The organism is Shimazuella sp. NTD248, assembly GCF_059510395.1.
This window is the reverse complement of the sequence record NZ_JCAJZT010000011.1, coordinates 1-57671: the sequence shown is the minus strand read 5'-3', so window position 1 is coordinate 57671 and position 57671 is coordinate 1. Positions and strand designations below refer to the sequence as shown.

The following is a 57671-nucleotide window of genomic DNA, read 5'->3' as shown; positions in this document are numbered from 1 at the left end:
ATTTTACATTCTAAATATCCTTTCGTCGAGGATTAATCAAAACAACACCAATGTTACAAATGACAAAACGGATCATTGCGACCCGTAGCATTTCTTCGATGCTAAAATTTTATACCCTCTCGGAAAATCCAATACATATGATTTTCTTATCCTGTATGATCAAAGAGAAAAAATGCTTCAGACATAACAAAAGTATCCTGCATCTTAAGTAAAATATTATATCAGAAAATTTCTAAACACATCTAGCAAATGTTCTTTCATCTCTTAAACTCGGCAAATCGATAATAGGTTATTTTTCTTTTGCTTTTATTTTATGTGAATCAGATGGAAAATCAAATCCTGCTGGAGCATTTATTTACAGCCATTTAACAAACTGAAGTTTGTATGTTCCATTTTCCCCCATTCCACCAACTTTTCTGCATCATTCTTCATAGATATAAGATTGCATAAAATACTGCGTCATCAAATATAAATTTCTATCATTTGAAAATAAAGACATATAAAAAACCTATGAATAGGGCTACTAGATTCTATTGGAAAATATTATTATTTATATTGCATTAAATATTTATTTACATCCTTCATAAATGAGGTACAGTTAGATTATAACTACTTTTTTACAAGGGGGGTGCCCAGTTGGATCAAGACCAATTTCTTCATTTAGGAAAAAAATTCGCTAAGTTTTTCGTCTATTATTGTGAAGGCGAACAATATGTCATCATGATCGATCAATTCCGATGGGCAAAAACCCGGATTACCCTAGTAGAATCGATTGCGACATTGCTGCAATATAGTAACCTTACAGATTTACCAGATCCAGAATTGACTGATGAAGATTGGAAGCGCTTAACTAACTTTATTTTAAGAGCAAATATCCAAGAGGTGCGACATCTTCACACGACAATGATTCGTTATATTTCTACTTTTGAGTTGGAAAAAATCCGGAAAACAGAAGAATATTTAACCAACCTCTTACTCCATTATGATGATGGGGAATGAATTATTTTATAAACACAAACAGTCGATTTTCCCATCCTACTTAAGATGAAAAATCGGCTGTCTTTCTCCTCATTCCCCAAAAAATCATATCAAAAAACCCCTCAGTATTCATCGCTAAGGAGCAAACACATTTATTTATACACTTTGTTGTCTCTAACTTCTATGTTCAAAACCCCATCTGCCCAATCCTGATAAAAACTCGCTTCGTGAGAAACCAATATAACACTGCCTTCAAAGGCTATCAATGCTTGTTGCAGCGCTTCTTTTGCTTCTGCATCCAAATGGTTTGTCGGCTCGTCTAAAATCAAAAAGTTGCTGGGCGAAAGTAACAAACGACATAACTTCACTTTGGATTGTTCTCCTCCGCTTAAAGAGCGAATCGCTTGTGTAACGTGGGCATCTTTCACTCCACATCGAGCAAGATGTGAAAAGACTTCCTTTTTATTCAGTTTCGGAAATGCATCAGAAATGATTTCCATTGGCGTCCAAGATCCGTTTTCCCACTTGAGATCTTGCTCATAATAACCTATCTTCACTTGCCTAGCGAAATGAAAATGTCCACTGATAGCTGGGATAACTCCCATTAATGTTTTTAGCATAGTAGACTTTCCAATCCCATTAAATCCTGTGATCACAAGCTTTTGACCACCAACAATCGAAAAATTCACCTTAGGTAAAAGAGATCGTTCATAACCTACTTCCAGATCGTTCACTTCGAGAACAGTATGATTGATGAGCGGCAATGCTTGAAATTCAATCGTCGGTTTTTGTGTAAACACAGGTGCCGTTAGACGCTCCATCCTCTCCAGTTGTTTTCTTCGACCTTTAGCCATTTTCGAATTGACGCCTGCAATATTTTTGCGAATGTATTCTTCCGTTTTTTCAATGTGCTTTTGTTGAGATTGATATTGACGGATATAATCTTGGCGTAAATGCTCTTTTTGCTTGATAAAATCAGAGAAAGTACCATGATATTTTTTTATCGTTCCAAGTTCGATATTACAAATGCAGGAGGAGATTTTCTCCAAAAACGACTCATCATGAGAGACAACAATAAATGCTCCAGTAAATGTAAGCAGATAGTCAGCAAGCCACTCGACATGTTCCTTATCCAAAAAGTTAGTCGGTTCATCTAATAATAAGACATTGGGTTGTTCTAAAAGTAACTTCGCTAAAATCACCTTGGCTCGTTGGCCGCCGCTCAATGTCTGAATGACTCTGTCGGTACCAATCGCATCGATCCCTAATCCAGCAATGATTTTCTGAATTTTGCTATCGATTAAATAAAAATCATTTGTCTCTAGCTGTTCTTGGATTTCTACTGCTTGCATCAATAACTGATTATCTGCTTTTGTCGCACTTTCGTCATAAAGTTGATTCATTCTCGCTTCCATTGCAAATAAATCAGCAAAAGCTGTACTTAGATAGTCATAAATCGTATATTGTCCATCCACTTCGGCATATTGATCCAAATGCCCAATTTGCACATTAGACTGCCAGCTTATGTCTCCTTTATCCGGAACAATTTCTCCGGTCAAAATTCGAATCAAAGTACTTTTTCCGGTTCCATTTTGGCCGACCACACCCATGTGTTCTCCTTTATACAGATCAAAAGAAGCATTTTCATACAATTTCTTGTCTGCAAAGGAATGGGATAAATAGTCTACTTTTAATAAACTCATGATGATTACATCCTTTGTTCAAAAATAAAAAAGCAGCGGTATCAGTGTCTTCAACACCATCCTCTGCATTATAAATAAGCATAGCAATACAACGCTTTTTGTGACTTATTCAGCCGATGAAATAAGGGAGTTATCACGCTGCTCCCAGATTAGGCTCCGCAAAACGCTTCATCGTATACATTTGTACGGAGTTAAGTTATTAAATCAATTTTCCATATTGGATATATAACAATTACGCACCTGCCTAAACAGGATTGTAATATAGGTTGCTGTTTTAAGCAAACATATATATTTATTGATCATTATATCCCTCTGCCCGCCACTCCTGCGTCATTTCTGACGAGGAGCGGCGGACGGCACCCTGTCTGTTACATCTTCAGGATGCTGCTGTTGGCTGCACTTAGGAGCTCAGGCAGGTACTGCCAAGCAGTCGTACTGCCGGCATGTTCACTGCCGACAAGGTCTGCCCACTCCTTCGTACCTTCGGCAGGCAGTTCACTGCCCACCTTGGGGTACACGAGTCGAGGGAGCTGCGGGCTGGGGTGCACGATCGTGTTGAACTGTGTTTCCATCCACTCCTTCGTCACGTTCAACCGAACGATTTTGCCGAAGGACAGCCCCTTTCCCGGAATGTCCCTGACAGCGAAGGAGAGAATCCTCTCTCGCACGAGCCTATCGTCCACAATGTCTACACCCTGCTGGCTGTAGTAGACCCTGCGGAGATTCGCTTCGAGAGGAGGAGCGAACTTGTCGAAATCCTCCTCGATCATCATCTCACCGGTGATGGTCAGCGTCTTCTTTCCCGACTTCATCCTCAGAGGAAGGACAAAGTAACCATCCGAAGTCACCGGCAGCGGGTCCATGTTCACTGCTACCTTGAATGGGACAGTAGTACCGTTCATCGCAGCCTTGTGCGAGAAGCGACTCCTCTCCACGATGAAAAGACCATCCGGCGAAGTGTCTTTGACGAAAAACACCGGATTGTCCTTCTCGAAGGGCCCAGCCTTCTCAATTTCGGCTGCTTCCACAGGAGTGGGACTGTACTCATCACCATACCAGACGACCTGAGGTCGCAGGTATCGACCTACCCTGTAGACACCTCCCTCAAGATCCATCAGATCACGGGGAAGTACATCCAGTGTATCCACTGCTCTTTCCTTTCTTATCGGCGGAAACAGGCTCCTGATTGGCCTATTATTATAATAACATATGGGATTTGATGATTTCACCTCTGAGGGAATTCATTGCCCTCAACTTAAAAACGACCTGCTTCATTTGAATGAGAAAAGCTTAAAACTCTGACAAAAACGTTTCTGCTGTCCTCAGTTTTCCAATTTTAGGGAAAATATATTTGCAAGTAGCTTCATGTTCTTCCTTACTCGCTGCCCCCATTATATCCGTTATAAATATTTGATTATATCCTAGTTGAAAAGCTTCTCTTGCTGTTGTCTCTACTCCTATGTTCGTAGAGATACCACCTAGCACAATCGTATCTATCCCCCGACGTGGTAATTGTAGATCGAGCTCTGTTCCAAAAAATGCTCCCCATTGTCTTTTCGTGATAATAAAATCATGGGCTGAAATTTCAAGTTGCGGAATTAACTCTGCCCAATCTTCCGAGCGTTTTGCATCAGGTATTTTTTGATCTAACGCTGGTTTTAATGCGTCTTTATCATCATGAAAGGCAACCCGAACAAAGATGATTAAACCGTCTCGTTCACGAAAGCGATCCACAAGTCGCTTTGCATTACGAACGATTTTTTCTCCATTTGATGCTATCGGAACAATCCCTTTTTGCAAATCTATCAATACTAATGCAGATTTCTTGTAATTCATTTAACTTCTCCTTTTTCTCAGCTTAATCCAATATCATCTTCAGAAAAAACAACAAAACAATGAACCACATGTTTATTTTTTCCAAACGGCTCCCATTCAAAGCAAATTTCTCTCCAAATCAAATGAAAAAACCGTAGACAACATGTCTACAGTTCTTATGCTTTTCCTTCTAACACAGCGGAAGAGAACTCACCAATACGGGCAAATTTCTGGTATCGATCTTCTAATAACTCTTCTCCACTCATCGCTAGCAATGGTTCTAAGTATTTGAGCAGTGCTTGTTTAATCAAAATGGTTTGCTCATTTGGATCTTTATGTGCTCCACCTTTTGGTTCTGCAATGATCTCATCGATAATACCTAGATTAAGCAAGTGATCAGAGGTGATTTTCAAAGCCTCAGATGCTTCTTGAGCCTTGGACGCATCCCGCCAAAGAATGGTTGCTGCACCTTCTGGAGAAATAACAGAGTAATAAGCATGTTCTAACATCAACAATTTATTACCAACTCCGATACCAAGTGCCCCACCACTACCACCTTCACCTGTGATGACACAAATAATTGGCACAGAAAATCCTGCCATTTCCCTTAGGTTTCTAGCGATTGCTTCGCTCTGCCCTCTCTCTTCTGCTTCCATACCAGGATGGGCACCTTGTGTATCGATGAAAGTGATGATAGGGCGTCCGAACTTATTGGCTTGCTCCATAAGTCGCAGTGCCTTCCGGTACCCTTCAGGATGAGGCAGACCGAAATTACGACTGATCTTATCTTTGGTATCTGTCCCTCTCTCATGTCCAATAACAGTGACAGGTAACCCATTTAATTTGGCAATTCCGCCGACAATAGCTGAATCATCGCCATAAAGACGATCTCCATGTAACTCCAAAAAATCAGTGAAAATAGTATGAATATAGTGCAAAGTAGTAGGACGACCAGCATGTCTAGCGATTTGTACCTTTTGCCAAGTTGTCAGATTGCCATAAATTTCTTTTTCCAGTCTTTCTGCCTTTTTTTCCAGTGTTTCAATCTCTTCACTGAGATCGATAGACTTCTCACTTGTAAAGGCACGCAGTTCTTCTATTTTATTTCTGAGTTCTACGATCGGTTTCTCAAAGGACAGTGGATTACTCAAACTCTCCCCTCCCTAAGCATGAAATGCTAAAATTTTAATCAGAGTGTCACGAAGCTCTAAACGAGGTACAACTTGATCTAATTGCCCTCTCTTTAATAGAAACTCAGCAGTTTGAAAATCATCAGGCAATTTTTGCCGAACTGTTTGCTCAATAACACGTCTTCCGGCAAAACCGATCAACGCACCTGGTTCAGCAATATTAATATCTCCTAATGAAGAAAAACTAGCGGAAACTCCACCAGTAGTGGGGTTGGTCAAAACAGAAACAAATAATACTTTCTCCCGATTCATTCTTTCTAATGCAGCAGTCGTTTTTGCCATTTGCATCAAAGAAAGAGCTCCTTCTTGCATACGTGCACCACCTGAAGCGGAGAAAAGAATAAATGGATATTTCTTCTTCACTGCCTGTTCTGCCGCTCTCGTTATTTTCTCTCCAACAACAGAGCCCATGCTTCCCATACGAAAGCGAGAATCCATCACCCCAAGGATAACTGGATAGCCTCCGATTGTTCCCTCACCAGTTACGATCGCTTCGTTCATATTCGTTTTCTTGATATCTTGTTCAATTTTTTTCACATAACCTGGAAACTCCAAAGGATCTACGGATCGCAGGTCTTCATCGAATGGAAAGAAACGCTCTTCATCAATGAGAGAAGCAATCCGTTCTGGAGCACTGAGTGAAAAATGATAACCACAAGAGTTACATACTTTTAGATTTTTCTCTAACTCTTTGGCAATACATATCGTTCCACATTTTGGGCATTTTTCCATAATCCCTTCAGGGATTTCTTTTTTCGCTTGTTCCGAAGGGATAGTGGCATACTTTCTTTGTTTACGAAATAAATCCTTCAATGACACTGAGTCTCACCTCTTTTTCCCTAAGAGAATAAAAGTGTTAAGTTTGTTAGCTTTGGATAGCAGCATTTGTTAGTTGTATTGTTTTTTCCAATATGTCATCAGGATTCGCTTGTATTAGAGCTACACCCGTTTGAATAGCTGCTGCTGCTACATCTCGTGCTACTTGTGGAGCAACTCTTGTATCAAAAGGTGCAGGAATCACATAATCAGGACGAAGTTCATAGTCAGGAATCAAATTCGCAATTGCATAAGCTGCCGCCACTTTCATTTCCTCATTAATTTGTGTTGCCCGGACATCAAGAGCTCCTCGAAAAATGCCTGGAAAAGCAAGTACATTGTTAACTTGGTTTGGAAAATCAGATCTACCTGTTCCAACTACTTTAGCACCAGCAGCAATAGCCTCATCCGGCATGATTTCTGGATCAGGGTTTGCCATAGCGAAAATAATCGGGTCCCGATTCATTGATTTTACCATATCAGCAGTTACAGCACCTGCAACTGACACACCGATAAAGACATCTGCATCTTGGATTGCGGTCTGCAAATCACCTTGAATAAGACTTCGATTCGTTATTTTCGCGATATCCTCTTTGATCGAGTTCATACCATTGGAACGACCTTCATAAATAGCACCTTTGCTATCACAAAGGATAACATCTTTTACACCCAAATGAATTAATAATTTCACGATCGAAATTCCAGCTGCACCTGCACCATTGATTACAACTCGAATTCCACCCATTTCTTTATCTACCACTTTAAGTGCATTGATTAAACCTGCTACTGTTACAATTGCGGTGCCATGTTGGTCATCATGGAACACAGGGATTTTCAATTCTGCTTTTAACCGCTCTTCAATTTCAAAACAAGCCGGAGCAGCGATGTCTTCTAAATTAATACCACCAAATGTAGGCTCAAGAACTTTGACCGTCTCTACAATTTTATCTACATCTGTCGTATCAATACAAATGGGAAAAGCATCCACACCGGCAAAAGCCTTGAATAACACTGCTTTTCCTTCCATTACAGGCATTGCAGCGTGTGGGCCGATATTACCAAGTCCTAAGACTGCTGTGCCATCTGAGACTACTCCTACTAGGTTCCCTTTCATCGTATAGTCATATACTTTTTCTCGATTTTGATGAATTTCTTTACATGGTTCTGCAACACCTGGTGAATAAGCCAAGCTTAAATCGTGTGCATTCTTTACCGGAACCTTCGATAGAACCTCTAATTTTCCTTGTTTCTCTTGATGTAATTGTAATGATTGCTCTCGAATACTCGTCACCATTTCCGCTCCTTTAGGCTTGCTGCTTCAGCAGCTTAGCACAACTTGTCCACTGGGTGGCAAACTCCGACTCATAATACCAAACATTATAACAAAAAGGAATATACTAAGGGCAACTTGCTATGCATCTTATCTTCACTATTAATAAATAAGCTTTTGTATTCTTGTTTTCCCACATAAAAAGATTGGTTTGGGATTAACCCAAACCATCAGACATCGCCCCTATTAGGTTGACGAACTGCATGAGCTTCCACTGCTGGAACTGCTGCATGAACTACTCGAACTGCAACTACTTGAGCTACTGCTGCATGAACTACTGCTACAGGAACTACTGCTGCATGAATTACTACTGCATGAATTACTACTGCATGAATGATTATGATTTGAATGATTATGATTTGAATTACTATCACTCGAATCGCTACTTGAGCTATCCTGATCTGTATGGCTCGAATGATTGGAGGACGAATGATTACCAAAGCCACTCCCACCTGAATGAGGCCAAGTAGAATCATAGCTATCGTTATTCCAATCATTTCTTCCATTTTTCCCATTTTTACAAATATTTGCTACACAAACACTTGATGTAGAAATTAACAAAACCAAAATGATAAGCGCAATTAAAAAAATCATGAAGACTCACCAACCCTTCCAAGGGTATAAATGATTTACGCCATATTTCATGAAAATTAATATTTACATGTGAAAAAAACTGGTTCGTCTTCTTGTTAAGATGACGAACCACATGAACTGCCACCACCGCTGCTACAGGAACTGCTGCTGCATGAACTACTGTTACATGAATTACTTCCACATGAACTACTACTACACGAACTACCGCCACTACAGGAATGGTACCAAGATGAGTGACGACGTTTATTTTTATATGATCTTCTTCCACTCTTTTTTCTGTTGCATATTCTACTTATACAAATAATAGAAGTGAACATTAACACAACTAGCACAAAAAAAGACACAACCAAAGATGTAATCATAGAAATAACCACCCTTTCAAAGGGTAAACTAGTGCGAATGTATATACTCTATTATATCACAATATTTACAATTCATAAAAACATCATATTCTCACAACTACACTAGTTTGACGTTATTTTTTCCTACGATTTGGTTGAGTTCCTTTAAACAATCATCAGTTGGAAATATTCCTAGTTCTGTGACAGGAAGTTCCAAAGTTGATTTTGTTCGTTCATAATACAAGAAAACAGAGATCGAACCAGGATGATTTTCTAAAATATTTTTTATGATTTTAACTTTTTTCTCCGCTTGTTCAGAGATGCGAATATATAACTTTTTTGCTTTGTTCATAGACTCTAATGAATACAAGTCATTTACAATAAGCTTTGGTTGTTGATTGGAAACTTGCAAAGCAGCGGAAACCCCAATCATGTGATTCTCTCGAAGGAACATTCTAGTGTGTTGAAATATATTGGGGAACACAACAAGTTCCACTGAACCTGTTTTATCACCAGCTTGCACAAATGCCATCGTGTCACCTTTTTTCGTCTGCACAAGTTTTACACTCGTAATCAACAAGGCTAATTCTACTTTTGTATGATCAGATAAATTACTCAGCTGATGAACGGTAAAAGCACTTTGCGGATATGCATCTAGTGGATGACCTGATAAATAAAACCCAATTAATTCTCTTTCCATTTCCAGCTGTTCGATTAAAGTATGAGGTGCCAAATCAGGATACACTATTTCATATGGGAATTCTTGAAACAATGGAAGCTGATCACCAGTATCGCGATTCGCTTGAATCGCATCTTCCAACACTGCTAACTTCTGCTTTCGATTGCCGGGCAGACCGTCCAATGCCCCGACTTTAATGAGTGATTCTAGTACACGACTATTACACAACCGCAGATTAATTCTCCCGCATAGATCAAACAAATCTCGAAAAGGCCCTTGTTCCCTAGCCTGTAAAATTGAGCGAATCGCTAAAGTACCAACGTTTTTTATCGCACCAAGACCAAAAGATATTCCATTCTCCGAAATAGTAAAATTCTCCCCGCTCGTTTCCACATTAGGAGGAAATACAGGAATACCCATTTTCTTTATTTCCTCTAAATACTCCACCATCTTATTTTGATTCCCTATAGTTGTAGTAAGAAGGGCAGTTAAAAAAGCAACAGGATAATTTGCTTTGAGATAAGCAGTCTGATAAGCGAGTACAGCATAGGCAACAGAATGACTGCGATTATATCCATAATCTGCAAAGCGAACAATCAAATCGTAAACATCATTCCCCAAATCTCGACTATACCCTTGCTTCACACAACCTTCCACAAAAGCAATTCGCTGTTCATGTAAAAGTTCTTTGTTCTTCTTTCCTACAGCTCGGCGAAGAATATCTGCTTCTCCTAATGTAAAACCAGCTAAAGTCGAGGCAATCTGCATAATTTGCTCTTGGTAAACGATAATTCCATAAGTATTTTGGAGAATTTCTGTTAAAACAGGGTGTGGCATATGAATTTCTTCTTGGCCAAATTTCGCTCGGATAAAACGTGGAATCTGCTCCATTGGACCTGGACGATAAAGCGCATTTACTGCGACAATATCTTCAAAATTGGAAGGCCCCAGTTTTTTTAACACATTTCTCATTCCTGCTGATTCCAATTGAAATATGCCGCTTGTTTCTCCGCTTGAAAGCAGTGCATATGTTGCAGAATCATTCATTTCATCATCAAACTGAAACGTTTTTCCGGTCTGCTGTTGAATAAACTTTTTCGTACGTTCGATGACAGTCAAATAGCGAAGCCCTAATAGATCCATCTTTAATAGTCCAATAGCCTCAAGAGATTCCATTGGATATTGGGTGATCGGACCAATCCCGCTGCCTTCTTGCAAGGGAACATAGTCGGTGAGGGCAGATGGAGCAATGACTATACCGGCAGCATGGGTAGAAGGATGCCTTGGAATCCCTTCGATCTTAGCGACGGTTTGAAACAGCTGTCCCACTATAGGATTTTGCTCTATCTCCTCTTGAAGCAGGGGCTCACGTTTAAACGCTTGCTCAAGTGTTATACCAGGTGTTCCGGGAATATACTTAGAGAGCTTGTCCACTTGTTGATAAGGAATTTCCATAACTCTCCCGACATCACGAACTGCCGCCCTTGGAGCCATTGTTCCAAACGTAATGATCTGTGCAACTCGGTCTTCTCCAAATCGTTTTCTTGCATATTCAATCACTTCATCTCTTCGTTCATAGTCAAAATCAATATCAATATCGGGCAGATTGATTCGTTCTGGATTCAGAAATCGCTCGAACAGCAGCTCATAGCGAATGGGGTCAACCTGTGTAATTCCTAACAAATAAGCTACTAAACTTCCAGCAGCTGATCCCCTTCCAGGACCTACGGCAATTCCTTGTGTCCATGCAAAACGAACCAAATCCCAAACAATTAAAAAGTAATCATTAAAACCCATCTGATCGATGACACTTAATTCATAATCCAGTCGCTTGATAATGGTTTCATCAGGCTCTTGATATCGCTTTGGCAAACCTTTTTGACATAGAGCTGCGAGATATTCTTTTGGTGAAAGGCTATCAGGAACTGGAAATGCTGGTAACAAAATTTCTCCAAGGGATAGATGAACATTGCAGCGATTTGCAACTTTTCCTGTATTGTGGATGGCCTCTGGAACATGAGGAAACAAAGCAGCCATTTCTTCCGCTGATTTTAAATAAACTTGATCGGTATCAAATCGAAATCGATTTTCATCTGCTAGTTTACTGCCTGTTCCAATACACAAAAGGCAATCATGGGTATGTGTGTCTTGTTTATTGGTATAGTGAACATCATTTGTAGCAATGAGCGAAAGATCATATTGCTTCGCCCATTCTATGAGAACTTGGTTTACTTTTTGTTGTTCCCATACCTGATGATTCTGTAACTCTAGAAAAAAATGATCCTTTCCAAAAATATCGAGATATTCTTCTAATAATTGCTTCGCTTGTTTCAAATCATCTTGCAAAATAGCTCTTGGTATCTCGCCTGCAAGGCAAGAACTGGTTGCAATCAAGCCTGCCGAATACTGTCGTAATAATTGTTTATCAATCCGCGGGCGATAATGAAAACCTCTAAGCTGTGCTTCTGTTACTAACTTCATTAAATTTTGATATCCTTGATTCGTTTCTGCTATTAATAAGAGATGGTTGTTTTTCGCATCTTTCCGTTTTGGGCGATCTTGATAATGACCAGCTGTCAGATACATCTCACATCCGATAATCGGTTTTATTCCATTTTTTTTACACAGTTGATAAAATGGTATCACTCCATACATGGAGCCGTGATCCGTAATCGCTAAACTATCCATCCCTAAATCTTTTGCCTTCCGTATCACTTCCTCCAATCGAGAGGCTCCATCTAGCAAACTATATTCAGTATGAACATGTAAATGTACAAACGAATTTCCGTCCATTTTGCTGAAAAACTCCTCTCTGACAAAGATTAATTGTGAATAAATCTGTTAAATTTTAAAAGATTGACGTATTTCTTCTCTAGATCGGTTTCATAATCCCTTCATTTCGGGTATGATATTAGTATATAAATCTTGGAAAGGGGGAACCAAATTATGATTATAAGTCGTAAGCGGCTTGCGAGGGAAAAGTTGGAAAAACTAAAGAATGGATACTCTGTTTATACAGAAACCGAAGAAGTAGCAAATTACATTGAAAAAGAACTTTCCAACCTTGGAAAAAAAGTACTCATCGACCGTACGCCAATTGGATGTTGGTTTATCCCCGAAGAGCGTTTAGAAGATAACAATTCGTAAAGCAAACTCACTATTAGAGTGAAGATAAATAACGCCCCATTGAAAGATGGCGGCGTTTCTTCACGCCTTTAATTGGAGGAATTCATGGTAACACTAACATTAATTCTCATCGTCATCATGATCCTGACATTTTATAGTACTATCTATTTTAGCATTGTTTCGCGACGAAAGGGAGCAAATGCTCTCCTTTCTAGAAGCTATATGAATTTAAGTATGGGAATTTTATTTGCAGCCTTATCCATCCATCTCTTCACCTTTAAACTTCCTATACTTGGAAAAATATTCACAACTCTTATCTTACTGATTGGTGTCGTAAATGTATACTATTCCTTTAAAATGAAACGCCATGCGAATCAACAAATGCAACAAAAATAAAAGTACAGGGAATATTCTCCTGTACTTTTTTAATATGATTTTCCCAAGCCTCGTTGTTTCCTCTTATGTTGCAGCCAATTTTGTCTCCACTGATACTCCTTTTGTCTTTGTAACTTTTTAGCCGTCTGTTTCCATGCATTCCAGTTGGCAATGACATAAAATAGCGTAAATAAAACCCAGATACTGGAAAATAAAATTTGTAACTGTGTATCCCATTCTAACCGAGGGACAGCAAAGATAATTAAACCTATTCCACCGAAAATTTTTGTCAAAGTAAAAAACTGCATACTCTCCACCACCTTTTTCTACTATATGAAAGATGATGGTAAAATAGACGAGCTTATCCGTCTATGGATTCACCTGGCTGTAATACTACTCCAGATAAACCTTTATACCGAAGGTTGGTAATAAATTTGGAAGCATCTTGTTCAATTACAGGAAAAGTATTGTAATGGATTGGTATTACTTGTTTGGCATCAATCCACTCTGCTGCAATCAAAGCATCCTCTGGACCCATTGTAAAATAATCTCCGATCGGCAAAAATGCGAAATCGATGTCGCTTTGCATACCTATTAATTTCATATCCGAAAACAAAGACGTATCCCCAGCATGATAGATGGTCTTTCCTTCTATTTGAAGTAAAATACCAGCAGGATTACCTAAATAAATAATCTCTTTCTTTTCATAATCCTCAAAAGAAGAACTGTGGTGAGCTAATGTTAGCTTTACTCGGCCAAATGGGAAATCATGGCTTCCACCAATGTTCATCCCATATGTGTCTAGTCCTTGCCAAGACAACCATGTAGCGAGTTCCACAGGTGCAATCACTTTAGCATTATTTTTTTTGGCAATCGGGATCGTGTCTCCGAGGTGATCCCCATGTCCATGTGTCAATAAAATATAGTCAACCTTTACCTGATCAGCTGAGATATCAGCTAAAGGATTTCCTGTTAAAAATGGATCGATAATCAAGCTGAATTCATTTGTATGTATCTCGATGCAGGATTGTCCATGATAAGTGATTTTCATCGGTATTGCCCTCCCTATTAAAAAAACTACATCCTCAAGATGCAGTCTTGTACCTATCCTAATAAATGGATTCGGCTGGGTCAAGATATTGCTATCCTTCCCCAGCCGAAGCACACCGTTTGGTTCAGAATGCCTCAACCAAACGGCATATCGCGCCACGAACCGTTGCATTCAGCTTCTCCTGAGAGAACCCGAAAATAATCGTCCAATGGAACGACATCGTCGGGTTACCCCTCCAAATCTCCTTGAGAATCAGCTCGCGGACAAGGAACTCCTTTCGATCCAAGTCCTTCTTCACGAACCAGAGAGCAAATTCGCTCGCTTCACTCTTGTAGAAGTCATTGAGGGACCGGCAGGATTCCGACATGGCCTTGATCATGAGCTCCAACAGTTCACACTGAAGCTCCTCACGGAGCGAGTCGCTGTTGATCTGCTTCATCAGGTCATATGCCTCTTCCAACTTCCCGTCAAACAGGAGTGGGAAGATCCGGAAGTTGACCAGAGTTGCATCAGTGGAGAGATCTTCCCGGGAGACATAGTTCCGGTACAGCTTGGCAGCATCGGTCAGGTACGTGTCAATAACGTTCATCATGTTACCTTTCATGAATCTACCAACAAAGTAGTAGAACAATCGCTCCTTGGTGGCGATTAACTAGTTCAAGCATATCATAATCCTTTCTAGTACTCACATAGAATTATTTATTTTTTAAAATTTACCATATTAATATGCTAAATCAAAGTAGTATCTCATATATAATTTGCTAATTTCGGATTATAAATTTGATAAAACTTTATATTCATCATCATCTTTTCACTAAACTTGCTTCACACTCTCCTAAAACTTAAAAAGCCCGTTTTAAGCACCCCTTGATACTTGCCTACATAGCATACCATTAGTTACCGCTTGGGAAGGGGATTTTTATGGGGCTACAAAAAATACAGCTACAAATTGTTCCGGAGCATCAGTTTACAAATGACAGCAATATCATCATGAGTCGCTCAGTGGCCCTAGCCCTTGGCATAAAAGAGCAACCTTTTTGGGTTACTTTTGGAAATGCAGCTGATACGGCTTATCTTTCCTTGAGTAATCGTTCTGGTAACTTGGTGCGTATCCATGAAAAACTAGCGGAAAAATTGAACTTGCGATCACAACCTTCTATTTACGCACAGTATGATGAGAAAGCGATGAGCTTAAAATTCGGGCCATTGTTTGGAGTGTTAATCAACACCACACCTAACTCAAAACAAGAACATGTCCTAGGACCGCTCACTAAATTTTTGGATGAATGTGTACTGGCTGGCATTGCTCGTGGCACTACGGTAGCTGTTTTTCAACCAAATAAAATTGAACTAGAAACACGATTGATTACTGCTTGGGTAAAAGAAAAAGGAAAATGGGTCATCACGAAAATTCCTTATCCAGATATCATTTACAATCGAATCACGTCGCGTCGAATTGAAGAACAAGTTAATGTGCAAAAGAAACTAGAAAAATTGACTAGTTATCATCAGATTCCTATGTTTAATGAACGTTTTCTGGATAAGTGGCAAGTACACGATATTTTAAAGCAAGATAAATCTATTTCATCTATGCTACCAAAAACCATTCGATACAGCTTAAAAAAGGTAAAAGAATCGCTTACCCATTTTCCTTGCCTTTATCTAAAACCCACCAATGGAAGTCTTGGTGGCGGAATTATCCGCCTAAGCAGATCCCATCAAACTTATCTCTACCAATATGCCACACCTAACGGAACACATACACAAACGACGAATTCCTTCTTAGAACTAGGCAAAATATTAGCCCATCGTATTAAAAAACAACCCTATATCATCCAGCAGGGGTTATCATTGATCACTTATGATAAACGACCCGTTGATTTTCGTGTCCTCACCCAAAAAAATAAAGAGGGTAAATGGTCTGTCACATCTGCTGTAGCTCGAATTGCAAATGATCGACAGATTGTATCCAATCTAGCTCGTGGGGGAACACTTCGCAAAGTCCATGAGGTATTGGCTGAACTCCCAGCTTTAAAGCATAAACCAACAAGTAATGATATCAGGCAAACGGCAATGAAGATTGCTAACGCATTTGAACAACACGCAAACGGACATTTTGCAGAATTAGGAATTGACCTTGCACTCGATACAAAAGGGCGAATATGGTTATTAGAAATTAATTCAAAACCATCTAAAACAGATGATACTGTCTTAAACCAAGAAGTAAAAATACGTCCATCTGTACACAAGTTATTTGATTATATCCATTTTTTAGCGGGAATTCGTAGTTCCAGACCAGCGAGGAGGAGACGACGATGATATCCAAAAAGCTCTATCGCACAATCGGAATCATTGTCTGTACACCAAAAAACGTGTTAAAAGTTCCTCCTTTTTCTGAAGCTGCCTATTTTTTTCAATTGGCCAAAATCGCAAAACAAAATCAATTGGAAATATGTATTTTTAACCCTCTGCACATCAATTGGGAAAGCCGAACAGTCCCAGCGTGGCATGTGGAAGGAAATAGGTGGAAATTTGGCACAAAAGCTCTTCCATTCGTCATTTATGATCGTTGTTATTACACCAGTACAGCACACTTCCAACAATATCGAGCCAATATACTTCGTATCCATCATGATAAAACTGTTCAGTTTCTCGGTCGAGCACTAGGCGGAAAAATGCAGACTTACAACATGCTTCAAACTAACGATGAAATTAAACCCTATCTACCAGAAACTAAAATTTACCACGGTCCCAGCAGTTTCCTTTCCATGTTAAACCAGTATCCAAAAGTTTGTATCAAACCAAACGGAGGAAGTCATGGGATTGGAGTAGTTTCCATCGAACAAGTACAAGATGGATATCATATCAGAGGTAGAAACAAAGCAAACTTTCCATTTGAAAAGCAAATCCCAACACAGCGGCAACTTGTCGCATGGGTACAGACATTTATTCAAAAAACGCGATATTTGATTCAACCCTTTTTATCACTTCAAACAGCAGACAGTTCTCCTTTTGATCTGCGAATATTGATACAAAAAAACGGAAAACAGCAGTGGGAAACAACAGGGAAAGCTATTCGTATCGGAAAAGAAAAAAGCATCACATCCAATTTACACGGGGGTGGAGATGCGAAAAAGCTAGAGCCTTTTTTAGCAGATAACTTCAATGAAGAACAAATCGAAGTTATCCATGCACAAATTGACAACATAGCTTTGATTGTTCCCCCACATATCGAAAATCAGCATGGAAAGTTAGTGGAATTAGGACTTGATGTAGGAATCGATCGCGATGCACATGTTTGGATTATTGAAGTAAACTCCAAACCAGGTCGCTCCGTCTTCCTACGGACGGGCGAAAAAGAGATCAGGAAACGTTCCATGGAACTTCCTATCCAATATGCAAAAGCTCTGCTTTCCCAGAAAGTAGGAGGATATTGATGAATTCAATCATCTGTCAAACGCAGCTATCACACACTACTCCTGCAAAAGCAATTTTTATGCCTTTAACATTATGTGACCAATTTGGTTTTTTAGATGGGCAGTCTATCAAAGTGGAGATCGGCAATCGATCTGTTATCACTAGGGTCATTGCTACCAAAACAACAGCAGAAAAAATTATCTTCACGCCTTCAATAGCAAGACAATTATCTCTTCCTCACACTGGTAAAATGCGAGTTCTCGTCCAAAATCGCACTCTTAAATTTGGACCTGTGATTGGTATATTAACTACAGGATTCCAAGCCAATATCGCAATGCCTTTCGGAGGAAGATCATCTTTATTTCGAAGCTTTATCCAAGCTGGAGACAGTGAAAAACCAATCATCTATGTATTTACCCCTGAAATGATCGATTGGCAAAATAAAGTGGTTACAGCTTGGTATTTTCGATTGGGAAAATGGATGAAACATGTGTCTCCTCTCCCAGATGTGATTTATGAAAGAATTCCAAATCGGAAATCGGAAAATCTAGCCCAAGTACAAAGCTGTATTAGTCGTTTGAAATCACTTACCAAATGCCAAATATTTAATCAAGGCTTCTTTAATAAATGGTCTGTTCACGAATGGTTGTTTCAGAATGAAGAAACAAAAAATTATATCCCTGAAACCGTTTTGTCTCCTTCCATTCAAACTCTGCAACAGATGTTAGAAGAACATGAGATGGTCTACTTAAAACCGATTCGCGGCAGTCTCGGGCTTGGAATATTCCGTATTACCTACTCTCCTTCAAAAGGATACTTTTGTCGTTTTCATGGAGGAGAACGAAATGTTCTTCACCGATTTACGACACTTGAATCCCTTTTATCTCACTACTTCCGCAAAAACAAACAAAGATTTAAAGGATATCTCGCCCAACAAGGAATTCGACTAATCCGTATCCAAAACCGGCCTGTCGATTTTCGAGTCCATATTCACAAAGACAGCTCGGATGATTGGAAAGTAGTGGGAATTGGCAGCAAATTAGCAGGTGTTGGTTCTGTTACCACCCATGTTCGAACTGGAGGAACACTACTATCAACCCGACAACTTTTTGAAAAAAACTTCGGTGACAGTTCCAAACAAATACTGCAATCATTGGAAGATACGGCCATTCGTATCGCAGAAGTATTAGAAGAAAATGCAGATGGTCCATTAGGTGAGATCGGAATGGATATGGGGATTGATCAGGATGATCGAATTTGGTTATTCGAATGCAATGCCAAACCAGGAAGACATATTTTCGATCACCCAAGTTTACGAGAAGCCGGTCGCCAATCGGCTAAATGCATCACAGACTACAGCATGAAATTAGCTCAATTTGTATAGGGAGGAGGAAAATCATGCAAATACCTAAAATCGGTTTGTTAGAATTAAATACTTCCTCCTCTCCTTTACTATATTATCCAATAAAACCGAGCAAAAATACGAGCCAAAAACCAATAGATGTATCACTTGGAGACAATCTATCAAGCCTTATTCAAGTCCAAAAACATCCGGCACCACTTCGGAAGATCAATCATTTACCTGTAAGAAGGAAAAAAACAGCACAGGGCAGCTATCAATTAGGACCTTTTGTAGCAATCTTAACAAGTGATCGCAGAACACCATTTGCAGGAAACCATCAAAATTTTGCAGATTTGATCCAAATGGGAAAACAGCTGGGAATAACGGTATATGTCTTGACTCCAAAAGGAATTCAAGAAGAAAAATCGTTTGTAAATGGCTATCTCTTGCAGAACTCGAAACCAAGGCCACAATTTCACCAAAAACTGCTGCCATTTCCAAATGTCATCTATAACCGTGTACCTTATCGCAGCGAAGAAAGGTCTAACGAGGTCATCCAAGCGATCAAGTATTTAAAACAAAAAAAAGTGCCTATTTTTAACCCTTATTTTTTCAATAAATGGTCCCTATACAAGGATTTGAATACAACGGCTTGCCAGACTCACCTGCCTGCTACAACCAAGTTATCTGACTATGCCTCTTTCCGCCAAATGATGCTCCAACACACATCATTGATCCTAAAACCGATAGAGGGAAGAGCAGGTATCGGCATGATGAAAGTGGAAGGAAATGGACCATATACCCTTACTTACCAAACAAAAAAGCAAAAACAACGCCTAAACATTTCTAAGCTGCCACAAGTATATGAACAGATCAAAAAACGCACCGAAAACAGACCTTATCTTCTCCAACAAGCTATTGAACTCGCAACTTACCAAGATAGACCCTTTGATATTCGCATGTTGGTGCAAAAAGATGGGACAGCAAATTGGAAAATATCCGGAATTGGGGTGCGCATTGCAGGGCAAAGAGCTATTTCAACCCATGTACCAATGGGGGGAAGGATTGAAAGCTTAGAACGGGTATTAGTTAGTACTTTCCCACGGCAAAAGGAAACACTTCAGCAGCGTTTAGAACAACTTGGCATTTCATTCGCAAAAGAAATCGAGGAAAAAACAGGAGAAACACTTGGAGAAATGTCGATGGATATTGGTATTGATAAACTCGGAAAACTATGGTTTTTTGAAGCAAACGCCAAACCACAGAAATTCGATGAACCGATAATTCGCGCCAGATCATTACGTAGAATATTAGAATATGCACTCTATTTGTCTGGTTTTCCATCTTATCGACGAAGGGTTGTTTCGGAATGAAAATAACTACCTTTACATTACCAAACCTCCAACCATATCGACAGAAGATAATCTTATTTTTGCGTAAAAATGGCGAAGGTAGAATTACCCACCGGGCTCTCCGTTGGTTATCTCGTATTACAACGAGCGAAAACGAAGACACACCTGGTTCCATTGCACTTGTCGCTTTAGAAGAGAAACAATTAGCTGGAGTGATGATCTTCAGCCGTTATGGGATCGAGGAAGCGATTACCGCTGTTCATCCTCGATATCGGAAGCAAGGAGTCGGGGAAGCACTCCTGATGGAGGCAAAAGAAAGATTAGGGAAAGTATATACAAAAGTGGCATGTGATAATGCAGCTAGTTTGAAATTATGTTTTCGTTGTGGATTACGAGCGTTTTCCTTATTCAAAGGACCAACGGGTAAGCCGACGTTATGGTTAGGCGGCGGAGACTATGATCCAAATGACATTCAATAAAAAAGCACATTCTTTTTAAGAATGTGCTTTTTTATCGCTCTTCATAACTTTGTATAATTTAATCGGAAAGTCATCATAATGTTATATATTTTTAATATTTATAACAATACTTCTATTATAATTTAAATATCCTATTGAATTAGGAAAATTAGGAGGTGGAATTATTTTGAATAAGCTAAGCTACCTTGGTTTCAGCTTTATTATCGCTCTTTCTATCTTTGTTTCTACACTCAGTATTGGTTCTAAATCCGTGAGTGCTATGCCAAAAGACGGTACCAATCCCTACACGACTGGTTGTGCCTCCAAAAAACTAATTATATATGAAACTACTTATATTAAGCATAATAACAAAACAATTGGCTACATCCAATTAAGGGGAAGCGCTTATTGCCACACTGCTTGGGCTTTTGTCAAACTATATTCTCCTGCTCCAACCAATAACTATGTCAATGCGTATGTACAGCGTGGTAATCCTCGTGGTTGGGAACAGAGTTGTAATTCCTCAGGTGGAAACAAAGCTGTTCAGTATAAGCAAACTTCTTGTTACACCCCGCAAATCTGGGATAAAGATCCTTATAGAGCTCGAGCAAAAGCATATTTTACTCAAGCAAAATATACAGCTGCTACTAGTTTTCATTAAAAGTAATGCCCTTACTACTGACCAAAGGTCAGTAGTTTTTATTTTTAATTACTTAGTAAAAACAAAAAAAAGAACTATACTTCCACCCCTTACGGTAACTCCTTTTAGATGGGTATAATAAACAGATGAAAAAATGATTAGGGAAATAGTAATGAAAACGAATAACAAACAGAAAGGATCTCCTATGACAAACAAAGGATGGAACTTAGATAACAGTTATACACATCTTCCAAATATTTTTTTTACGGAAGTTCAACCAACTCCTGTACACTCACCAAATTTAATCGTACTAAACCGACCATTGGCAAAGTCTCTTGGACTAAACATCGCACAATTGGAAAGCGATACTGGAGTACAAGAATTGGTTGGAAACCGAATTCCAGAAGGTTCTATCCCGCTTGCACAAGCATATTCAGGACATCAATTTGGACATTTTACGATGTTAGGGGATGGACGAGCTGTACTGCTCAGCGAGCAAATCACACCGTCAAAAGAGCGATTTGACATTCAGCTGAAGGGAGCAGGTATTACACCATACTCACGTGGTGGCGATGGACGTGCTGCACTTGGTCCTATGCTTCGTGAATACATCATCAGTGAAGCTATGTACGGGCTTGGTATTCCTACCACCCGGAGTCTAGCAGTAACGAAAACTGGTGAACCCGTCTATCGAGAAACAGAGCTGCCTGGTGCAGTTTTAACTCGGGTTGCTTCTAGTCACATCCGTGTAGGAACCTTCCAATATGCAGCAAATCGGAGATCGAAAGAGGAGCTTCAAATTTTTACTGATTACACCATACAAAGGCATTATCCAGAAATCCAAGATGAAGAAAATCGTTTCTTTTTGTTTTTGCAAAAAGTGATGGACCGCCAAGCGGCATTGATCGCGAAGTGGCAATTAGTAGGCTTTGTACATGGTGTCATGAATACAGATAACATGACCATCAGCGGAGAAACGATTGATTATGGGCCCTGTGCATTTATGGATATATATGACCCAGCAACCGTATTTTCATCCATTGATATGCAAGGTCGCTATGCCTATGGAAATCAGCCGAAAATCGCGAATTGGAATCTTGCCCGTTTTGCAGAAACACTCTTGCCTTTGCTGCATGATGATCAAGAACAAGCGATCCAAATTGCTCAAGAAGCGATTTCCAACTTTCCAAGTTTATATCGCAATTATTGGCTCAAAGGCATGAGAGAAAAATTAGGATTATTCCTAGAAGAACCACAAGACCAATCTTTAATAGAAGAACTTTTGAAACTGATGGAGCAATATAAAGCTGACTACACCAACACGTTTCGAGCATTGACTTTTGACAACATAGAGGGGCAAGCACTGTTTGAAACGGTTGAATTTACTGCTTGGTATGCAAAATGGCATGAAAGACTTGGAAAACAACAAGAATCATTTGACACAGCACAAGTACTGATGAAAAGTAGCAATCCTGCCGTGATCCCCCGCAATCATCGAGTGGAAGAAGCGCTTGAAGCGGCGGTAGGAAGCGAAGATTACGATGTGATGAACCGGCTTCTCCAAGCCCTTTCCCATCCTTATGCCCACTCTGCTGAGCAAGAAGCATACTTCCTGCCATCTGAGCAACCAACAGCATATGTTACCTATTGTGGTACTTAGTGGAATGAATATAACAAAGAACCAGCTCAAGATTGCTGATTCTTCTTGATAAGAAAAAAATCCGTGAAACATTCACGGATTTTTTCTTTATTTTATAACGCGCTTAGCGCCAATATAACCTTGTTTTAACCAAGCATGATCTAAACTCTCATATTGTACACCTTTTGATCCCCAAGTGTGGAGAATCTGGTTATTACCAGCGTAGATACCAACGTGTGCAATTTGCCCTCCAGAGCTAGAGGTAGAGAAGAACAATAGATCTCCTTTTTTGATTTGATCACGTGCTACACTTGTACCTTGGGTGTACTGTTGACGGGAACTGCGAAGTAAGCTGATTCCATTTTGTTTAAATACATACTGAGTAAAGGACGAGCAATCAAAAGTCTTCGTCTGACCAGATGCAGCCCCATATTGGTAAGGAGTGCCCAGGTATTTTTCCCCAGTCGCGATAATCTTGTCAGCTAGAGCATTACTTGATTGGTCTGTTGATCCATTATCAGTAGTAGAACCTGTATTACTTGTAGAACCTGTATTACCTGTGCTTCCAGTAGAGCCTGTGTTGCTGGAACTGGAGTTGTTATTAGAAGTAGAATTATTGGTACCTGTATTACTAGAACTACTTCCACTATTGGTGCTGGAACTTGTATTTGAATGAGCAGTAGGCGCTTGTTTACCAGTTATACTGTAGTACATTTGGTTAACACGCGACATCGTGCTACTTGTACTTGCAGCAGCAGCATTACTTTGCACAAATGGAAATGCAAATGTAGAAATGGCCATAGCGGATAATGTTACAATACCTATTTTGATGTTTTTATGATTAAGCATCAAATCCTCCTTTAGATTACATGTTCTTCCGGAAGTTGATTTTATTGTAACATAGATATACCTTAAATTTTTAGGGAAAATATGTAAACTCCACAAACTGATTTGCTTTTAGAATATGTAGAAAATAAATATAAAAGTAGATATACTATAGAGGAAGAGTACCCGGCAAGCGGTACTCTCATGGATTCAGGAGGAACGACATGTTCAGTGTCACCGACCCGCCGGAGAACCCTCCCCAGACGCCCGGGGAGGGCGACAGCAAGAGCAAGGGCGGTTCCGGTCAGCCCGAGTTCTGACGGACCTCTCTGAATGAGAAGACGGCTCCCCTGCACAGCAGTGGGAGCCGTCGCCGATTTTATAAAAACCTGCGCACACATTTCTTGCCATTGTAACTAAAGACGACATCTCGTTTATCGATCACAGTCTGCAAATGGACATTTCTTCCCCAGAGCTCATAAACATGGGGAAGTGTTTTCTCCAAATACTTCACATCAAGCTCCATTCCCTCATACAAGTGATGCAAAAACAATTCCCCATTGCGGGCGTAATCTCCATCTTTTACCATGATGACAGGATGGCCGCCATTCACTCGGCTAGTCACCAATTGATCACGCACATTTTCCCAGTCTTTATCGGAAACTTTCCAATCATTCCCTTGTTTTTGGAACACATACATATCCAGCTTATCTACTAAATCTTTGGTTAAATAATTGCGGATAAAAGAGATATCCGAATCCAATTCCCGTACTTCAAACAGCTTCTCTCTGCCTTGACTGGGCTTTCTTCCCAGCAGTTTGATTTCTTCTTCTGTCGGATTATCCCAGCGTCGCTCGATATCTTCTAGCATTTTCAACCCCAAGTAATAAGGGTTGATTGACGTAGTAGACGGTTGTAAGACAGATGCGTTTAACTTGGCAAATTCAATGGTTTCTGCTTCTGTCAAATCGAGCTCACGCATAATGCGAATATGCCAATAGGACGCCCAGCCTTCATTCATAATTTTCGTTTCGAGTTGCGGCCAAAAATAAAGCATTTCTTCTCGCAAAATCGTCAAAATATCTTGATGCCAATCTTGCAGTACTCGACTGTGGTTCATAATAAAAAGCAATATATCTTTCTCCGGTTTTTCCGGGAAACTCCGAGTTAAGCTCGGTTTTTGGGGTTCTTCTTCGCCGTCTAACTTCCATAGATCATCATAAGGAGTTGCTTTTTGCCCCTCTATTTTAGTAGAATGCCTCCTCGGTTTAGGGGCGAGTATGCTGGGATTAATATGTTCTTGAACCGCAAGCACATGATCCAAAAATTGTTCTACCTCATCTTTCCCGTAAGTCAGTTCATATTCTCGAATCCGTTCTGCACTTGCTGACATGCTTTCGACCATATCCCGAGATGTTTTAGAAAAACGGTAGTTATTTTTGAAAAAATCGCAGTGTGCCAATACGTGGGCAACAATCAGTTTATTTTGAATGAGACTATTTCCTTTTAATAAGAAAGCATAGCAGGGGTTAGAGTTGATCACCAGCTCATAGATTTTACTCAAGTTAAAATCATACGAAAGCTTCATCTTGTGAAAAGCCTTACCAAAACTCCAGTGAGAAAAACGAGTCGGCATTCCATAAGCGCCAAATGTATAGATGATATCTGCTGGGCAAATCTCATAGCGCATGGGATAAAAATCAAGCCCAAAGTGAGTCGCAATCTCCGTTATTTCCTCAATCGCGTATTCCAAATCTTTTTGCTCACTCAACGTGACTCACCCCTTTTTGTAGTTATATCTTTCTTTTCCCTTCAGCTATCATTTGATAAACACACATTTATACCACCTGCCCAAGATGAACATACTAAGACCGACTTATTCACTTGGAGGGATCTAGGTTTGAATTATACACTGTTACAAGATCAAATCCGCATAAATCTTAAAGACGAATCTACAGATGTATATGAATTACTTAATCCCTTACAACCTTATGACATCGCTGAAGTAGTCAAAGGATTAGAACATGAAGAACGGTTACAGCTTCTTCCTTTGATCCCGATCTCATTAGCCGCAGAAACAATCGAATACTTGGACCCTGAGTTGCAATATCATATTTTGCAGCACTTACCGATTTCCTTTTCCACACCTCTGTTTAAACAAATGTCCAGTGACACAGTAGTCGATATGCTGCTTGCCATCCATCCTCTCCAAGCAGAACGTTTACTCGATCTGCTTCCTTTGGACTATCGGAGAAAAATCAATCAACTGATGACCTACCCAGAAAATACTGCGGGAAGTTTGATGACAGTTGATTTTATTTCTGCAAGAACGTACTGGAATATAGAGCAGACATTACAGCATATTCGCAAAGTCGGTCATGAGGCAGAGCTCGTTTCCTATATTTACGTCACCGATACCCGCGGAATTCTAGTAGGTGTCGTTTCTTTAAAAGAATTGATTTTCGCCTCACCTGATACGAAATTGGAAAACATCGTGACTGAAGATGTAGTCTGTGTCCCTGCTGAAATGGAACAAGAAGAAGTAGCTATTATCTTATCCCGATATGATTTGATGGCGCTGCCGGTCATCAACCATGAACGAAGACTTGTCGGAATTATCACCGTCGATGATGTATTTGATGTCATTCAAGAAGAAGCAACAGAAGATTTTCAAAAATTAGGAGGAAGCCAGCCATTAGAAGATACGTATTTTAAGACGAGCAGTTTTCAGTTATTCAATAAACGGATCATCTGGTTATTGGTATTGTTTATCGGCGGTGCTTATACTTCCAATGTACTTTCCCATTATCAAAATGCAGTAAATCAGGTAGTTGCACTATCTTTCTTTATCCCTTTGTTAATTGGAACAGGTGGTAATACAGGTTCACAGATTGTCAGCACACTGGTACGAGCACTCGGAGTTGGAGAAGTAGCTTTTAAAGATGTATTTCGCGTGATTAAAAAAGAGCTTCTCACAGGGGTGCTGCTCGGTGTGTGTCTCGGGATTGTCGCATATATTCGTGCACTGTTGCTGCATGTCGAGTTAAATATCGGATATGTCGTCGCTTTATCCGCTTTAGCAATTGTCCTGTGGTCATCTCTTGTCTCAGCCTTTTTACCTTTATTATTACATCGTTTAAAAATCGATCCAGCGGTTGTTTCTGGTCCATTGATCTCTACATTAGTCGATGGTACTGGGTTAATCATTTACTTTTCGATTGCGCAATTGATTTTGCATGTTTAATTTTGCAAGAAAACATTTACCAGCCTTTATGCAACCCATATAATGAGGGTACCGATTAGTGTAAAGCTCACTAATCACCTGTCCTCGTCCTCTTTAGATGGGAAAAATATGCTAGCCCAAGTGCTCGCTTTCCTGTACATCACAGGAAGCCTGGTGCATGCTGTGTACCAGCACCAGTACACACAGGAATACACCCTTAGAGCAATCGAACAGGAAACACCTCATGATTTAACTACAGAGCTGCCTAAGGTGGGAGTTATTGTTCCTGTCTTCAACGAGAAACTCTACAGTTTTCGAAAGACACTAGCGAGGATCAAAAAACTCCGTTATCCACAACACCTCCTAGAAGTTTACGTCGTCAATGACGGCTCTTTCAGGAAAGTGGGTCAGGAAGAGAAACGGGAAAAATTCGAGAAGCTACTTTCGGAATACGCCAATCTTCCTAACTGGACAGTCATCACTGGCCATCCCAATGAAGGAAAGCGCAGAGCACAGAACCGCGCCTTCCAGCTTGCCAAAACGGCTTGCGGTTACATCTACTTCGTCGACAGTGACTGTCTTCCCAACAAGCACATTATCAAGCATTTCCTCGCGAAAATGTTTGATGGCGTGGCAGGAGTCTGCGGAAATATGGGTGTTTCCAACCCTGCTGCCAGCTGGATGACTCGGCTGCTGGTGATCCGTTACTCGCTTGGCACATCCGTTGAGCGTGCGTCCGAGAGCATTTTTGGATACGTCTGGTTGGTGCCTGGTCCGGCATCTTTCTACTCCACTCCCTTCCTCGAAGAGGTCTGGGAGGATTACCAAAACCAGCGGTACAAGGGTAAATTGTGTACGAATGGTGATGATCTATACCTTACCAACCTCTGTATCCAGAGAGGGTACCGAATCGCCTACGCTGATCAAGCTGTCGTCACCACCACTGTCCCTGTAACCCTTTCTGGCTATTTGCAGCAGCAGGCACGCTGGAACCGGGACAAGTACCGGGACTGCGTGATGACGCTTCGATCCGCTTATAAGGCTGGCTGGTACCCGTTGCTGGCTGGTGTGAACCGAATGATCTTCCCCTTTCTGTTCCTAATCACTTCCATCCTCTGCCTCGTCGAATGGATGGTGTGGGGTAATACAGGAAGCGGGATGGCGCTCATGCTGATGATCCTCATTCGGGCGATGATCACCTACTCGGCAGTTCGAGACATCAAGGGAATGTCGATGGCTGCCGCATTGCACTTCACAGTAGTGTATGGAGCTATCCACACTACTCTCCTGATTCCTGTCAAGCTATGGTCACTGCTCACACGAGGAGCAGGCACTTGGAAACGATAAATCCCGTTGGAGGATAGAGCACAAACACCCCAGACCGTTGACATAGTCTGGGGTGCCCTCTGTTATGGAATTATATCTCTTGTACTTTTGTTAGTTTTTCACTTAATCCCCATAGATCGAGCTGGAATTTTTCATCATAAGCTTGATAATTTGCCCTTGCTTTTGTTTTCTTATCAAAGTATTCTCCCGTTACCTTTTCTAGTTTGGAGAAAGGGTAAGATGTAAAATGGCATCAGCACCAGTTTTAACACGACCCAATGGCAGGACTTTACTCTCTCGTACCATTTTTGTATTGAGTAAGGAACCAGGGTGGAGACAGTTTACTGTTATGGGATAATCAGCACATTTTTTTGCTAATAAAAATGTAAATGCGGTAAGTGCCAGTTTACTGCGTTTGTAAGCATGAAAAGGAGAATAATTCTGTTCTAACATGATATTGGATAAATCAATGGGATCTTGTCCAACGGAAGACACATTTATAATTCTTGCTGACAATGATTGTTTTAAGTTTGGAAGCAAAAGATTGGTTAATAAAAATGGTGCTAAATAATTGACTGCAAGGCGCAATTCATATCCATCTTGGCTGAATTTTCTTTGATGATCGTTTAAATTGCCACTCCCGATGCCAGCATTGTTAATCAATATATCTATAGTAGGGTAATCTTTGGTTATTTGATCTGCAACTCGATATAATTCCATAAGAGAAGAAAAATCAGCAAGATAATATTTTAAGTTTTTATTTCCCGTACGTTTTTGAATTTCTTCCAATACAGCAGCACCACGTTCCGCACTTCTGCCATGAAGAAGAACCGTAAAGCCTCTGTCTGCTAGTGCTATAGCAGTCTGTTTGCCAATTCCATCTGTTGAACCAGTTATTAGAATAACTTTGTCACTCATCCCATGCGCCTCTATTCCTATGGTTTTAGGATGCTAAAATGAAGTCCACGAGCAGTAGCTGCTTCTGCAATAGCGTGATTAATATCATGCAATGGATACGTATTTGGTTGAAATGCAGTAATATCCAATAATCCCGCTTGAATTAGGCTGGCAATTTCCGCAGGTGCATCATTGGGATACATGGAAGACCCTGTAATCGTAAGTTCTTTTGTGAGAACAGTAAGGTAAGACAGAGGAATATCTACTAATACACCTCCAGCAAATACAGCCGTTCCTTTTTGTTTTAATATAGATAATCCTGCATTTACAAGTGATGAATGATTCATTAACCCGACAACATCAATGAGGACATCTGCTTCTCCAATATTAGAAGCAAATATAGTCTCATAATCCCCTTCCTGATCTGGTAAAGGGATGCTTTGAATACGTTTTGGATTTAACTTTGAAATGGATTGAAGGACATCTATGTTTCTTCCAACAGCATAAATTTTGGATGCTCCCAGTGCTAGAGCGACGAGTACAGAAGCAGTCCCTAAATTACCTGTTGCACCATTGATGACGACAGATTGACCAGGAGAAAAATTGCTCCGCAGAAAAGCACCATATGCAATACTTAAATAATACATACAAGCGAGATGAGCATCGTCGTAATGACTGATATGGTCAATCGGTGTAACACATTCAACTGGATAAACAGCCTGCTGGGCAAATGTACCTTCTTTCCATTGGTTTAATAAGTTCTCACAATTAGCAGTCAAACCAATCCAGCCTTTTAAAATCCGCTCTGGGTTCGTAGTGTTATTTCTGGAGGAAATGAGTGGACTGCAAAATACTTTTTGTCCAATCCTGATATCCGTCACATCTTCCGCTACTTCTTCCACTATTCCTATTGCACATAGTCCTGGCGTGTATGGTGTTGGTAAAGCAAATGGAAATTGTCCCCCCACCACTTGGTTAGTAAAAGAAAGAATATGCGTTGCTAATACACGTATCCGAACACTAGAAGTGTGTAAGGACGGTGTGGGAAGTTCTTTCACTTCTAATGGAGTACTTACTTGATGTAAAATAGCTGCTTGCATGAGAAATCTCCCTTCCTATTTGGTATAGGCTTATGTTAATGGACATTAGATATAATAAGAAGGAGAGAGTTTCTTATCATATTGCCAATGGTAGTAGTACGACTACCAGTCTAAAAGGGGTCCTCATTTGTGAATCAATCACCAAGGCATAGGGAACTAGCAGATTTTTTAAGATCACGCCGGTTGCGTTTAACACCACAGGCAGTGGGTTTAGCCCAACAATCTACTAGAAGACGAATAAAAGGGCTTAGAAGAGAAGAAGTTGCCGCTTTATCTGGCGTTTCCATAGCTTGATATACGTATTTGGAGCAGGGCAGACAAATAAAGGTATCGGAACAGGTTTTAGAAAGTATTGCCAGAACATTGCAGCTGGATAATGATGAGAAGAACTACTTATTTACCTTGGCTGCCTCTTGGTTAACCAAAGAAGAAAACATTTCAAAAGAACAAGTGATTTCCTCGTCTCTGCAAATGATGCTGGATGATCTACAAATTTGTCCGGCATACATAGTAGGAAATCATTGGGAAGTAATTGCTTGGAATCGGATGGCTTGTGCTGTTTTTGGAGATTTTTCGAATATGGATCAGTTAGGTAGAAATTTAATCTGGAGAATGTTTACAGATCAAACCTATCGCAATTTGTTTTTCGATTGGGAATCTATGGCGAAACGATTATTGGCTCAATTTCGGACTTAGTATACGAAAAATATTGACGATCCATGGTATATAGAAATCGTTGAAAATTTAAAGGCTGCTAGTTTGGAATTTAAGCATTGGTGGGAAGAACACGAAGTAATCGGTATACCTGAAGGAAAAAAAGGTGTCTTGCATCCTAGAGCAGGATTATTGAGTCTAGAGTACAATACATTTTTAATGGCAGAACATCAAGATATCATTTTAAATGTGTACACACCTGATGAAAAAACAGATACAAAAGAAAAATTAATAAAACTTAAGCAAGTATGGGAAAACAATAACTGACAAAACATTTTACCCCCACTTTGCAAACCAAAAAGAGGATTTGAAAAAAGTACAGCATGGATATGCGTCACCAGCCGTACATAGTGAAGCCGATGTACAACGATTTATTCAAACAGTGTTAGAATCAAAAAACAAACGTAATTATGCTCTGGTAAACGGGAAACACCCGTTTACCTTTTCCATGTAGACGGCTTTCCAGTCCTCAGACTACTACGGAAACTCCGTTGCCATAGGATTCGCGTCCCGTACATCAAAAAACCACCAACGACGGTGGTGGTGAAAGGATATATAAGGTTACGTTCTATTATCTTTGTTCATTAGTTAGATGAAAAATGGGATAAAAGCGGAGACGGGTGACCTAACCACTTGGGAAAGATCACCCGACAGATGGCTTATCGATAAGCCTATTCCCCACTCAAACAAGCGGGGCGAACTGCGAATGCAGCTCCTTAGTCGCGACTTGAGATAGACTCCCTAGCCGCTTTTTCGCACGAAAAGACTCCAGTTCCGCCATTTTAGGCGAAACGAGTCGTCGGTGATTTTATCGCCGACGCCCATTGACGATCACAGTACTGTTCGAGACGTGCGGCGCCATGATGCCCACAGTGCCACCCACGTTGACGTTGGTCACGGGTCCGCTGGAGTTGCGGCCGCTCCCCTTCACATACTCCATGTGGAGGCGTTTGTCCTCCTTGAGGATTCGGATTCGATTGGTGCCCTCCAAACCCGTTAGGGTCCAGGTGTTGCCCTCCCGGCGGGTGTTGCCCTCCCGGCGGAGCACCGTTTTTCCGTACTGAAGCTCCGAACCCCGAGCCATCTGGATGAGCCGCTCACGACTCAATTCGATCCTTCCACGATACTTGATAGTGGTGGCGATGATCTCGTCGAAGTTGTTTCCGTAGATCTTCACCTCCTTGGAGGTATCAATCTTCTTGAAGTTGTCTTCGATGACCTCTACGTCTTCGTTGGTGACGATGTTCTCGAAATTGTCGGTCTCAATCAGCATTTTCGTGCGCCTTTCATTCTCGAGGAAAAGGCTTTCTTCCTTCTCTACTCCATTATACCCATAAAATTAGAAAATAGTTTGATTAGAACAAATAAATGCTCTGGTAGGCGAATGTATGATTTATAATGAAAATTGCCCATTCGGGACTGAGGCAAAGGAGAAACAAGTGAGTCAGGAAAACACAGACTACACGACCGACATGATTATGTTGACCCAGCTTGATGGTGTTTGGTATGTGTTGCTCATCGATATGCTTTGGTTGTGAAACAAAATCATCGTATGAACGATTACCTGAACAAGACCTGCTGGAAGATTATCAATATAAACGAAAACAGGACTACTCACAATGAAAGTAGTCCTGTTTTATGTTTCTTATGGCAATTGAGAAGTCCCCATCAAAAATTTATCACACTCATGCGCTACTTCTCGTCCTTCGTGAATTGCCCATACGATCAAACTCTGTCCTCTTCTCATATCTCCAGCAGCAAAAACCCCATCGATGTTGGTTTTGTACTCTCCATATTCCGCTTTGGCAAGTTTGTTTTCATGTACTACACCAAGTTGATCCATTAACTTCTCATCTGCTCCTGCATATCCGATCGCTACGAGGATGAGGTCAACAGGCCAAACTTTTTCTGTACCAACAAGTTCTTGGACATAGACTTGCCCACTGCTCTTCTTGATCACTCTCGCTTCAATGGTATGCACCTCTTTTACTTGACCTGCTGAATCACTGACAATCTTTTTCGTAATGACAGAGTACTTCCGAGGATCAGTATCAAACTTGGCTTTTGCTTCTTCATACGCATAATCTAAGGTGAAAACATAAGGGAATTCAGGCCATGGATTATCTTCTGCCCGCTCTTGCGGAAGTTGGGCATGTTTGCCAAACTGCACGACACTTTTGCACCCTTGACGCAATGCTGTGGCAATACAGTCTGCTCCTGTATCTCCTCCTCCGATCACGATGACATCTTTACCCTTTGCAGACAGACTCAATGGCGAACGCTCATCTAATACGTGTTTCGTAGACTGTGTGAGATAATCCATCGCGACATGTACACCTCTGGCAGATGCTCCTTCTACCTCTAATTTTCTCGGAACTTGAGCACCCGTACAGAGAATAACCGCATCATAATCTGCTTGAAGTTGCTGGAGCGTCACATCTTTTCCTAGCTCGGTATTGGTAACAAACTGGACTCCTTCTTGTGTCAACAAATCAACACGACGCTGAACCACCTGTTTTTCTAATTTCATATTTGGAATCCCATACATCAGCAAACCACCGATTCGATCTGCTTTTTCCAAGACAGTGACTAGATGACCTGTTTTATTTAGTTGGTCAGCAGCAGCTAAACCTGCTGGACCCGAGCCCACAATTGCTACACGTTTCCCGGTACACTTCTCAGGTGGCTGGGGAACAATCCATCCTTCTTTAAAGCCTCTATCGATAATCGCTTGTTCGATACTTTTGATCGCTACAGCGGAATCATGAAGAGCTACCGTACAAGCACCTTCACAGGGTGCAGGACAGGCACGTCCTGTAAACTCAGGAAAATTGTTCGTCATCATCAGACGATTCAGTGCTTCTTTCCAGTTTCCTTTTGCCACTAACTCATTCCACTCAGGAATATGGTTAAACAACGGACAACCATAGCTTCCACTGACAAATGCACCGGTTGAACAAAAAGGTGTTCCGCAATCCATACATCTTGATCCTTGGGCTCTTAGTTTCTCTTCTGAGAAGGGAAGATAATATTCTCCCCAATTCTGCTGGCGTTTTAATGGATTTTTCGCTTTGGGATCTTCTCTTTTAACCGTTATCAACTGTCTTCCCTCCTCTTAGTTAAATGAAGAAGCTTGTGGAATAAGGGTTACTTCCTCTGTTTTTTCGTCTGCTTGTCTTTCCAAAATTTGCTTATATTCTTTGGGGATAATGCGAATTAATCTCTCTGTCATCATCTCCCACTTATTTAAGATTTGTTTTGCTTGTTCGCTTCCTGTGAATTGCGCATGTTTTTGAATCAATTGTTTTACTTCCACCAACTCTTTTTCTGTCGCTACCGACTCTAATAAAACCATTTCACGGTTGCAATTCTGGCTGAAGTTTTTTATATCATCTGAAAATGCATAGGCGATTCCACCAGACATACCTGCTGCGAAGTTTTTCCCAATCGATCCAAGGATCACAACCCGTCCACCTGTCATGTATTCACAGCCATGATCACCGACACCTTCGACAACGGCATGAACACCGCTATTGCGAACGGCAAAGCGTTCACCTGCTATTCCACTGATAAATGCTTCTCCTGATGTCGCTCCATAAAAGGCTGCATTTCCTGCGATTACATTATCTTGCGAAGCAAAAGACGCTTTTCGAGATGGATAAACGATCACTTTCCCTCCAGAAAGTCCTTTACCAATGTAATCGTTGGCATCACCTTCAAGTGTTAACGTAATACCTTTTGGTACAAATGCCCCGAAACTCACCCCTGCTGAACCTTGAAAATGGAAATTTATCGTATGATCAGGGAGCCCTTTTACTCCATATTTCTTCGTCACTTCACTACCGAGAATACTCCCGACAACCCGATTGGTATTGGTTACTGGAAGCACCGCATGGACTGCCCGCCCCTCTTGCAAAGCACTCACACTTAAAGGAAGTAATGTTTTGATGTCCATTGTTGTTTCCAATTGATGATCTCTTAATTTCTGATGATAGTTGCCCACTTCTGCATCTGTTGTTGGACGGTAAAGCAATGAGGATAAATCTAGGTATTTCGCTTTCCAATGCTGCTGATGACGTAGTCCAGCTGTCAATATATCTGTTCTTCCTACCATTTCGTCAAGTGTACGAAAACCGAGGGAAGCCATGATTTCTCGTACTTCTTGGGCGATAAATCGCATGAAATGAACAACATGATCAGCATCTCCTGTAAACCGTCCCCGCAAATCTGGGTTTTGGGTAGCTATCCCAACTGGACAAGTATCTAAATGACATGCGCGCATCATGATACAACCCATAACAACAAGTGGTGCAGTAGAGAAACCAAATTCTTCTGCTCCAAGGACTGCGGCCATCACGACATCGCGACCTGTCATCAGTTTTCCATCCGTCTCCAAAATCACTCGATCTCGCAAGTTATTTAACAATAATGTTTGGTGAGTTTCCGCTAGTCCCAATTCCCATGGTAAGCCAGCATGTTTCATGCTCGATTTTGGAGAGGCACCAGTACCACCATCGTGACCACTGATTACGATGACATCAGCCATCGCTTTGGCTACCCCAGCTGCAATTGTACCTACTCCAGCCTTCGCTACCAGTTTGACACTTATTCGAGCATCGCGATTGGCATTTTTAAGATCGTAGATCAATTCTGCTAGATCTTCGATGGAATAAATATCATGGTGTGGAGGCGGGGAGATAAGTCCTACTCCAGGTGTGGAATTTCTCACTTTCGCAATCCAAGGATACACTTTGGAACCTGGCAGCTGTCCACCTTCTCCTGGTTTGGCACCTTGCGCCATTTTGATTTGAATCTCTTTGGCATGAATCAAATAATCACTTGAAACACCAAATCTGCCTGATGCTACTTGCTTAATGCTGCTGGAACGGGAATCTCCATTTTTATCGGCCGTATGCCGGGAAGGATGTTCTCCTCCTTCCCCACTATTGCTTTTTCCACCGAGACGGTTCATCGCAATAGCCAATGTTTCGTGTGCCTCTTGGCTTAACGCTCCAAATGACATCGCACCTGTTTTAAATCGTTTGACAATCGATTCGATTGACTCGACTTCTTCGAGAGGAACACTTGGCAGCGAAGAATTAAAATCTAATAAATGACGCAAAAAGATGAGTTGTTCTTTATTCGCCATCTCTGTATATTTTTTAAATAAGGTATAGTCATTTTTCCGGCATGCCTGCTGGAGCGTGTGTATAGTCTGGGGCGCAAAGGCATGAGATTCCCCTGTTCTTCTCCACTGAAAATCACTGCCAGCTTCTAAATCTCTCATTTGTAATGCCAAAGATTCATAAGCCTTTGTATGACGAAGAGCCGTTTCTTTGGCGATCACTTCAAGATTAACCCCTCCTAACTGGGAAGGTGTACGAGTGAAATAATAATCAAGTACTTGCTCATCGATCCCTACTGCCTCAAAAATCTGCGCGCCGCGATAACTTTGAATCGTAGAGATCCCCATTTTAGACATCACTTTTACAATTCCTTCTGTAGCGGTCTGAATATAACGACCTTCAGCTTCCTTCAGTCCCATCCCTTTGATAGACCCATCTGCAATCGCTTGCTCAAGTGTTGCAAACACAAGATATGGATTGACAGCATCTACTCCATAACTGATCAGCATGGATAATTGATGCACATCCCGGGCTTCTGAAGTTTCGACAATAATGCTTACTTTTGTTCTTGTACCACGGCGAACCAAATGATGATGCAAACCACTTACCGCCAGCAACGCTGGAATAGGAGCCATTTGTTCGTTCATTTGACGATCTGAGAGAATCAACAGAGACTTGCCATCTTCGATTGCCTGATCTGCCAAAGAAAATAATTCTTTCATCGCTTCTTCCACATTTAATTGAGAGACAGAAAAAAGCATAGGGATGGTTTCTGTTCGAAAAGCAGAATAGGACTGATTAGCAATCTGCCCCAGCTGAACATCAGACAACACGGGCGTTTCCAGCCGAATTTTTTGACAGTCCCGCGAATGAGGCTGCATCAAGTTGCCTTCGGCGCCTAATAAGGACGTCGTTGAAGTAACCGAAGCTTCTCGAATCGCATCAATCGGAGGGTTAGTCACTTGGGCAAAAGATTGTTTAAAGTAGTTATATAAAAGTTGCGGGCGTTCTGATAAAACAGCTAAGGGGGTGTCACTTCCCATCGAACCAATCGGGTCTTTGCCTTCAGTCACCATCGGCAACAAATTCTTATGCAGTTCTTCCCATGTGTAAGCATTTGTTTTCTGCATGACAAACAACGTGTCTTTATCCAGCTTCTGGGTTACATTTCGAGCCGGGATATCTTCTAAAGAAATAAGATTTTGCATGAGCCAGTCTCGATAAGGGAGTTGATTCGCTACTTGTTCTTTTAACTCTTTGTTTCCGATAATCCGGCCTTCTGCCAAATCTACCAATAATGTTTGACCAGCGCGTAAACGTTTTTTATACCGAATGTTTTCTTCAGGGATGTCGATCACACCAACTTCCGAAGAAAATACAATGTAGTCATCTTTTGTTACACAGTATCTTCCTGGACGAAGTCCATTGCGATCCAAAATCGCCCCGATCTGTGTACCGTCTGAAAAGGCAATTGCTGTTGGTCCATCCCATGGTTCCATGACACTGCTGTGATACTCATAGAAAGCACGAACCGGGTCTACAATTTCCTCATTTTTCTCCCAAGCTTCCGGAATCATCATCATTGCAGCATGGGCTGGAGAACGTCCCGATAATACTAAGAACTCAAAACAGTTATCCAAAATAGCTGAATCTGTTCCATCCATATCTAACACTGGTAAAACTTTTTCTAAGTCATCTCCAAATAAATCGGAGGCAAATGATTTTTCCCGGGCAAACATCCAATTCACGTTACCTCGTAATGTATTGATTTCTCCATTATGCAAGAGATAACGATAGGGGTGGGAACGCTTCCAACTCGGGAAGGTATTGGTACTAAAACGGTTGTGCACCATAGAAAAGGCAGATGTAAAACTTTCATCTTGTAAATCTAAATAGAAAGAACCCAGCTGAAATGCTGTCAACAATCCTTTGTATACAATCGTCCTACTTGATAAACTGACAACATAAACATCGTTGTTCACCAATTTCTCATACTGTTTCCGAATCACATATAGTTTTCTTTCAAATGTTAACTGGTCTATTTCTCCTGCTCGTCCAATGACTACTTGTCGAATAACAGGAGAATTCTCTCGGGCTATCGTAGTTAAGGTAGAAGGATCAGTCGGAACATCTCTCCAACCGATAACTTGCTGCCCTTCCTGTTCAATCAGAGCTTCTAGTTTTTTCTCCCATTTGTTCCGTTCGCTTTCCTCTTGGGGGAAGAAGACCATTCCAACTCCATAGTGGCCCATTTTTGGTAAAGATGGGAATGCATGTTGAAAAAAAAGATGCGGAATTTGCATTAAAATCCCTGCACCATCACCAGTACCATCGTTTACTCCACCTCGATGGTGCAGCTTTGTCAACATATGAATCCCTTGCTCAACAATTTTATGTGTCGCTTGACCTTGTAAATGCGCAATAAACCCTACTCCGCACGCATCGTGTTCATTTTTGGGGTCATATAGTCCTTGTTTTTGAGGATACTGCATGCTTCCCTCTCCTTTTTCGAAGATGTCAACCTATCTCAAATTAGAATTATTTTCTATAAATTTTATACTTATCTTATATTTTCAAACCGATGCAAACAATATATATTTAAGATAGAAACGATCGCAAAATGAGATGGATTTGAAAAGGAAGAGGTTTTAGTATGGAGTTAAGGCAGATTCAATACTTTATCGAGGTAGCAGAACGTGAACATGTAACGGATGCTGCCTTAGCATTACATGTGGCACAATCTGCTGTCAGTAGGCAAATTGCGAATTTAGAAGCAGAACTCGGTGTTCAACTATTTATCCGCGAAGGTAGAAATATAAGAATTACACCCATCGGGAAGATATTTTTACATCATGCTAAAGCGGCTGTGAGGGCCATCGCTAATGCGAAACAAGAGATGGACGAGTTCCTCGATCCAGAAAAAGGAACGATACGGGTTGGATTTCCAAGTAGTTTAGCTGCACATACTTTACCGACAGTCATCTCTGCATTTCGGGATCAATATCCCCATATCGGCTTTCAACTGAGACAAGGGAGTTATCAACACTTAATTGATGCGGTAAATAAAGGAGAAATCGATCTAGCATTTCTCGGCCCTATTCCTACCGACGAAAAACAAATCGAAGGAAAAATTCTTTTTTTAGAAAAAATCATAGCCCTCTTGCCGATTAGTCATCCCATGTCAGATGCAGCATCTATCCATCTTGACGAATTGCGCAACGACTCATTTGTTCTGTTTCCAACTGGTTTTATTTTGCGGGACATTGTGATCGATGCCTGTACCAAAGTAGGCTTTTCACCCAATATTTCCTTTGAAGGAGAAGATATTGATGCGATTAAGGGACTAGTAGCTACAGGTTTAGGTGTCACCCTGCTTCCTGAGGTTACTTTGATCGATAATGTTCCAAGAGGTACTGCAAAAATTCCTATTCACGTACCAAATCTGACGAGGAATGTAGGGATTGTGATCCCAAAAAATCGCAAACTCCCACCATCGGAACAATTGTTTTATAACTTTGTTACCCTCTTCTTCTCCAGACTAAATGAATTTAACAGCTAGAAATAAAATAGATAGATTTCCTTTTCGAAAGGAGCTTTTCACATGCTTACCAAGCAAAATTCGTTAGTGCGCAGAGATGTTCGTTTCCTCGGCAACATTTTAGGTGATGTTCTCACACAACTCGGTGGAGATGCATTATTTCACCATGTAGAACGAATTAGGGAATTAACCAAACGACTAAGAACAGAATTCCATCCAGAATTACTTGCGACTTGTATCCATGAAATTGAACAGCTGGAACCCGATATGCGCTACGATGTAATTCGCGCATTTTCTATCTATTTTCAATTAGTAAATATCGCAGAACAAAACCATCGCATGCGTCGCAATCGATATCATCGCCGCTCCAAAGAAGGAGAAATCCAACAATTTTCCATTGAAAGTACCATTCAAAACTGGCATGAATCAGGTGTATCAGCAAATGAAGTGGAGCAAATTCTCTCCTTTTTATCATTAGAATTGATCATCACTGCTCATCCAACGGAAGCTGCACGCCGATCCGTACTCAATATCCATAAACGAATTGCCAATCAACTGATACAACTCGATCAAATGGATGAAGACAGTGAAGAACATAGAGAACTGTATCATGCGCTATTTTCAGAAATCAGTACCCTTTGGCAAACAGACCCTCTGCGAAAAAGGAAACCTACTGTTTTGGATGAAGTGAGCAACGGATTATATTATATGGATCAAACGTTGTTCGATGTACTTCCACGTGTACATCAAGAGCTGGGGCGGTGTTTAACAACATATTATCCAGAGCACAACTGGAACGTGCCATCCTTCCTAAGATTCGGTTCTTGGATTGGGGGAGATCGAGATGGGAATCCGTCCGTTACACCAGCAGTCACTTGGCAAACCCTAGTCATGCAGCGAGATTTGGTGATTCGCAAATACGAGCAAAAGATGGAAGATTTGCTCCCTTATATGAGTCACTCTTCTGAGCGAGTAAAGATTTCTAATGAGTTACTGGCTTCGATTAAAAAAGACCGAGAAGAAGTTAACGCTGATGATCTGTCAAAAGGAATCTGGCGAAACCAAGAAGAACCTTATCGGATCAAATGTACGTATGTTTTAGCGAGATTGAAACATACCCGTCTGCAAAAAACCGATGCTGGTGTCTATGCCAACCCTAATGCTTTTTTAGCAGACTTAATGCTGATTCAAGCAAGTCTGCAAAGTCATCAACCAGTGGGCATCGCCATTAGCGAGATCGATAAGTTGATTCACCAAGTGGAGATATTTGGATTTCATCTTTTGTCGCTTGACCTGCGGCAACACAGCGGGGAACACGAAAAAGCAATCGATGAAATTTTAGATACGCTGCAAATAACAAGCGGCTACTCCACCCTATCGGAAGAGAAAAAAATAGAATTACTGACAGACTTACTGGCAGATCCAAGGCCGCTTACATCCCATTTCATGGATTATTCAGCAGATACAAAACAGCTATTAGAGCTGTTCCACCTTGCAGTCAAAGCAAAGGAAGAATTCGGGGAAAACTGTATTTCCAACTACCTCATCAGTATGACACAAGGCACAAGCGATCTTTTAGAAGTCGTATTACTCGCAAAAGAAGTGGGATTGTATCGTCACCACCATGACTCCCGTCTGCATGTTGTACCATTACTGGAGACCATTGATGATCTGCATCGAGCAGAGGAAATCATGGAGAGATACTTTCAAAATCCAATGTTTAAACCAGGGATTGTAAATGGAAGAGCATATCAAGAGATCACTTTAGGCTACTCCGACAGCAATAAAGATGGTGGGATGATCAGTGCAAACTGGGAATTATACCGCGCTCAGATGCGTTTGTGGCGCTTAGCAAAAAAATACAATCTCGACGTGAAGTTTTTTCACGGCAGAGGCGGAGCACTTGGCAGAGGTGGCGGGCCACTCCATCAAAGCATTATGGCAAACCCTCCTCATACAGTACTCGGCGGGGTGAAAATTACCGAACAAGGTGAAGTACTGTCTTCCCGATACGCAATGAAGCCTATTGCATTGCGAAGTTTGGAACAAGCAACTTCTACCTACTTACACTCCGTTGCTACTGCTTTAAATAAAGAACAAACGGAAATAAACCCAGAGTGGATGAAAACAATGGAGATAATCTCCAGCCACTCTTTGCAGCATTATCAACAGTTGGTGTTCCATGATCCATTTTTTATTCCCTTTTTCCAAGAGGCTACACCCTTACCCGAGATAGGCGAGCTGAATATCGGTTCAAGGCCGACGAAACGGAAAAACAGCCAAAAATTTTCCGACCTGCGTGCCATCCCTTGGGTTTTCTCATGGACGCAGACAAGATATCTCTTTCCAGCTTGGTATGCGGCGGGTACTGGGCTTGCAACCTATTTAGCAGAAAACAAAGCTGGACTTGGCATTTTACAAGAAATGTATCAAAAATGGACATTTTTCTCTACGCTTATCAATAATTTGCAAATGGCACTCTCCAAAGCAGATATGGTGATCGCGGAGCAATACACTTCTCTTGCCCATGATCAAGAACATGCCAAACAAATCCATCAGTTGATTGAGAACGAATTTGACTTAACGAAACAACAGATTTTAGCGATTACCGAACAAACGGAGCTTTTAGAACAAAATACCGTCATCCAAGAATCCATCGTACTACGAAATCCTTATGTAGACCCATTGAGTTTAATCCAAGTTCACTTATTACAATTACGAAGACAGGATCAAGACAACACAGAAAATCCCTATCTCTTAGAACAAGTTTTGCAAACGATCAATGGGATTGCCGCAGGACTTCGTAATACTGGTTGAATTTTATTCCCATCTCTAGGAGATGGGTTTTTTTTATTCACTTACAATTAATTAGTGAATATGTTAAAGTAAGAAGGTTAACATTAAACAGAAAGGGGTTTTTACTTTTGAGTAACCTCGGTCGTTCTTTCCAACTCAAAAATTTACAGCTTAAAAATAGAATTGTCATGCCTCCCATGTGTCAATATTCCGTTGAAGCAAAGGATGGTAAACCAAACGACTGGCATTTTGTCCACTATGTTTCCCGGGCTGTCGGCGGAACAGGACTAATCATCATGGAGATGACAGATATTGAACCAGATGGACGAATCAGCGATTACGACCTAGGACTTTGGTCAGATGAACAAATTCCAGCCTTTCGCCGGATTATCGATGAAGTACATAAATATGGAGCCAAAATCGGCATCCAAATCGCCCATGCTGGCAGAAAAGCAGAAGATGCAGCCGTACCGCTGTCCTCTTCTCCAATCGCAGCCAATAAGCATTACAAACAACCGAGAGCATTGACTACAGCGGAAGTAAAAGAACGGGTGCAGATGTTCAAAGAAGCAGCTGTCCGCGCAATAGAGGCAGGAGTTGACACAATCGAAGTCCATGGCGCTCATGGTTATTTGATTCATCAATTTCACTCCCCGGGAATTAACCAAAGAGATGATGAATACGGTCAAGACTCAGCTCTATTTGGCGTAGAAGTCATTCAAGCAATCAAAAGTGTGATGCCGGAAGGAATGCCACTGATCATGCGAATTTCAGCCGTAGAATACATGGATGGCGGTTATGATCTGGAACATAGCATCGAACTGTGCCGCCGTTATCGAGAAGCAGGGGTAGATATGTTTGATGTCAGCAGTGGAGGCGAGGGCCCTGCTGGTAAGAAGAAACCTGCGAATCATCCCGGATACCAAGTCCCGTATGCAAGAGCGATCAAACAAGCACTGCAAATACCTGTCATCGCTGTCGGTATTCTCGATGACCCTGCTCTAGCAGAAGCGACAATTGCCAACGAAGATGCGGATCTAGTGGCCATCGGGCGGGCGATGCTGCGTGACCCATATTGGGCATTACATGCACTGGAAGGAGAAGAACGAATAAGCTTGATTCCAAAACAATATGAGCGTGGATTTTGACCACTTTTAGAAAGATCTTCTAAGTTTATATATAGAAGGTCTTTCTGTTTGATAGCACTTTATCAGCATTGGTTCGCAAAAACGATCAAAGTGTAATCACGATTTTTAAATAATATGGTAAGATGAATATATCATCAATCGAACGACCCAAATTAGAGTTCTCATGAAGATCGTCCACCTGTTCCTCACCGCCTGTTCCCGTCGCTCCCGCAAGGTCGAGCACCCGGCCGTGCAGTTCCTCGCCTACGCGCAGCAGCAGATGAACGTGCCCCAGCCGGCGCCTCAGCTCCCCAAGCCGGAGCTCAAGCCGGTCGTGCTCAGCGGTCTGCCGTCGGTCGGCAACAGCGGCGACGGATCGTCACTCTCTGATCATCGGTCTTCTCTGACGCGTCGTCCACCTCCGCGAACTACAACTGTAGATCGTGGAGTCCCGAAATAAGTGGAGATTTCTATTTCATATAGCTTTTCCGATAAACCTTTTGATGCAATTTCCATTGCGCGAAAGGTTTATTGTTTTTTATTGCAGAATAGCTAGTCTATCTGGCATTCGAATCTTTACCAAGACTCAAAAATGGGACTTCCATACAAGTGATATAATGCTTTTTAAGGTTAACAGATATATGAAATTTATCTAATCTGGATGATAAAAATGATGGGGGAATTGGATGTTTAAGAAATTCAAACGGATTATCATCGGGAAACCGATGAAATCTACTGAAGCGCAGGAACAAAAATTAAGTAACGCAAAGGCTTTAGCGATTCTCTCCTCGGATGCTCTCTCTTCCATCGCCTATGGTCCAGAGCAGATTTTGATCGTATTAGCGAGTATTAGTGTCATCGCTTTTTGGTATTCCTTACCAATTGCAGTCGGCGTGCTTATTCTTTTAGCCGCTCTGATCCTCTCTTACAGACAAATCATCTACGCCTACCCGGGTGGCGGCGGCGCTTATATGGTTGCAAAAGAAAATTTAGGGACGAAATTTGGTCTTTTTGCGGGAGGATCATTGCTAATTGACTATGTACTAACCGTTGCCGTGAGCGTATCCGCAGGTACAGACGCGATTTCTTCCACTTTCCCTGAATTGCATCCTTATCGAGTATGGATTGCAGTAGGGCTGGTAGTGTTTATTACCGTAGTAAACTTAAGAGGCTTAACCGAATCCGCTTCCATCTTGGCATATCCAGTGTATGCCTTTGTCGTCGCCCTCGCGATCTTGATTATCACTGGACTTTATCAAGTATTAACAGGACATATATCTGCACAAATACATCCAGCAATAGGAACTCCTGTGATGGGGATTAGTTTATTTCTCATTTTAAAAGCGTTTTCTTCTGGCTGCTCCGCTCTTACTGGAGTAGAAGCAATGTCCAATGCTGTTCCCAATTTTAAGGAACCTGCTCCGAAAAATGCAGCATTTACTTTATCCATTATGGGAATCATTTTAGGACTTCTTTTGACAGGAATCGTCTTTTTATGTTACTGGTACGGAATCGCCCCACAAGAAAAAGAAACCGTACTTTCCAAGTTGAGCTCATCGGTATTTGGACGAAATTTCTTCTATTATTTTATCCAAGCAACAACTGCACTTATTTTAGTCCTAGCAGCTAACACTGGTTTCGCCGCATTTCCATTACTAGCATTTAACCTAGCTAGAGATAAATATATGCCCCGTGCTTTTAAAGTGAGAGGGGATCGATTGGGATATTCCAATGGGATCATCACCCTTGCATTGGCATCGATTATCTTAATTATTGTCTTTGAAGGGAATACGGAAAATCTGATTCCTCTTTATGCTGTTGGTGTTTTTATCCCCTTTTCACTTTCGCAAACAGGAATGATCGTCAAATGGAGCAAAACAAAACCAAAAGGGTGGATGGGAAAACTAGCGATTAACCTTACAGGGGCATTGATCTGTTATTTGATTCTCGCCATCTTTTTTATCACGAAATTTGGGCAGGTGTGGATGAGTCTCATTTTTATCCCACTTGCTGTTTATATCTTCCATAAAATCCACAAACACTACACTGCCGTCGGAAATCAATTAGAAACGGATATATCCGAGAAACTCAGCACCATTGCGAGTGGAAAAAATATCGTGATTGTCCCTGTCGCCGGAATAACAAAAGTGGTAAAACAGTCGATCTTATATGCAAAATCGTTATCCGATAATGTGATCGCTGTTTATGTTGGTTCCAGTCAAGAGTCCATTAAAGAGTTAGAGAAAAACTGGAGAAACTGGGATACTGGTGTAAAATTAGTCGGCTTGATGTCTCCTTATCGCAGTGTCCTGACCCCACTCAGTCAATTTATCGATGTAGTCAAAGAAAAAGCAGATGCATCTCATTCCCAAGTCACTGTTATCATGCCGCAATTTATCGCTAAGAGATGGTGGCAAAGATTTCTCCATAACCAATCCGGCTTTCTCATCATGGCAAATGTACTTCGCAGGAGAAATATTATTGTGACGATTGTTCCTTATCAGTTGGAGGAATAAGTTCTCTCTAGCACAGCCAAATGCTCTGAAGCAGTGACATTTGGCTTTTTTAATTCCCATTAAAGGAAACTTTCTTTAAATCTTATTTTTGCTGTCTGTCGCAGAAACCCCGCCACGAAATCGAAAAGTCTCCCATCAACCGTATTGGAATATGTATTAGTTGGATGCAAAAAATTCACACAAATCAAACAAGCCATCACAGAACATTTTTTTGCTTGTAATGGCTTGTTTTCCATTTATAAAAATATATGAATTCTTCTTTACTTGCTCTCTGTCAGCTCCACTATTGGCGCTGACAGAGAGTTGAACCAATCAGAGGCTACCGTTGATTACAAATGAACATCTCCAATGACGAGAGCAGCAATACCACCACCACTAGCACTCAGGCTAATGTTCCGGACAACTCCTGATTCCTTCATCGTGATTGACTGAATCACGACGTCGGGCTCGCTGCTGGAATCGTCTAGCTTTTGCTTGATCCTAGCTGCCAGCGTGGATGCTGCTCGGCCTTCGATCTCCTTTTTATCCAAACGGACAATGGGTTCATAGTCAGGGCAAAACGTAACTCGACAACATTTCTCATCGACGGTGGCCACAACTGTAATGGATGTAACAGACATGAGATCCCCTTGTTCCATTGCATTGGTTCTTCAGCTTACAAGTATAGTATAAAAAAATTTCAAGCTGAATAAAAGCTAAACTAGGAGTTCAGGTCTTTTTGCCTGCTAGAGGAAGCTCATAGATGTCTAAATAATAAATTTATATGATATGATTAAGATCAAACTGTTGTCCCCTGTCTCATGGGCAGATACACTCAAGGAGCACTTCTGATGCTTAACCTCAGGAACAAGGAGAATGCAAAGAAGGTCGTCCTCTGGGGGCTTCCTTTGCAGTCCATGGCTCTCATCGGATATCCGAAGTTGTTCCAGTTCAACACCTGGTTGTGCTTGATTCCTGTGGCGGTTTTTGTCCCTATCTTCACCGCCCTGCTGATCGTTTTGGCTCCCAGTCGCCAAGAGGTAAATGCCAAGATCGTCTCCCTCCTCGACCCGATGAACCTGTCGTTGATCGTGGTGGGTGCTGTGTTCGCTCTCGGCTTCGTGGTGATCGCATTCGTCGTCAATGTCTGGTACGTGGTCGTCTCGATCGGCAGTATTGCCGTCGTTCTGGGTCTGCTCGGCAAGCGTTTGGTGGACAGGGCGGAGCAAGAGCTGAACGAGAAACGTCAGCAGTAGCTCCAGCGGACAACAGACCGGCCTCCTCCCGTGTTCAACGGATGGAGGTCGCTGCTTTTTGAAATCAAAATTTTACACCTACTGAGATAGCAGCTCCCTTAAATAGCAATCTTGCTTCTGAATTTTCTCCAGTTCATATATCCAAATATGATGACTCAAAGCAGAACGAAACTGGCTGACCTGTGTGATATCACCAGTACAAATAAATTGCAACAGCCCATCAATGCTTGCTTGATCGATCTCTGCTGCACACTGTTTCACCTGTAATTTCCCATCGTTAATAAGAATTTGAACCGCTTTCAAAAAATCAGAGCGAGTTTCCGCTAATCGCAGTTGTTCAATGAGCAAGACATAATGAATTTCTTCACCAGCATAATAGACGAAATATTCCGCTAATTTTTCACTCCATTCCATCACATCGTCCCACTCCAATTTTTTCTTCCTCCTGTCTCGTGTGAAATATATCCATTGGAACTAGGAAAAAATGTCGTAATTCAAACCTTTGATCGTTACTGTATTACTCTCCACCACTACTTTGTTTACTTTACTTAAGGGAATCCTTAAAAGCTCACCGCTAGGAGTTTCTAAGTTAACTACTGCTTGAACGATGTTAGGTTTATATTCAAATGAACATTGAAAAGAAGTGGAATTGCGTTTATGCATCTCTCCAGCAGTCACCTCAATCTTGCTAATATACTCTGGCTGATCGAGTAAAGCAGATAGGTTGATTCTTTTATCTTTGGAAGAAGTTTCACTCATTTTATACACCTCCACTATCAAGTTAACTAATTAAATTATATATTCTATTTATTACTAACTATGGATTTCAGTCATTTTAACTTTTTTAGTAAAATGGGAAAACATTTCAAATTTATCACTTGCGATTTTACAATGGTTTCGTAATTGGGATAAATTTCAATCTAAGAAATTACTTAAAACAGAGGATTTCACTTTATCTGATTATTTTGTGAAGTACTATTATTGGTAGTATAATATGGGAGTGAGTACTTTTGAGAGATTATTCGGATGAGTATATGGCTCGATACACTGTTCGTAAGGTTAGAAAGAAAAAGGGACTTCGTTTAAAGGATATAGAAGATCATTATATTTCATCATCAACAATCTCCAATTTTGAAAGAGGAGAAGAAGTCCGTGATGAAACATTCGATTATTTACTAAAGAAAATTGGATTAAGTCGATTTCAACTTAATCAGTTGATTAAGGAAGAAAAGGAATCCATTGTTGAATTACAGTTTTCTTTAGAATGTATCGAATCACTTTTGGAATTAGGACTCACAAATTCCGCGAAAAAACAACTAGATCTTATTCAGATCGATGAGTTCCATCCACTTGCACCTTTTGAGTTTTATTTAAAAGGTTTCATGAATAACTATATGGATTGGAAAAGAGCAAGTAAAAACTTTGAAACTGCTTTACGTTTAATTAAGCAACATCAAATCGAATTAACAGATAACATCATAGCTGCATGCTATAACCAATTAAGTATCTGTTGTTTCAATCAAAATGATTTACAACAGGCTCTTAAATATGTCAATATCGGCTTAAATGAATACCATGAGACATTGGATAGATCAGATATCCGAAACTCATTATTGAGTAATAAAATACTATATCTAATGAAATCATCAAAATCAGATCATGCGGCACAAATTCTCAATGAAGTGTGGGAATCTATAGAAGCAATTGATCAAAAAAAAGTCGTTTTAGATTTATACAAATTTCGTTCCATTATTTTACGTGAACGAGACATGTTCAAAGAAGCTACTTCAATTTGTAATGAAGGTATTCAACTTGCTCGTAAAACCCAAATACAAAACCGACATCTTGATCTAATCAATGTAATGGGAAGCATTCTTCTAAAACAAAGAAAAATCGATCAAGCTTTAACTCGTTTTCAAATGGTTATTAGCATGGATCAGGATCAGGAGTTCCCAAGAAGACATGTAGATGCTCATACTTATCTTGGTATTTTGTTCTCTAATCAGAAAAATTGGAAAGCATCAATTGAACATTCAACTAAAGCTATGTGCATCAGTCGAGACATTTCAGATATTTTTCGTTTATCAAGGGCATTAATTGTATTGGGCGATGCCCTCTATAAACAAAAACAATGGAAAAATGCTATTCCATATTATCAAGAAGCTGTCGAATTAACAGAAAAACATGGATTTCAAAATAGGAGATACACCGCTTTATCAAGATTAACTCGCTGTTATGATATTCTAAATATGAATGAGGATTTTTTAAAATCTATGAAACAAATGTTTGAAATTCAAAATGACCTTAAAATCACAAGTGAGGATGAGATTTATGACATACTTTAAAGAACGCATAGGATGTATTTTGATCCAAAGAAAAGGAGTCGATGATGAAACAAATAATTAATCATTATCACTGAGTTACTTTTAATTTATTGAGACTACTAATTACGTATAAAAGGGATGTATCCATCACGAATACATCCCCTTTTACATTTGTACTTTCTCCTTATTATCCCATACCACTTGCTTTAATCCCCATGCATTGTTCTGTTGTTCTTGCTTTGGCGGTTTTGGTGGTACACAACTACAAGGATAATCCATTCCAAATGAACATCCCCCTGCGATCAAGAGGAAGGAGATACATAATATCAAAATCAGACTTTTATTCATATCATCGCCACTTTCCTATGTTTTTCGAGAATGTATACGAGAGAAAATCTTATAAGTTCATAACCAAAAATTAAATTCGTTATCGATTACTTTTACTATTGTATATTGTATCAAAAGTTCCACTTTTAAATCTAATACTCTACTTGAGCAAAAATAGATTGCCAATCCTAAATGATATTGAACCAAGTATCCACCATATTATTTTCTTACTCAAAAATAAACACCCTCCGTCTTACCTAAATACATTATAGGCAAACTATATTATAACAATTTTCTGTATTTAAAGGATGATTCACCTCATTTTCTCACAAGGTTTAAAACAGAATCAGAAAACAAGTTACCCCTCTCTCGAATGTACCGAAAAACCGAAACGTTTCGGTTTTTCGGCTTTCGGTAAATGGTGGGGGCGGGAGGATATTTACATAGTTTTCCATCTATCACTGTGATACTCTTTAAAATAGAGGTGGTTTTAGAAACCAATCTATCATAATATAGGAAGTAACTTTGAAACTGTACTCGTAACATCCTTTCAACACTTGTCACCCACCTACTTCATTCTAAGAGGTGAAAGGTATGCTTTATCTAGGTGTATCGATGTTCTGGGGCAGTGACAACAAGGACAAAGACGAAAAAGAAGAGAAAAAATCTTACACTGGTCATTGTGCAGCGTGTGGTAAACTTTCCAACTTCGAGTGGAACGGGAATCATTACCAGTGTACGAATTGGGGCTGCGGAGAAGAAGTAAGATAGGAATCTAGCAGGGTAGAAGGCTTTTCGTCTTCTATCCTTATTTATAAGGAGATGATTTCTTTTGGATTGCTTCCAATCTGAACAGGCATTTATCATGGGAATGAAACCAGCAGTAATGACGAATGATAGGTACAAAATGATTCATTATCTGAAAGAAAAGTACCCATTCTTTACTCTTCAAGAACGACCAAATTTTAACGAATACATATTTTTTCAGGATGAGTTAGGAAAAGAACGTTTTTTAGATAGAATGGACAGAAATCCGGATCCACTGAATCCTGAACACATTCGAGTGTTAGGCTTAACACTAGGGTTTCCTCCAAAAGCAGTCGATTATTTTGTAAAACTCCACTTTGCAACATCAGATAAACCTGCTTTATCTTTACAAAATGTAGGATTATACTACTGTGGAATACATTGTGCAAGCTCCATTGATACGCTAATAGAAGATGTCCTTTGGCTGTGGGACAAGTACCCCTACCCAGAAATAGACACCCTACAAATACGTTACCATCGCAGAAACATAGAACAACTATGTAAGTTAGATTATGAAGATGTGCAGTCCTTACGATTTTTTCAACAAATTCTAAAAATGACTATTGAACTGGAAAATCAACATATATACACACCTAGTAAATCAATTATGATAGAGAACTAGAACGCAGTGGATTAACCAGATTCATGGAATGAAAGTAAGATATATAAATTCAGATCGAACATTCCACATCCTATGGGGAAAATTCAAATTTATCCATCACTTTGCCTTTCATTCTAATAACTTTCCCATCAACTTCTAAACCCACTTCTCTCATTCCATTTTTTATAAAATGCTATTGCCTGCTGATTCAACGGAGAAACTCTCAAATGATATTCGCTTACTCCTTTTGTTTTGATAAATTCATAGCATATTCATGAAGGTATTTTCCGTAACCTTTTCCCCTGTATAACGGAATTAAATAATATAGATTTACATATCCGATGTTTTCATCTCTATATTTCATAATCTGTAAATTTAGTTGTCCAGCGTACTTATCTAAGTATTTTACTAATTATAAGAAATACATTTCAGTGTTCTTTCGGTGTATTGATTTACTTTGCAACTGTAAAGAGTCATTCCAAAAGAATGACTCTTCTTTATATAAATATTCTTATTATCGGGCATCTGAACAGCTTAGGCTGCTCAGATATGCTAGGAGGCAACTCCCAGTTCTCACCGGCCCTGTTGGAAAGCCTCCACGATGCATGCCAAGTACGCATCATATGGGAGGGGATGGGAAGCATTCAGGCTAACACCTAGCAGCTCCTCACATTTGGCGTTCATCGCCAGATAGACCATACCCTCACTGAATTCACAGTAGTAGATCACGATTTCCGCGACCGAACTGGCATTGGCCTTGATCAGATCGATTCCAGCTTGGAGGATTTGATCGCTGATACTTGCTTCAACCATGGACTCTCCATTTTGCATCAGAGCTTGCTTATTTTAAGAATAGCATAATCGTTTAAAATACGCATTATCATCTCTTTTTCCATCACCAATATGGATTCATCAAACCTTTTCTATCGAAAAAAGCTTACTTTTTGCTTGTATTTTGCTATTTCTCCCAATCATCCAAGCGCTCACCCCATACAATGCAGCACTTATATAAAATAAAACATCAATGGTTAACCAGTCGATCAAATAACCTCCCACAATAACGGCAAATCCAGAAGCTATGGATGTCCAGAAGTGATAACTGCCGATATCCTTCCCTCGATCTCCCTCAAGGGTATGGTCTGCTAATAATACCCGCTCACTCATCCTCTGCATCGCATTACATATTCCCATCAAAAGTTGGAGCACGATTACCCATGCAAACTGAAGTACCCACGGAAAGGCAAACATAGCGATCATCATTCCAATGGAGCTGAGTACCAATATTTCATGTGCTCTGCTGTCGAGACGTGATGCTAGAACTTGGGAAGTGATGGCAGAACTCAACGTAAAAACTGCAAAGGCTAGTCCATATTTGGAATAACTATTCCCTAAATTTTTTAAAAATAACAGATAATACGGATAGATCATCCCGGATGCTAACGTGACGATACTCTGTGACCGGATGAGCCATTTAATTTTCACGACCCGCTCTCCTTTACATATTGTTGATAAAAATAATTCATGAACAGGCGATCACGGTCATATTGATTCTTTTTTTGATAGAACCGCTGATAGTTTGGATATGCTCGTTGATATTGTTTGACAGTTGGATAAGGTGCATAGGGAAGATAGTAAGTTCCATGATATTTTTCTACAACATCGATGATTTGCTGTATATGTCCCCGAAATGATCGTTGCCCTTTATCATCGAGGGAAACATGGAACAGGCAAACAAGGGCAAACATATCCGAGTTCGCATAAGATAATGTCGCTTCTTGATCTTTGTTCACATATCGAACGGTAATATTTAATAGATTTACATTGGAACCCTGTAACACTTTTCTCATATCGGCAACAAATGGGGCAAACTGGTGAATAGGGATAAAGTACTCTTGCAGTAAATCATTTTCTCCTGTCCCGTTATACTCCATAAATTCGCTTTCTGAACGCATTGCATTATTGCGACTTATCAGTTTATTGTTCTGAGAAAAGATAAACTTTCGCTGTAACTTCCAAAACACTTCTTTTCCCCAGTCAAAATTCCGATTTATCTGAAATCCTATTTTAGAAGGAATGACCCATTTTTCGCGTTCTTCCAACTGATTATACTTTGTAAGGGGTTCGGATTTTTCTTGTTTATAATTCAAGACATACATATCTTGAAGAAAATTACTTGGTGCTATGGAGATCCTCGCGATATGCATCCGCATCTGCGGATTTCCTTTTACTTGTTGAAGGAAATAATTGGTGTAATGATCTACCGAAACGGAATCGGTTATCATACGATAGAGCTCATCCTCTGTCAATGTGAGCGTCACATCTAAAATCACACCGTACAACCCAAATCCTCCGAGAACTAACGGAAACAAATCAGCGTTTTCCTTCCTGCTAACTTGAATAATCTTGCCCTCTGCTGTCAACAAACGAAAAGATTCCACGCTTTTTATCATTGACCCATTGCGAATATCCCTACCATGTGCATTGATACTGATCGATCCACCTACTGTAAAAATATTTTGTGACTGCATGGTTTTAATCGACAGATGATATGGATTAATCTTTTCTTGGATGTCCTTCCAAGTTGCCCCAGCTTGTACCGTAATTTTCTTTTTAGCTGGATCAAAAGCAAGGATTTTATTGTAGGAAGTCATATCAATGACAATGCCGTCTTTATAATACGTATGCCCTCCCTGACTATGACGTTGACCAGCGATAGATAAGCTCAGATGTTTTCTCTTTGCTTCTCTTATTAATTGGATCAACTGGGCTTCTTCTTTTCCAGCTACCACTTTTTCTACTTTAACAGGATGCAGTCGACTATAATCGGTTATCAGATATGGATCTTGGTCTAACGCATCCGTATATTTGTAATTCCATAGACACAAGGTGAAAAGCAAAACAATAGCAAGGAACTCCTTTTTCCAAAGCAAACGTAGTTTCTGATTCATACTCCCTCCGTTTAAATGATTTTTATTCTTCCATTAAATCTAACTAGTATAAATAGACTTATTAAGTGTAATTTTACACTTTTAAAGTAAATTGTCAATGTATATACAAAAAAATCAAAAAAAAAAAGTGATCCTTAATAAGGTTCACTGTACTATTTTGTGAAAAATACCTGTTTAAAGGATGTACTTATAGTAATGTAATAGTTCCTTTTTAAACTGTATGATAAGATAAAATTAGAGATTCAACCAGTTCAACTCGACCGGAAAGGGTCTAGAGATGACTGACAACAACACCTACGGGCTGTATTCTGAAGCCAGTGGTGGCTGGCTCAATCTGATCATCGTACTGGGCCGGGACCTCTCGAAGTCGGATCTGCTGGAGCAGATCGCGTACATCGAGGCCACCAACGAACTGTCGGACGGCGAGAAGCATGTGATCGCCCAGGTGAAGAGGGAGCTCGAAAGCAAGGAACCGACGGAGCTCAGCTTCTTCGAACTGCTGAAGAAGCTGAACGACTTCAGGATCAGCCTGAAGGACTTCGAGTCCAAGCACCCCTCGCACTACAACGAAATCAACAAGCTCCTCCGTGTGTTCGATTTCGAGATCGAGCTCCACCTCCTGGCGGTGTACGCGGAGGACTACTTCATTAAGGAGAACGGGAAAGCGAGGCTCCACTCACTCCTCTCCCCGAGCTGGCTCCGCAGCCATGAGGAGTTGGACTCCCTGCTTGCGTGGGACGGCCAGAAGCAACACCTCAAGGAGCAGGACCCCTTTGCCTTTGAGGCCACCGAGCTCAGGATCAGGCTGATCAACCTGAAGCTCATCCTGTGGCGCAACCACTGCCGCCCTGTGGACGAATCGAGGAATTCCACGAGGCCGTGAAGTACGTCAAGGCCAGCGCGTAGGCATCAGAACCACGTCCATCTCGTAGGTGAGCACATCAGAGGAATATTCTTCTGATGTGCTGCCGATAATAACTTTTTTATATAAATGAAGCACTTGCCATATTGATGTGAAAATGCTTTTTATACAGGCAGTTGATTAAATTGTATCCAAAACATGTCTTAAACAGGCAGATCTTTACGTCTAAAAACAACAACTGCCATAAGAAAGAAAAAAGCAGTTGCTATTAGCAGTCCAATGGACAAGGGAACAACATCCACCGAACCATCCGCTATCTTCCCCGGATCAAAAGCATGGAAAATTGTAAAGTTACGCAGCCAATCCAGCTTTTCACTCACTTTTCCCACAACGTCCAAAATGAGAAATAAGATCGTGATACCAGCTGAAACGGATACTGCTCTGCGTTCATCATTAAATAGGCAAGAAAAGAAGAAACTATAAGCACTTATAACTGCAAACGTAAGAAAGCCTATCAGATTGATTTTTAGAAAGGTATGCATATCAAGCAGCGATTTATCGATAAACCATGTATCACTAAGCCACGCACCTAGCACAACACAAAGACAAATAAATACCAAACCAGTCAGTAAAAATAAAATTTGTGTAAGGATGACACGGATTCTTGTATTTGGAGTGGCAATCAGATAGGCCATCGAACCTCGATCTACTAAACGAGCTACCAGATGATTGGCAGTGAGCACACTATACACGATCAGTAAAATCAAGTAGATCATGCTGTAAAATTCGGCAATTAAAAAGCCTGTTAAGGTACTCAAACCATCACTGAGATTAAACGCTTTTAATACACCTTCTGGCATTGATTTTAACAATTGATCCATGTTTTGATTCGCAATGGTTGGAAAGAGCATCACATAAGCCACCATAATGACAAAGGAGCCAAGACCCATATATAACATAAGTTTTCCATTGGTTTTTATCATGGTGCGATACAAAGAGCCAATCATGATTTCCCCTCCCGATCATAGTAATGCATAAACAATTCTTCTAAGTTTTGGGTGTGCAGATCGAGATTGCGAACATCAAACTTCGCGAGCGTCTGGAAGAATAATTGGTAATTCCCTTTGACCATTATCTCCACTCTTTCTCCCTCTTGCCCGCTAATCTGTAGCCCTGTAGCTTTTAACTGTTCTACTTCTTTTGGACTTCCAAGTGTAACCACAAATATTTTGCGCTGCTGCTTCCTCACTTCGGAAACATCACTTACACTCACCATTCGTCCATCTTTAATCAAACCAACTCGATCACAGGTTCGTTCGATTTCTTGAAACATATGAGAAGACATCAAAACTGTTTTCCCACGCTTTTTCTCTTCTTCAATCAGCTCTACAAACGTCTTTTGCATAAGTGGATCGAGTCCAGAAGTTGGTTCGTCTAAGATGTATACACTTGGATCATGCATAAATGCGAGCACAATCCCTACTTTTTGCTTCATTCCCTTGGACATTTTTCGAATCGGTACACTAGGGTCAAATTGAAATCGCTCGATTAATTCCTCTCTCCGTTTCTTTTCCTTCAACCCTCGCATGTCAGAGATTAACTCTATCAGCCCAGAGCCATTCATATTTTCCATCAGCGAGATTTCCCCAGGGAGATATCCGACTTTTATTTGAATCTGAGCTGCATCTTTCCAACAATCCAATCCATCTACTCTCGCTGTTCCTTTTGTCGGATGAAAGAAACCCATCAAATGGCGGATGGTCGTCGTCTTACCTGCACCATTAGGACCAAGAAATCCAAAAACTTCGCCTTCGTGAACGTCAAACTCGATATCAAAGATTCCTTTTCCATTAGAAAAACGTTTGGTCAAACCTTCTAGCTGGATCATCCCTTATCTTCCCTTCGATAAATGCCATGGCGAAAAATTTCTACCAACAGCTCCACATCCTTCATCATTTCATGCCAATTTTTTAGACCCTTATCGGGTTGTCGTAATGCTTCTTTTACCATTTGTTGTGCCATAGACTCAAAGCTGAAATAGATGTACTGCAATGCTTTTTCTCGATCGATATCTGACCGAAAAACAGACCAATCAATCCCATCCATCAGCATAGGAGTTCGTAGTTTAGCAGCTTCTGCCATCCTAGTTTCAAATGCTTCTGGAAATCGATGTTGAATATCTTCATACGCAGTAAGAATAAATACATATACCAATGGTTCTTCTTCGCAGATTTGCAGCTTTGTTTTGGATAAAACTATCAACCTATCAAAAAAATCCGTTGGCAGATTAGTCAATCTAGGTTGGAAAATCTCCCAAAATATATCGGTGCATTGATCATAAGTAGCTAGATAGAGATCTTTTTTGCTCTTGAAATAGTGAAACAACAACCCCTTTGAAATTCCAGCCTCTTGAATAATTTGATTGGTGGAAGCTTTATCATACGTATGCTTCGTAAATTCTTTCATCGTTGCTTCAAATATCTTATTCCGTTTATCTATTGGGACTTGTTTATACAGATTTAGCAACGTCTCA

The 57671-nt window shown here is 40.5% G+C and carries 51 protein-coding genes and 2 pseudogenes; 24 read left to right on the top strand and 29 right to left on the bottom strand.

The window, feature by feature from the left end; translation table 11 throughout:
- Window positions 1–636: 636 nt before the first annotated feature.
- Entirely contained in the window at window positions 637–999 is a 363-nt protein-coding gene (locus AC5WOE_RS18620; RefSeq protein WP_496051326.1) for a hypothetical protein, read from the top strand.
- Window positions 1000–1130: 131 nt separating this feature from the next.
- Here the strand turns inward: AC5WOE_RS18620 and AC5WOE_RS18615 are convergent, their stop codons facing one another.
- The 9 genes from AC5WOE_RS18615 to AC5WOE_RS18575 form a co-directional block, all read right to left on the bottom strand.
- Entirely contained in the window at window positions 1131–2681 is a 1551-nt protein-coding gene (locus AC5WOE_RS18615) for an ABC-F family ATP-binding cassette domain-containing protein (protein WP_496053214.1), read from the bottom strand.
- A gap of 368 nt (window positions 2682–3049) precedes the next feature.
- Entirely contained in the window at window positions 3050–3829 is a 780-nt protein-coding gene (locus tag AC5WOE_RS18610) for a hypothetical protein (RefSeq protein ID WP_496051324.1), read from the bottom strand.
- Window positions 3830–3971: 142 nt separating this feature from the next.
- On the bottom strand, window positions 3972–4517 hold the full coding sequence (locus AC5WOE_RS18605; RefSeq protein WP_496051323.1) for an isochorismatase family protein: 546 nt from the start codon (window positions 4515–4517) through the stop codon (window positions 3972–3974).
- Between the two features lie 155 nt (window positions 4518–4672).
- A complete protein-coding gene (locus tag AC5WOE_RS18600) occupies window positions 4673–5647 on the bottom strand; it encodes an acetyl-CoA carboxylase carboxyltransferase subunit alpha (RefSeq protein WP_496051322.1) in 975 nt (324 codons plus the stop codon).
- A gap of 12 nt (window positions 5648–5659) precedes the next feature.
- Window positions 5660–6505 (bottom strand): acetyl-CoA carboxylase, carboxyltransferase subunit beta, encoded by an 846-nt coding sequence (gene accD / locus AC5WOE_RS18595; protein WP_496051321.1) that lies wholly within the window; start codon window positions 6503–6505, stop codon window positions 5660–5662.
- A gap of 46 nt (window positions 6506–6551) precedes the next feature.
- On the bottom strand, window positions 6552–7793 hold the full coding sequence (ystJ, locus tag AC5WOE_RS18590; RefSeq protein ID WP_496051320.1) for an NADP-dependent malic enzyme: 1242 nt from the start codon (window positions 7791–7793) through the stop codon (window positions 6552–6554).
- A 209-nt stretch (window positions 7794–8002) separates the two neighbouring features.
- Window positions 8003–8272: a hypothetical protein gene (locus AC5WOE_RS18585; protein WP_496051319.1), complete on the bottom strand. Its 270-nt coding sequence runs from the start codon at window positions 8270–8272 to the stop codon at window positions 8003–8005.
- Between the two features lie 77 nt (window positions 8273–8349).
- Window positions 8350–8694 (bottom strand): hypothetical protein, encoded by a 345-nt coding sequence (locus tag AC5WOE_RS18580; protein ID WP_496051318.1) that lies wholly within the window; start codon window positions 8692–8694, stop codon window positions 8350–8352.
- Between the two features lie 191 nt (window positions 8695–8885).
- Window positions 8886–12239, bottom strand: a complete 3354-nt coding sequence (locus AC5WOE_RS18575; RefSeq protein WP_496051317.1) for a DNA polymerase III subunit alpha — start codon at window positions 12237–12239, stop codon at window positions 8886–8888.
- 153 nt (window positions 12240–12392) lie between these two features.
- On the opposite strand from AC5WOE_RS18575, the gene AC5WOE_RS18570 reads away from it, so the two are divergent.
- Together AC5WOE_RS18570 and AC5WOE_RS18565 are read left to right on the top strand one after the other, a co-directional pair.
- The gene (locus AC5WOE_RS18570) at window positions 12393–12593 is read left to right on the top strand and encodes a YtzJ family protein (RefSeq protein ID WP_496051316.1); all 201 of its coding nucleotides are present in this window, start codon (window positions 12393–12395) and stop codon (window positions 12591–12593) included.
- Between the two features lie 84 nt (window positions 12594–12677).
- Window positions 12678–12968 (top strand): YtpI family protein, encoded by a 291-nt coding sequence (locus AC5WOE_RS18565; protein WP_496053213.1) that lies wholly within the window; start codon window positions 12678–12680, stop codon window positions 12966–12968.
- 29 nt (window positions 12969–12997) lie between these two features.
- Here the strand turns inward: AC5WOE_RS18565 and AC5WOE_RS18560 are convergent, their stop codons facing one another.
- Window positions 12998–13255 (bottom strand): hypothetical protein, encoded by a 258-nt coding sequence (locus tag AC5WOE_RS18560; protein ID WP_496051314.1) that lies wholly within the window; start codon window positions 13253–13255, stop codon window positions 12998–13000.
- A gap of 53 nt (window positions 13256–13308) precedes the next feature.
- Window positions 13309–13998, bottom strand: coding sequence for a metal-dependent hydrolase (locus AC5WOE_RS18555; RefSeq protein WP_496051408.1), 690 nt, complete (start codon window positions 13996–13998; stop codon window positions 13309–13311).
- Between the two features lie 208 nt (window positions 13999–14206).
- Here AC5WOE_RS18555 and AC5WOE_RS18550 point away from each other — a divergent pair, with 208 nt between their 5' ends.
- From AC5WOE_RS18550 to AC5WOE_RS18515, 8 genes are all read left to right on the top strand, one after another.
- Window positions 14207–14650 carry a hypothetical protein gene (locus AC5WOE_RS18550; protein WP_496053212.1) on the top strand — a complete coding sequence of 148 codons (444 nt, stop codon included), beginning with the start codon at window positions 14207–14209 and terminating at the stop codon, window positions 14648–14650.
- A gap of 269 nt (window positions 14651–14919) precedes the next feature.
- Entirely contained in the window at window positions 14920–16317 is a 1398-nt protein-coding gene (locus AC5WOE_RS18545; protein WP_496051312.1) for a YheC/YheD family endospore coat-associated protein, read from the top strand.
- A complete protein-coding gene (locus tag AC5WOE_RS18540; protein WP_496051311.1) occupies window positions 16314–17435 on the top strand; it encodes a YheC/YheD family endospore coat-associated protein in 1122 nt (373 codons plus the stop codon). The genes AC5WOE_RS18545 and AC5WOE_RS18540 overlap by 4 nt, the downstream gene beginning before the upstream one ends.
- Window positions 17435–18799 (top strand): YheC/YheD family endospore coat-associated protein, encoded by a 1365-nt coding sequence (locus tag AC5WOE_RS18535; protein WP_496053211.1) that lies wholly within the window; start codon window positions 17435–17437, stop codon window positions 18797–18799. Before AC5WOE_RS18540 ends, AC5WOE_RS18535 begins: the two co-directional genes overlap by 1 nt.
- A 14-nt stretch (window positions 18800–18813) precedes the next feature.
- The gene (locus AC5WOE_RS18530) at window positions 18814–20130 is read left to right on the top strand and encodes a YheC/YheD family endospore coat-associated protein (RefSeq protein WP_496053210.1); all 1317 of its coding nucleotides are present in this window, start codon (window positions 18814–18816) and stop codon (window positions 20128–20130) included.
- Complete coding sequence (locus AC5WOE_RS18525) at window positions 20127–20588, top strand: GNAT family N-acetyltransferase (protein WP_496051308.1); 462 nt, start codon at window positions 20127–20129, stop codon at window positions 20586–20588. Before AC5WOE_RS18530 ends, AC5WOE_RS18525 begins: the two co-directional genes overlap by 4 nt.
- 166 nt (window positions 20589–20754) lie before the next feature.
- A complete protein-coding gene (locus AC5WOE_RS18520; RefSeq protein ID WP_496051307.1) occupies window positions 20755–21228 on the top strand; it encodes a DUF2690 domain-containing protein in 474 nt (157 codons plus the stop codon).
- A gap of 151 nt (window positions 21229–21379) precedes the next feature.
- Complete coding sequence (locus AC5WOE_RS18515; protein ID WP_496051306.1) at window positions 21380–22867, top strand: protein adenylyltransferase SelO; 1488 nt, start codon at window positions 21380–21382, stop codon at window positions 22865–22867.
- A gap of 87 nt (window positions 22868–22954) precedes the next feature.
- Here the strand turns inward: AC5WOE_RS18515 and AC5WOE_RS18510 are convergent, their stop codons facing one another.
- Window positions 22955–23695, bottom strand: a complete 741-nt coding sequence (locus tag AC5WOE_RS18510) for a C40 family peptidase (protein ID WP_496051305.1) — start codon at window positions 23693–23695, stop codon at window positions 22955–22957.
- 355 nt (window positions 23696–24050) lie between these two features.
- A complete protein-coding gene (locus tag AC5WOE_RS18505) occupies window positions 24051–25442 on the bottom strand; it encodes a SpoVR family protein (RefSeq protein WP_496051304.1) in 1392 nt (463 codons plus the stop codon).
- A gap of 129 nt (window positions 25443–25571) precedes the next feature.
- Between AC5WOE_RS18505 and mgtE the strand changes: the two genes are divergently transcribed.
- Together mgtE and AC5WOE_RS18495 are read left to right on the top strand one after the other, a co-directional pair.
- Window positions 25572–26915 (top strand): magnesium transporter, encoded by a 1344-nt coding sequence (gene mgtE, locus AC5WOE_RS18500; protein ID WP_496051303.1) that lies wholly within the window; start codon window positions 25572–25574, stop codon window positions 26913–26915.
- Window positions 26916–27023: 108 nt separating this feature from the next.
- Entirely contained in the window at window positions 27024–28241 is a 1218-nt protein-coding gene (locus tag AC5WOE_RS18495) for a glycosyltransferase family 2 protein (RefSeq protein WP_496053209.1), read from the top strand.
- A gap of 198 nt (window positions 28242–28439) precedes the next feature.
- Here the strand turns inward: AC5WOE_RS18495 and AC5WOE_RS18490 are convergent, their stop codons facing one another.
- Complete coding sequence (locus AC5WOE_RS18490; RefSeq protein ID WP_496053208.1) at window positions 28440–29138, bottom strand: SDR family NAD(P)-dependent oxidoreductase; 699 nt, start codon at window positions 29136–29138, stop codon at window positions 28440–28442.
- Between the two features lie 17 nt (window positions 29139–29155).
- Entirely contained in the window at window positions 29156–30217 is a 1062-nt protein-coding gene (locus AC5WOE_RS18485) for a zinc-binding dehydrogenase (RefSeq protein ID WP_496053207.1), read from the bottom strand.
- Between the two features lie 129 nt (window positions 30218–30346).
- On the opposite strand from AC5WOE_RS18485, the gene AC5WOE_RS18480 reads away from it, so the two are divergent.
- Both AC5WOE_RS18480 and AC5WOE_RS18475 read left to right on the top strand, forming a co-directional pair.
- Window positions 30347–30511, top strand: coding sequence for a hypothetical protein (locus AC5WOE_RS18480; protein WP_496053206.1), 165 nt, complete (start codon window positions 30347–30349; stop codon window positions 30509–30511).
- A gap of 156 nt (window positions 30512–30667) precedes the next feature.
- Window positions 30668–31198 (top strand): annotated as a pseudogene (locus tag AC5WOE_RS18475) (MmyB family transcriptional regulator).
- Between the two features lie 541 nt (window positions 31199–31739).
- On the opposite strand, the gene AC5WOE_RS18470 reads toward AC5WOE_RS18475, so the two are convergent.
- The 3 genes from AC5WOE_RS18470 to gltB all read right to left on the bottom strand — a co-directional run bounded on the left by AC5WOE_RS18470 (window position 31740) and on the right by gltB (window position 38549).
- Window positions 31740–32204 (bottom strand): hypothetical protein, encoded by a 465-nt coding sequence (locus tag AC5WOE_RS18470; protein WP_496053205.1) that lies wholly within the window; start codon window positions 32202–32204, stop codon window positions 31740–31742.
- 372 nt (window positions 32205–32576) lie between these two features.
- Entirely contained in the window at window positions 32577–34031 is a 1455-nt protein-coding gene (locus AC5WOE_RS18465; RefSeq protein ID WP_496051297.1) for a glutamate synthase subunit beta, read from the bottom strand.
- A gap of 15 nt (window positions 34032–34046) precedes the next feature.
- Window positions 34047–38549 (bottom strand): glutamate synthase large subunit, encoded by a 4503-nt coding sequence (gltB, locus tag AC5WOE_RS18460; RefSeq protein WP_496053204.1) that lies wholly within the window; start codon window positions 38547–38549, stop codon window positions 34047–34049.
- 161 nt (window positions 38550–38710) lie between these two features.
- Here gltB and gltC point away from each other — a divergent pair, with 161 nt between their 5' ends.
- From gltC to AC5WOE_RS18440, 4 genes are all read left to right on the top strand, one after another.
- Complete coding sequence (gene gltC / locus AC5WOE_RS18455; RefSeq protein ID WP_496051295.1) at window positions 38711–39616, top strand: glutamate biosynthesis transcriptional regulator GltC; 906 nt, start codon at window positions 38711–38713, stop codon at window positions 39614–39616.
- 42 nt (window positions 39617–39658) lie between these two features.
- Entirely contained in the window at window positions 39659–42412 is a 2754-nt protein-coding gene (ppc, locus tag AC5WOE_RS18450; protein ID WP_496053203.1) for a phosphoenolpyruvate carboxylase, read from the top strand.
- Between the two features lie 107 nt (window positions 42413–42519).
- Window positions 42520–43539, top strand: coding sequence for an NADH:flavin oxidoreductase/NADH oxidase (locus tag AC5WOE_RS18445; RefSeq protein WP_496053202.1), 1020 nt, complete (start codon window positions 42520–42522; stop codon window positions 43537–43539).
- 665 nt (window positions 43540–44204) lie between these two features.
- Window positions 44205–46034: an APC family permease gene (locus tag AC5WOE_RS18440; protein WP_496053201.1), complete on the top strand. Its 1830-nt coding sequence runs from the start codon at window positions 44205–44207 to the stop codon at window positions 46032–46034.
- Window positions 46035–46363: 329 nt separating this feature from the next.
- On the opposite strand, the gene AC5WOE_RS18435 is transcribed toward AC5WOE_RS18440, so the two are convergent.
- Window positions 46364–46654 (bottom strand): hypothetical protein, encoded by a 291-nt coding sequence (locus tag AC5WOE_RS18435; protein ID WP_496053200.1) that lies wholly within the window; start codon window positions 46652–46654, stop codon window positions 46364–46366.
- Window positions 46655–46864: 210 nt separating this feature from the next.
- Between AC5WOE_RS18435 and AC5WOE_RS18430 the strand changes: the two genes are divergently transcribed.
- The gene (locus tag AC5WOE_RS18430; protein ID WP_496053199.1) at window positions 46865–47269 is read left to right on the top strand and encodes a hypothetical protein; all 405 of its coding nucleotides are present in this window, start codon (window positions 46865–46867) and stop codon (window positions 47267–47269) included.
- A 78-nt stretch (window positions 47270–47347) separates the two neighbouring features.
- Here the strand turns inward: AC5WOE_RS18430 and AC5WOE_RS18425 are convergent, their stop codons facing one another.
- Both AC5WOE_RS18425 and AC5WOE_RS18420 read right to left on the bottom strand, forming a co-directional pair.
- The gene (locus AC5WOE_RS18425; RefSeq protein WP_496053198.1) at window positions 47348–47701 is read right to left on the bottom strand and encodes a hypothetical protein; all 354 of its coding nucleotides are present in this window, start codon (window positions 47699–47701) and stop codon (window positions 47348–47350) included.
- A gap of 42 nt (window positions 47702–47743) precedes the next feature.
- On the bottom strand, window positions 47744–48028 hold the full coding sequence (locus tag AC5WOE_RS18420; RefSeq protein WP_496051284.1) for a hypothetical protein: 285 nt from the start codon (window positions 48026–48028) through the stop codon (window positions 47744–47746).
- Window positions 48029–48279: 251 nt separating this feature from the next.
- Here AC5WOE_RS18420 and AC5WOE_RS18415 point away from each other — a divergent pair, with 251 nt between their 5' ends.
- Window positions 48280–49614, top strand: coding sequence for a tetratricopeptide repeat protein (locus AC5WOE_RS18415; protein WP_496053197.1), 1335 nt, complete (start codon window positions 48280–48282; stop codon window positions 49612–49614).
- Between the two features lie 144 nt (window positions 49615–49758).
- On the opposite strand, the gene AC5WOE_RS18410 is transcribed toward AC5WOE_RS18415, so the two are convergent.
- A complete protein-coding gene (locus AC5WOE_RS18410; protein ID WP_496053196.1) occupies window positions 49759–49941 on the bottom strand; it encodes a hypothetical protein in 183 nt (60 codons plus the stop codon).
- Window positions 49942–50514: 573 nt separating this feature from the next.
- Between AC5WOE_RS18410 and AC5WOE_RS18405 the strand changes: the two genes are divergently transcribed.
- Both AC5WOE_RS18405 and AC5WOE_RS18400 read left to right on the top strand, forming a co-directional pair.
- Window positions 50515–50691: a hypothetical protein gene (locus tag AC5WOE_RS18405; protein WP_496050922.1), complete on the top strand. Its 177-nt coding sequence runs from the start codon at window positions 50515–50517 to the stop codon at window positions 50689–50691.
- 61 nt (window positions 50692–50752) lie between these two features.
- The gene (locus tag AC5WOE_RS18400) at window positions 50753–51349 is read left to right on the top strand and encodes a hypothetical protein (RefSeq protein WP_496053195.1); all 597 of its coding nucleotides are present in this window, start codon (window positions 50753–50755) and stop codon (window positions 51347–51349) included.
- Window positions 51350–51566: 217 nt separating this feature from the next.
- On the opposite strand, the pseudogene AC5WOE_RS18395 reads toward AC5WOE_RS18400, so the two are convergent.
- The 4 genes and pseudogenes from AC5WOE_RS18395 to AC5WOE_RS18380 form a co-directional block, all read right to left on the bottom strand.
- Window positions 51567–51716 (bottom strand): annotated as a pseudogene (locus AC5WOE_RS18395) (GNAT family N-acetyltransferase); the annotation flags it as partial.
- Window positions 51717–51901: 185 nt separating this feature from the next.
- The gene (locus AC5WOE_RS18390; protein ID WP_496050919.1) at window positions 51902–52141 is read right to left on the bottom strand and encodes a hypothetical protein; all 240 of its coding nucleotides are present in this window, start codon (window positions 52139–52141) and stop codon (window positions 51902–51904) included.
- A gap of 99 nt (window positions 52142–52240) precedes the next feature.
- Entirely contained in the window at window positions 52241–52810 is a 570-nt protein-coding gene (locus AC5WOE_RS18385; RefSeq protein WP_496053194.1) for an MFS transporter, read from the bottom strand.
- Window positions 52807–54276 (bottom strand): FAD-binding protein, encoded by a 1470-nt coding sequence (locus tag AC5WOE_RS18380; RefSeq protein WP_496053193.1) that lies wholly within the window; start codon window positions 54274–54276, stop codon window positions 52807–52809. The genes AC5WOE_RS18385 and AC5WOE_RS18380 overlap by 4 nt, the downstream gene beginning before the upstream one ends.
- 277 nt (window positions 54277–54553) lie before the next feature.
- Between AC5WOE_RS18380 and AC5WOE_RS18375 the strand changes: the two genes are divergently transcribed.
- Window positions 54554–55159: a hypothetical protein gene (locus AC5WOE_RS18375; protein ID WP_496050916.1), complete on the top strand. Its 606-nt coding sequence runs from the start codon at window positions 54554–54556 to the stop codon at window positions 55157–55159.
- A 182-nt stretch (window positions 55160–55341) separates the two neighbouring features.
- Here the strand turns inward: AC5WOE_RS18375 and AC5WOE_RS18370 are convergent, their stop codons facing one another.
- The 3 genes from AC5WOE_RS18370 to AC5WOE_RS18360 form a co-directional block, all read right to left on the bottom strand.
- Window positions 55342–56145, bottom strand: coding sequence for an efflux permease Rv1217c-related protein (locus AC5WOE_RS18370; RefSeq protein ID WP_496050915.1), 804 nt, complete (start codon window positions 56143–56145; stop codon window positions 55342–55344).
- On the bottom strand, window positions 56142–57026 hold the full coding sequence (locus AC5WOE_RS18365; RefSeq protein ID WP_496050914.1) for an ABC transporter ATP-binding protein: 885 nt from the start codon (window positions 57024–57026) through the stop codon (window positions 56142–56144). Before AC5WOE_RS18365 ends, AC5WOE_RS18370 begins: the two co-directional genes overlap by 4 nt.
- Window positions 57023–57671: TetR/AcrR family transcriptional regulator (locus AC5WOE_RS18360; protein WP_496053192.1), on the bottom strand; the 649-nt coding region annotated here is incomplete at its 5' end. The genes AC5WOE_RS18365 and AC5WOE_RS18360, both read right to left, overlap by 4 nt.

Excerpts from the sequence above, each read along its gene's own strand:
- AC5WOE_RS18615 (WP_496053214.1), bottom strand. The coding sequence starts at position 2,681 with ATGAGTTTATTAAAAGTAGACTATTTATCCCATTCCTTTGCAGACAAG.
- gltC (WP_496051295.1), top strand. The coding sequence starts at position 38,711 with ATGGAGTTAAGGCAGATTCAATACTTTATCGAGGTAGCAGAACGTGAA.
- AC5WOE_RS18390 (WP_496050919.1), bottom strand. The coding sequence starts at position 52,141 with ATGGTTGAAGCAAGTATCAGCGATCAAATCCTCCAAGCTGGAATCGAT.
- gltB (WP_496053204.1), bottom strand. The coding sequence starts at position 38,549 with ATGCAGTATCCTCAAAAACAAGGACTATATGACCCCAAAAATGAACAC.
- AC5WOE_RS18375 (WP_496050916.1), top strand. The coding sequence starts at position 54,554 with ATGACTGACAACAACACCTACGGGCTGTATTCTGAAGCCAGTGGTGGC.
- AC5WOE_RS18435 (WP_496053200.1), bottom strand. The coding sequence starts at position 46,654 with ATGTCTGTTACATCCATTACAGTTGTGGCCACCGTCGATGAGAAATGT.
- AC5WOE_RS18545 (WP_496051312.1), top strand. The coding sequence starts at position 14,920 with ATGGGGCTACAAAAAATACAGCTACAAATTGTTCCGGAGCATCAGTTT.
- AC5WOE_RS18380 (WP_496053193.1), bottom strand. The coding sequence starts at position 54,276 with ATGAATCAGAAACTACGTTTGCTTTGGAAAAAGGAGTTCCTTGCTATT.
- ppc (WP_496053203.1), top strand. The coding sequence starts at position 39,659 with ATGCTTACCAAGCAAAATTCGTTAGTGCGCAGAGATGTTCGTTTCCTC.
- AC5WOE_RS18470 (WP_496053205.1), bottom strand. The coding sequence starts at position 32,204 with ATGCTGATTGAGACCGACAATTTCGAGAACATCGTCACCAACGAAGAC.
- AC5WOE_RS18485 (WP_496053207.1), bottom strand. The coding sequence starts at position 30,217 with ATGCAAGCAGCTATTTTACATCAAGTAAGTACTCCATTAGAAGTGAAA.
- AC5WOE_RS18370 (WP_496050915.1), bottom strand. The coding sequence starts at position 56,145 with ATGATTGGCTCTTTGTATCGCACCATGATAAAAACCAATGGAAAACTT.
- AC5WOE_RS18490 (WP_496053208.1), bottom strand. The coding sequence starts at position 29,138 with ATGAGTGACAAAGTTATTCTAATAACTGGTTCAACAGATGGAATTGGC.
- AC5WOE_RS18570 (WP_496051316.1), top strand. The coding sequence starts at position 12,393 with ATGATTATAAGTCGTAAGCGGCTTGCGAGGGAAAAGTTGGAAAAACTA.
- AC5WOE_RS18430 (WP_496053199.1), top strand. The coding sequence starts at position 46,865 with ATGCTTAACCTCAGGAACAAGGAGAATGCAAAGAAGGTCGTCCTCTGG.
- AC5WOE_RS18575 (WP_496051317.1), bottom strand. The coding sequence starts at position 12,239 with ATGGACGGAAATTCGTTTGTACATTTACATGTTCATACTGAATATAGT.
- AC5WOE_RS18405 (WP_496050922.1), top strand. The coding sequence starts at position 50,515 with ATGCTTTATCTAGGTGTATCGATGTTCTGGGGCAGTGACAACAAGGAC.
- AC5WOE_RS18605 (WP_496051323.1), bottom strand. The coding sequence starts at position 4,517 with ATGAATTACAAGAAATCTGCATTAGTATTGATAGATTTGCAAAAAGGG.
- AC5WOE_RS18555 (WP_496051408.1), bottom strand. The coding sequence starts at position 13,998 with ATGAAAATCACTTATCATGGACAATCCTGCATCGAGATACATACAAAT.
- AC5WOE_RS18525 (WP_496051308.1), top strand. The coding sequence starts at position 20,127 with ATGAAAATAACTACCTTTACATTACCAAACCTCCAACCATATCGACAG.
- AC5WOE_RS18530 (WP_496053210.1), top strand. The coding sequence starts at position 18,814 with ATGCAAATACCTAAAATCGGTTTGTTAGAATTAAATACTTCCTCCTCT.
- AC5WOE_RS18420 (WP_496051284.1), bottom strand. The coding sequence starts at position 48,028 with ATGAGTGAAACTTCTTCCAAAGATAAAAGAATCAACCTATCTGCTTTA.
- AC5WOE_RS18560 (WP_496051314.1), bottom strand. The coding sequence starts at position 13,255 with ATGCAGTTTTTTACTTTGACAAAAATTTTCGGTGGAATAGGTTTAATT.
- AC5WOE_RS18510 (WP_496051305.1), bottom strand. The coding sequence starts at position 23,695 with ATGCTTAATCATAAAAACATCAAAATAGGTATTGTAACATTATCCGCT.
- AC5WOE_RS18540 (WP_496051311.1), top strand. The coding sequence starts at position 16,314 with ATGATATCCAAAAAGCTCTATCGCACAATCGGAATCATTGTCTGTACA.
- AC5WOE_RS18515 (WP_496051306.1), top strand. The coding sequence starts at position 21,380 with ATGAAAACGAATAACAAACAGAAAGGATCTCCTATGACAAACAAAGGA.
- AC5WOE_RS18495 (WP_496053209.1), top strand. The coding sequence starts at position 27,024 with ATGCTAGCCCAAGTGCTCGCTTTCCTGTACATCACAGGAAGCCTGGTG.
- AC5WOE_RS18535 (WP_496053211.1), top strand. The coding sequence starts at position 17,435 with ATGAATTCAATCATCTGTCAAACGCAGCTATCACACACTACTCCTGCA.
- AC5WOE_RS18550 (WP_496053212.1), top strand. The coding sequence starts at position 14,207 with ATGGAACGACATCGTCGGGTTACCCCTCCAAATCTCCTTGAGAATCAG.
- AC5WOE_RS18410 (WP_496053196.1), bottom strand. The coding sequence starts at position 49,941 with ATGAATAAAAGTCTGATTTTGATATTATGTATCTCCTTCCTCTTGATC.
- AC5WOE_RS18440 (WP_496053201.1), top strand. The coding sequence starts at position 44,205 with ATGTTTAAGAAATTCAAACGGATTATCATCGGGAAACCGATGAAATCT.
- AC5WOE_RS18365 (WP_496050914.1), bottom strand. The coding sequence starts at position 57,026 with ATGATCCAGCTAGAAGGTTTGACCAAACGTTTTTCTAATGGAAAAGGA.
- AC5WOE_RS18565 (WP_496053213.1), top strand. The coding sequence starts at position 12,678 with ATGGTAACACTAACATTAATTCTCATCGTCATCATGATCCTGACATTT.